This window comes from Castellaniella sp. (assembly GCF_034675905.1).
Taxonomy (GTDB): Bacteria; Pseudomonadota; Gammaproteobacteria; order Burkholderiales; family Burkholderiaceae_B; genus Castellaniella.
Map to the genome: position 1 here is coordinate 907,561 of NZ_JAUCCV010000010.1, position 57,671 is coordinate 965,231.

The 57,671-nt window shown below is 63.5% G+C and carries 47 protein-coding genes, 1 tRNA gene and 1 pseudogene (2 of these 49 only partly in view); 25 read left to right on the forward strand and 24 right to left on the reverse strand.

Going from position 1 to position 57,671, the window contains the following annotated elements; all coding sequences use genetic code 11:
• The 11 genes from VDP79_RS14565 to thpR form a co-directional block, all read left to right on the forward strand.
• Positions 1 to 172: the 3' portion of an ABC transporter substrate-binding protein gene (locus VDP79_RS14565; RefSeq protein WP_323018878.1), read on the forward strand. Its footprint begins 1,415 nt before the window's first position; only the last 172 of its 1,587 coding nucleotides appear in the window; the start codon falls outside the window, past its left edge; it ends in the stop codon at positions 170 to 172.
• A 28-nt stretch (positions 173 to 200) separates the two neighbouring features.
• Entirely contained in the window at positions 201 to 1,139 is a 939-nt protein-coding gene (locus VDP79_RS14570) for an ABC transporter permease (protein WP_323018879.1), read from the forward strand.
• On the forward strand, positions 1,136 to 2,053 hold the full coding sequence (locus tag VDP79_RS14575; RefSeq protein WP_323018880.1) for an ABC transporter permease: 918 nt from the start codon (positions 1,136 to 1,138) through the stop codon (positions 2,051 to 2,053). Before VDP79_RS14570 ends, VDP79_RS14575 begins: the two co-directional genes overlap by 4 nt.
• Positions 2,050 to 3,123: an ABC transporter ATP-binding protein gene (locus VDP79_RS14580; RefSeq protein WP_416233121.1), complete on the forward strand. Its 1,074-nt coding sequence runs from the start codon at positions 2,050 to 2,052 to the stop codon at positions 3,121 to 3,123. The genes VDP79_RS14575 and VDP79_RS14580 overlap by 4 nt, the downstream gene beginning before the upstream one ends.
• The gene (locus VDP79_RS14585) at positions 3,120 to 4,085 is read left to right on the forward strand and encodes an ABC transporter ATP-binding protein (RefSeq protein WP_323018881.1); all 966 of its coding nucleotides are present in this window, start codon (positions 3,120 to 3,122) and stop codon (positions 4,083 to 4,085) included. Before VDP79_RS14580 ends, VDP79_RS14585 begins: the two co-directional genes overlap by 4 nt.
• A gap of 19 nt (positions 4,086 to 4,104) precedes the next feature.
• Positions 4,105 to 5,376, forward strand: a complete 1,272-nt coding sequence (locus VDP79_RS14590) for an amino acid deaminase (protein ID WP_323018882.1) — start codon at positions 4,105 to 4,107, stop codon at positions 5,374 to 5,376.
• A 13-nt stretch (positions 5,377 to 5,389) separates the two neighbouring features.
• Entirely contained in the window at positions 5,390 to 6,274 is an 885-nt protein-coding gene (locus VDP79_RS14595; RefSeq protein WP_323018883.1) for a MurR/RpiR family transcriptional regulator, read from the forward strand.
• Between the two features lie 3 nt (positions 6,275 to 6,277).
• A complete protein-coding gene (locus tag VDP79_RS14600; protein ID WP_323018884.1) occupies positions 6,278 to 7,741 on the forward strand; it encodes a D-aminoacylase in 1,464 nt (487 codons plus the stop codon).
• A gap of 70 nt (positions 7,742 to 7,811) precedes the next feature.
• Positions 7,812 to 9,638, forward strand: coding sequence for a sodium:proton antiporter (locus tag VDP79_RS14605; RefSeq protein WP_323018885.1), 1,827 nt, complete (start codon positions 7,812 to 7,814; stop codon positions 9,636 to 9,638).
• A gap of 174 nt (positions 9,639 to 9,812) precedes the next feature.
• The gene (locus VDP79_RS14610; protein WP_323018886.1) at positions 9,813 to 11,873 is read left to right on the forward strand and encodes a PhoX family phosphatase; all 2,061 of its coding nucleotides are present in this window, start codon (positions 9,813 to 9,815) and stop codon (positions 11,871 to 11,873) included.
• Between the two features lie 17 nt (positions 11,874 to 11,890).
• Positions 11,891 to 12,442, forward strand: coding sequence for an RNA 2',3'-cyclic phosphodiesterase (gene thpR / locus VDP79_RS14615; protein WP_323018887.1), 552 nt, complete (start codon positions 11,891 to 11,893; stop codon positions 12,440 to 12,442).
• 115 nt (positions 12,443 to 12,557) lie between these two features.
• Here the strand turns inward: thpR and VDP79_RS14620 are convergent.
• The 6 genes from VDP79_RS14620 to petA form a co-directional block, all read right to left on the reverse strand.
• Positions 12,558 to 12,633: transfer RNA gene (locus VDP79_RS14620), tRNA-Thr, on the reverse strand.
• A gap of 32 nt (positions 12,634 to 12,665) precedes the next feature.
• Complete coding sequence (locus VDP79_RS14625) at positions 12,666 to 13,103, reverse strand: ClpXP protease specificity-enhancing factor (RefSeq protein WP_323018888.1); 438 nt, start codon at positions 13,101 to 13,103, stop codon at positions 12,666 to 12,668.
• 1 nt (position 13,104) lies between these two features.
• On the reverse strand, positions 13,105 to 13,713 hold the full coding sequence (locus VDP79_RS14630; RefSeq protein ID WP_323018889.1) for a glutathione S-transferase N-terminal domain-containing protein: 609 nt from the start codon (positions 13,711 to 13,713) through the stop codon (positions 13,105 to 13,107).
• Positions 13,714 to 13,767: 54 nt separating this feature from the next.
• Positions 13,768 to 14,616, reverse strand: coding sequence for a cytochrome c1 (locus tag VDP79_RS14635; protein WP_323018890.1), 849 nt, complete (start codon positions 14,614 to 14,616; stop codon positions 13,768 to 13,770).
• 30 nt (positions 14,617 to 14,646) lie between these two features.
• Positions 14,647 to 16,032 (reverse strand): cytochrome bc complex cytochrome b subunit, encoded by a 1,386-nt coding sequence (locus VDP79_RS14640; protein WP_323018891.1) that lies wholly within the window; start codon positions 16,030 to 16,032, stop codon positions 14,647 to 14,649.
• Positions 16,033 to 16,076: 44 nt separating this feature from the next.
• Positions 16,077 to 16,724, reverse strand: coding sequence for a ubiquinol-cytochrome c reductase iron-sulfur subunit (gene petA, locus VDP79_RS14645; protein ID WP_323018892.1), 648 nt, complete (start codon positions 16,722 to 16,724; stop codon positions 16,077 to 16,079).
• A gap of 163 nt (positions 16,725 to 16,887) precedes the next feature.
• Here petA and mscL point away from each other — a divergent pair, with 163 nt between their 5' ends.
• Positions 16,888 to 17,340 (forward strand): large conductance mechanosensitive channel protein MscL, encoded by a 453-nt coding sequence (mscL, locus tag VDP79_RS14650; protein WP_323018893.1) that lies wholly within the window; start codon positions 16,888 to 16,890, stop codon positions 17,338 to 17,340.
• 304 nt (positions 17,341 to 17,644) lie between these two features.
• Here the strand turns inward: mscL and VDP79_RS14655 are convergent, their stop codons facing one another.
• Positions 17,645 to 18,424, reverse strand: a complete 780-nt coding sequence (locus VDP79_RS14655; RefSeq protein ID WP_323018894.1) for a Nif3-like dinuclear metal center hexameric protein — start codon at positions 18,422 to 18,424, stop codon at positions 17,645 to 17,647.
• A gap of 37 nt (positions 18,425 to 18,461) precedes the next feature.
• Between VDP79_RS14655 and VDP79_RS14660 the strand changes: the two genes are divergently transcribed.
• A complete protein-coding gene (locus VDP79_RS14660) occupies positions 18,462 to 19,640 on the forward strand; it encodes a S1C family serine protease (protein ID WP_323018975.1) in 1,179 nt (392 codons plus the stop codon).
• A gap of 15 nt (positions 19,641 to 19,655) precedes the next feature.
• Here VDP79_RS14660 and hemB read toward each other — a convergent pair whose 3' ends face one another.
• Both hemB and yihA read right to left on the reverse strand, forming a co-directional pair.
• Entirely contained in the window at positions 19,656 to 20,675 is a 1,020-nt protein-coding gene (hemB, locus tag VDP79_RS14665) for a porphobilinogen synthase (protein WP_323018895.1), read from the reverse strand.
• Positions 20,676 to 20,746: 71 nt separating this feature from the next.
• Entirely contained in the window at positions 20,747 to 21,370 is a 624-nt protein-coding gene (yihA, locus tag VDP79_RS14670) for a ribosome biogenesis GTP-binding protein YihA/YsxC (RefSeq protein WP_323018896.1), read from the reverse strand.
• A gap of 229 nt (positions 21,371 to 21,599) precedes the next feature.
• Between yihA and VDP79_RS14675 the strand changes: the two genes are divergently transcribed.
• The 4 genes from VDP79_RS14675 to VDP79_RS14690 all read left to right on the forward strand — a co-directional run bounded on the left by VDP79_RS14675 (position 21,600) and on the right by VDP79_RS14690 (position 26,965).
• Positions 21,600 to 22,289, forward strand: a complete 690-nt coding sequence (locus tag VDP79_RS14675) for a c-type cytochrome (protein ID WP_323018897.1) — start codon at positions 21,600 to 21,602, stop codon at positions 22,287 to 22,289.
• Positions 22,290 to 22,483: 194 nt separating this feature from the next.
• A complete protein-coding gene (locus tag VDP79_RS14680) occupies positions 22,484 to 24,526 on the forward strand; it encodes a cytochrome c biogenesis protein ResB (RefSeq protein WP_416233122.1) in 2,043 nt (680 codons plus the stop codon).
• Between the two features lie 47 nt (positions 24,527 to 24,573).
• Positions 24,574 to 25,884: a c-type cytochrome biogenesis protein CcsB gene (gene ccsB, locus VDP79_RS14685; RefSeq protein WP_416233135.1), complete on the forward strand. Its 1,311-nt coding sequence runs from the start codon at positions 24,574 to 24,576 to the stop codon at positions 25,882 to 25,884.
• A 64-nt stretch (positions 25,885 to 25,948) separates the two neighbouring features.
• On the forward strand, positions 25,949 to 26,965 hold the full coding sequence (locus tag VDP79_RS14690; RefSeq protein ID WP_323018899.1) for a GGDEF domain-containing protein: 1,017 nt from the start codon (positions 25,949 to 25,951) through the stop codon (positions 26,963 to 26,965).
• Position 26,966: 1 nt separating this feature from the next.
• Here the strand turns inward: VDP79_RS14690 and VDP79_RS14695 are convergent, their stop codons facing one another.
• The 4 genes from VDP79_RS14695 to VDP79_RS14710 form a co-directional block, all read right to left on the reverse strand.
• A complete protein-coding gene (locus VDP79_RS14695) occupies positions 26,967 to 29,879 on the reverse strand; it encodes a bifunctional diguanylate cyclase/phosphodiesterase (RefSeq protein ID WP_323018900.1) in 2,913 nt (970 codons plus the stop codon).
• Between the two features lie 115 nt (positions 29,880 to 29,994).
• Complete coding sequence (gene lysA / locus VDP79_RS14700; protein ID WP_323018901.1) at positions 29,995 to 31,266, reverse strand: diaminopimelate decarboxylase; 1,272 nt, start codon at positions 31,264 to 31,266, stop codon at positions 29,995 to 29,997.
• A 6-nt stretch (positions 31,267 to 31,272) separates the two neighbouring features.
• The gene (locus tag VDP79_RS14705) at positions 31,273 to 31,443 is read right to left on the reverse strand and encodes a hypothetical protein (RefSeq protein ID WP_323018902.1); all 171 of its coding nucleotides are present in this window, start codon (positions 31,441 to 31,443) and stop codon (positions 31,273 to 31,275) included.
• Complete coding sequence (locus VDP79_RS14710) at positions 31,443 to 33,887, reverse strand: PBP1A family penicillin-binding protein (protein ID WP_323018903.1); 2,445 nt, start codon at positions 33,885 to 33,887, stop codon at positions 31,443 to 31,445. Before VDP79_RS14710 ends, VDP79_RS14705 begins: the two co-directional genes overlap by 1 nt.
• A gap of 182 nt (positions 33,888 to 34,069) precedes the next feature.
• Between VDP79_RS14710 and VDP79_RS14715 the strand changes: the two genes are divergently transcribed.
• The 4 genes from VDP79_RS14715 to VDP79_RS14730 all read left to right on the forward strand — a co-directional run bounded on the left by VDP79_RS14715 (position 34,070) and on the right by VDP79_RS14730 (position 38,570).
• Entirely contained in the window at positions 34,070 to 34,642 is a 573-nt protein-coding gene (locus tag VDP79_RS14715; protein WP_323018977.1) for a shikimate kinase, read from the forward strand.
• Positions 34,643 to 34,647: 5 nt separating this feature from the next.
• Positions 34,648 to 35,727: a 3-dehydroquinate synthase gene (aroB, locus tag VDP79_RS14720; protein ID WP_323018904.1), complete on the forward strand. Its 1,080-nt coding sequence runs from the start codon at positions 34,648 to 34,650 to the stop codon at positions 35,725 to 35,727.
• A gap of 2 nt (positions 35,728 to 35,729) precedes the next feature.
• A complete protein-coding gene (locus VDP79_RS14725) occupies positions 35,730 to 36,857 on the forward strand; it encodes a deoxyguanosinetriphosphate triphosphohydrolase (RefSeq protein WP_323018905.1) in 1,128 nt (375 codons plus the stop codon).
• A gap of 291 nt (positions 36,858 to 37,148) precedes the next feature.
• Entirely contained in the window at positions 37,149 to 38,570 is a 1,422-nt protein-coding gene (locus VDP79_RS14730) for a CoA transferase (RefSeq protein WP_323018906.1), read from the forward strand.
• 79 nt (positions 38,571 to 38,649) lie between these two features.
• On the opposite strand, the pseudogene VDP79_RS14735 reads toward VDP79_RS14730, so the two are convergent.
• The 3 genes and pseudogenes from VDP79_RS14735 to VDP79_RS14745 all read right to left on the reverse strand — a co-directional run.
• Positions 38,650 to 40,122 (reverse strand): annotated as a pseudogene (locus VDP79_RS14735) (tripartite tricarboxylate transporter permease); the annotation flags it as partial.
• Positions 40,122 to 40,559 carry a tripartite tricarboxylate transporter TctB family protein gene (locus VDP79_RS14740; protein ID WP_323018907.1) on the reverse strand — a complete coding sequence of 146 codons (438 nt, stop codon included), beginning with the start codon at positions 40,557 to 40,559 and terminating at the stop codon, positions 40,122 to 40,124. The pseudogene VDP79_RS14735 and the gene VDP79_RS14740, both read right to left, overlap by 1 nt.
• 31 nt (positions 40,560 to 40,590) lie before the next feature.
• Positions 40,591 to 41,571: a tripartite tricarboxylate transporter substrate binding protein gene (locus tag VDP79_RS14745; RefSeq protein WP_323018908.1), complete on the reverse strand. Its 981-nt coding sequence runs from the start codon at positions 41,569 to 41,571 to the stop codon at positions 40,591 to 40,593.
• 219 nt (positions 41,572 to 41,790) lie between these two features.
• Between VDP79_RS14745 and VDP79_RS14750 the strand changes: the two genes are divergently transcribed.
• Complete coding sequence (locus tag VDP79_RS14750) at positions 41,791 to 44,532, forward strand: diguanylate cyclase (RefSeq protein ID WP_323018909.1); 2,742 nt, start codon at positions 41,791 to 41,793, stop codon at positions 44,530 to 44,532.
• Here VDP79_RS14750 and VDP79_RS14755 read toward each other — a convergent pair.
• The 3 genes from VDP79_RS14755 to uvrA are packed head-to-tail and all read right to left on the reverse strand — an operon-like array spanning position 44,524 to position 49,493.
• Positions 44,524 to 45,939 (reverse strand): sensor histidine kinase, encoded by a 1,416-nt coding sequence (locus VDP79_RS14755; RefSeq protein WP_323018910.1) that lies wholly within the window; start codon positions 45,937 to 45,939, stop codon positions 44,524 to 44,526. The two genes, VDP79_RS14750 and VDP79_RS14755, sit on opposite strands and share 9 nt — an antisense overlap.
• Positions 45,926 to 46,609: a response regulator gene (locus VDP79_RS14760; protein ID WP_323018911.1), complete on the reverse strand. Its 684-nt coding sequence runs from the start codon at positions 46,607 to 46,609 to the stop codon at positions 45,926 to 45,928. Before VDP79_RS14760 ends, VDP79_RS14755 begins: the two co-directional genes overlap by 14 nt.
• 25 nt (positions 46,610 to 46,634) lie before the next feature.
• A complete protein-coding gene (uvrA, locus tag VDP79_RS14765; protein ID WP_323018978.1) occupies positions 46,635 to 49,493 on the reverse strand; it encodes an excinuclease ABC subunit UvrA in 2,859 nt (952 codons plus the stop codon).
• A gap of 86 nt (positions 49,494 to 49,579) precedes the next feature.
• On the opposite strand from uvrA, the gene VDP79_RS14770 reads away from it, so the two are divergent.
• Positions 49,580 to 50,782, forward strand: coding sequence for an MFS transporter (locus tag VDP79_RS14770; protein ID WP_323018912.1), 1,203 nt, complete (start codon positions 49,580 to 49,582; stop codon positions 50,780 to 50,782).
• Positions 50,783 to 50,887: 105 nt separating this feature from the next.
• Here the strand turns inward: VDP79_RS14770 and VDP79_RS14775 are convergent, their stop codons facing one another.
• The 5 genes from VDP79_RS14775 to VDP79_RS14795 form a co-directional block, all read right to left on the reverse strand.
• Positions 50,888 to 51,919 (reverse strand): peptide ABC transporter ATP-binding protein, encoded by a 1,032-nt coding sequence (locus VDP79_RS14775; protein ID WP_323018913.1) that lies wholly within the window; start codon positions 51,917 to 51,919, stop codon positions 50,888 to 50,890.
• The gene (dppD, locus tag VDP79_RS14780; protein ID WP_323018914.1) at positions 51,916 to 52,911 is read right to left on the reverse strand and encodes a dipeptide ABC transporter ATP-binding protein; all 996 of its coding nucleotides are present in this window, start codon (positions 52,909 to 52,911) and stop codon (positions 51,916 to 51,918) included. The genes VDP79_RS14775 and dppD overlap by 4 nt, the downstream gene beginning before the upstream one ends.
• A 10-nt stretch (positions 52,912 to 52,921) precedes the next feature.
• On the reverse strand, positions 52,922 to 53,812 hold the full coding sequence (dppC, locus tag VDP79_RS14785; protein WP_323018915.1) for a dipeptide ABC transporter permease DppC: 891 nt from the start codon (positions 53,810 to 53,812) through the stop codon (positions 52,922 to 52,924).
• Positions 53,809 to 54,837 carry a dipeptide ABC transporter permease DppB gene (gene dppB / locus VDP79_RS14790; protein WP_323018916.1) on the reverse strand — a complete coding sequence of 343 codons (1,029 nt, stop codon included), beginning with the start codon at positions 54,835 to 54,837 and terminating at the stop codon, positions 53,809 to 53,811. Before dppB ends, dppC begins: the two co-directional genes overlap by 4 nt.
• 91 nt (positions 54,838 to 54,928) lie before the next feature.
• The gene (locus VDP79_RS14795; protein WP_323018917.1) at positions 54,929 to 56,530 is read right to left on the reverse strand and encodes an ABC transporter substrate-binding protein; all 1,602 of its coding nucleotides are present in this window, start codon (positions 56,528 to 56,530) and stop codon (positions 54,929 to 54,931) included.
• A 342-nt stretch (positions 56,531 to 56,872) separates the two neighbouring features.
• On the opposite strand from VDP79_RS14795, the gene ssb reads away from it, so the two are divergent.
• Positions 56,873 to 57,355: a single-stranded DNA-binding protein gene (gene ssb, locus VDP79_RS14800; protein ID WP_323018918.1), complete on the forward strand. Its 483-nt coding sequence runs from the start codon at positions 56,873 to 56,875 to the stop codon at positions 57,353 to 57,355.
• A gap of 157 nt (positions 57,356 to 57,512) precedes the next feature.
• A protein-coding gene (gene hutI / locus VDP79_RS14805) for an imidazolonepropionase (protein WP_416233123.1) crosses the window boundary here: on the forward strand, positions 57,513 to 57,671 show its beginning. It continues 1,092 nt past the right edge of the window; only the first 159 of its 1,251 coding nucleotides appear in the window; its start codon is at positions 57,513 to 57,515; its stop codon lies beyond the right edge, outside the window.

Here is a 57,671-nt window from a genome sequence, read left to right on the forward strand (position 1 = left end):
AATGGATCTGGATAAACGCGGCCCTCTGTGGGGCGCGGTGCAGGAACTGGTCTACGATCAGGTGCCGTTCATCGAGCTGGGCAAGTTCAACAGCCTGTCGGCCCGTTCCGCCAGATTGCAGGGCTATACCCCCAGCGCCTGGCCGGCTTTCTGGAACGTCAAACTGGCCTGATGGAGGACTGATGCGCACGGCTTTGAGAATGCTTGCCTCTCGTTTGCTGGGGGGCTGCGTAGTGCTGCTGATCGTGGCGGTGATGGTGTTTTCTCTGGTTCACCTGTCTTCCGGCGATCCCATCGCCGTGTTGCTGGGCGACCAGGCCACGGCCAGCGACATTGCTCAGGTCCGTGCGCAGTACGGCCTGGATCGGCCTTTGCTGACCCAGTTCGTGCTGTGGCTGGGTCAGGTCCTGCAGGGCAATCTGGGCACTTCCATCTTCATGCAGGCGCCCGTGACCGAAGTGTTGTGGAATCGGGCTGAACCCACGCTGATGCTGGCCAGCCTGTCGGTGCTGATCGCGTCGCTGATCGGCGTGCCCTGTGGCATATTGGCCGCCGTGTGGCGCGGCTCGCGCACCGATCAGGTGCTGAGCGCCGTGGCCATGTGCGCGGCCAGCATTCCCAGTTTCTGGATGGGGCTGATCCTGATCCGCATCTTTGCCGTGCAGCTGGGTTGGCTGCCGGCGTCGGGTTATGGGCCGCCGGACGCCAGCCTGTGGCTGAAACTCAATCACATGATTTTGCCGGCGGCGGTGCTGGGCATTCTGAATTCGGCCCTGATCATCCGCTTTACCCGGGCATCCATGCTCGACACCTTGGGCGAGGACTATGTGCGCACGGCCAGGGCGAAAGGCCTGTCCGAGCCGGTCATCATCATCCGCCATGTGCTGAAGAACGCCTTGATCCCCATCGTGACCGTGATCGGCCTGACCATGGCGCTGATGATCGGCGGCACCGTGGTGACGGAAACCGTGTTCAACCTGCCCGGAGTGGGCGGCCTGGTCGTGCGGGCCGTGTTGCGGCGTGACTACCCGGTCATCCAGGGCACGCTGCTGGTCGTGGCCTTCATCTATGTTGTCATCAATTTCATGATTGATCTGTTGTATACCGTGATCGACCCGCGTATCCGGAGAGTGCGATGAACGCCCCCTCGAATGCCGGCGTTGCGACACCTGATGTTGCTACGGCCTTGAGTGCGCGGCCAGCGCGGCGCGCCAGCCCCTGGCAGATCTGGGTGCGCCGTCTGTTCGCCCGGCGCGTGGTGGTGCTGTCGACCGTTTTGTTGCTGCTGATCATTGCGCTGGCTTTGTGCATTTCCTGGCTGTCGAGCGCCGATCCCAATGCCATCGCCATCAGCCAGCGTCTAAAAGCGCCGTCCTGGCAATTCTGGGGCGGCACCGATCAGCTGGGGCGCGACGTCATGTTGCGCGTGGCCTATGGCGGCCGCTATTCCCTGATGATCGGCTTTGCCACCGCCATCGGCGCCGTGATTTTCGGCACGCTGCTGGGGATCATGTCCGGCTATTTCCGCAAGATCGATGGCGCGGTCATGTGCGTGATCGACGCCATGATGGCCTTTCCCGATATTTTGCTGGGGATCGCCCTGGTGTCGATCCTGGGGCCGTCGTTGTGGAACGTCGTGCTGGCCCTGGTGATCGTCTATACCCCACGGGTGGCGCGGGTGGCGCGGGCGTCGACTCTGGTGTTGCGCGACCTGCTGTACGTGGATGCCGCTCGCGCCCTGGGTACGCCCACCTGGAAAATCCTGTGGATGCATGTGCTGCCGGGTCTGGTGTCGCCGATTCTGGTGCAACTGACCTTCATCTTCGCCTATGCCATTTTGGCCGAGGCCGGCCTGTCCTTTCTGGGGGTGGGGGTGCCGCCGTCCATCCCGACCTGGGGCACGATGATTGCCGGCAGCCTGAATTACATGGATCGGGCGTTCTGGACCATCATTTATCCGGGGCTGGCGATTGTGCTCACCTCCTTGTCCCTGCAGATCGTGGGCGATGGCATCCGTGACTCGCTGGATCCGAAACTAAGGAAAAACACATGAACGCCCTGGTGCAGGCGGATGCGCCCGCCGCAGAAGCGGCGCAGAACGGAACCGACATCCCCCGGCTGCGAGTCGAGGGACTGTCCACCTCATTCATGACCGAACGTGGTCGGGTCAACAGCGTCTCCGACGTATCGTTCACGGTGCCGGCGGGCAGCACGCTGGCCTTGGTGGGCGAATCCGGTTCTGGAAAGTCGGTCACGAATCTCAGCTTGATGGGGCTGCATGATCGCAGTTCCCACCCCCGGGTCGGCGGTCAGGCGTATTTTCAGCGGCGCAATGGCGAAGTCATCAATCTGATCGGCCTGCCGGCGGCGCAATTCCGCACGCTGCGCGGCAATGAAATCGCCATGGTGTTCCAGGAACCCATGACCAGCCTGAACCCGTTGCTGAAGGTCGGCGAGCAGATCGCCGAATCCGTCCGGCTGCATTGGGGATACGATCAAAACCGCGCGCTGGCGCATGCCCAGCGCATGCTGGATATGGTCGAGATTCCCGCCGCGGCCCGCCGCTTGCACGAATATCCTCATCAGTTGTCGGGCGGCATGCGGCAGCGCGTGATGATCGCCATCGCCATGGCCTGTACGCCGACCTTGCTGATCGCCGACGAACCCACCACGGCGCTGGACGTCACCATTCAGGCGCAGATTCTGGCCTTGATGGGGCGGCTGCAGAAAGAAACCGGCATGAGCATCCTGTTCGTGACCCACAATCTGGGCGTGGTTGCGCAGTACGCCGATGAAATTGCTGTCATGTATGCGGGCCGCATCGTCGAACGCGGTGATGTCCGCCATCTGTTCGCCCAGCCTGCGCATCCGTACACGCGGGCCCTGCTGGACTGCCTGCCGGCGCTGGCCCGTCAACGGCGCAGCGGGACGGCGGGGGAACGCCCCCGCCTGCCGGCGATCCAGGGACAGGTGGCCAGTCCCTTCGACATGCCGCCGGGTTGTGCCTTTCGCCCGCGCTGCCCGGTGGCGACGCCCGAGTGCGATCTGGCCATGCCGCCGCTGTATCGAGTCAATGAATACCAAGAAGCCCGCTGTATCCGGGTGAAGGACGCGCAGTCATGAGCACCGACCAGCCTCTCGTCGAGATCCAGGGCCTGGGCAAGAATTTCGGCGCCTCGAGCGCCCCGGTGCGGGCGGTGGTGGACGTCAATTTTTCCATCGCCAAAGGGGAAACCGTTGGCCTGGTGGGGGAATCCGGCTCGGGCAAGACCACCATCGGCCGCATGCTGACCCGCTTGACCGACCCCAGCGCCGGCCAGGTGATCTATCGCGGCCTGCCGGACCCCGTGGATCTGGCCCGTATCAGCCAGCGTCGTTACCGGCCGCTGCGGGCGCAGATCCAGATGATTTTCCAGGACCCCTATGCCAGCCTGAACCCGCGCCTGCGCATCCGCCAGATCATCGGCGAAGCGCTGGATACGCACGGCCTGCATCGGGGATCAGCCCGCTTGCCGCGCATTCACGCGCTGTTGCGCCAAGTGGGCCTGAACGAAGATCACGCCGAACGGTATCCGCATGAGTTTTCCGGCGGCCAGCGCCAGCGCATCGGCATTGCCCGCGCGCTGGCAGTAGAGCCGGAATTCATCGTGGCCGACGAGCCCTTGTCGGCTCTGGACGTATCGATCCAGGCGCAGGTCATCAATCTGCTGTCGGATATCCGCAATGAGCTCGGCCTGACCATGCTGTTCATTTCGCATGATCTGGATGTGGTGGAATACCTGTGCGACCGGGTCGTGGTGCTGTACCTGGGGCGGGTCGTGGAAATTGCGCCGACGAAAGAACTGTACGCGCACCCCCGCCACCCTTACACCAGAGCCTTGCTCGATGCGTCGCCCGCGCCTGACCCGGCACAGCGACGCGATATCCCGCTGCTGGAAGGTGATCTGCCCAGTCCGGCCAATCCGCCGTCCGGCTGCGTGTTCCGCACGCGTTGCCCGCTGGCCGAGGCCCGTTGCGCCAGCCATGATATGACCCCGCGACAGTTGGCCGATGGCCATTGGACAGCCTGTTGGCGGGATGAATGATTTCAAGAGGAACACAACCATGACACAGGACACACTCGTGCTCGATGGGAGCCGGAAGGGCTACCCCTTGGCAGCGGCGCCGTGTTCTCCCGATCAGATCGGCGCACAGGGATGGAATCTCCATCGGGGGGATCTGCCCTATCCGATCGCTGTGCTCGATGCCGAGGCGCTGGAACACAATTTGCGTTGGATGCAAGCCTTTGCCCAATCGCGCGGCATCGTGTTTGCGCCGCATGGCAAGACCACCATGTCGCCGCAGATCTTCCGCCGCCAGCTGGACGCCGGCGCCTGGGGGTTGACCTTTGCCACCGTCTGGCAGGCCAGCGTGGGCATCCGCGCCGGTGCGCGGCGCGTCATCATTGCCAATCAGGTCGTGGCCGACGCCGATTTCGACGGCCTGGCCGCCTTGCTGGACGCCCATGCGGATCTGCGCGTGTGGTTTCTGGTGGATTCCGCCGCGCAGGTCGAACGGATCGAACATTGGGCGCAACGGCGTGATCGCCAGACGCCGCTGGATTGCTTGTTGGAAATCGGCGTGAGCGGGCAGCGGACCGGCTGCCGCACGGGACAGCAGGCGTTGGCCCTGGCGCAGCGCATCCACGACAGCAGCGCTTTACGGCTGGGCGGCATCGAATGTTATGAAGGCGGTCTGGCAACCTGCGATCTGCATGGCGATCAGGCCGCGGTGACGGCCTTTCTGGATGCCGTGCGCGACATCACCCAGGATTGTGACCGGGCCGGCCTGTTTCAGGACGAGGCCATCATTCTCAGCGCCGGGGGGTCCGCAGTATTCGACGTGGTCGCGCCCGCTTTGCGGGCCGCCGTGTCCAAGCCGCTGCGCGGCGTCTTGCGATCCGGATGCTATATCGCGCATGACCACGGCTTTTATGCAGGTTTCCTGCGTCACATTAAAACCCGAACCGGCCTGGACGACAGCCTGCGACCCGCCTTGTCGGTCTGGGCCATGGTGCAATCCGTGCCCGAACCGGGTCTGGCCCTGCTGGGCTGCGGCAAGCGGGATATTTCCTTTGACCTGTCGCTGCCCCAGCCGATCCGTCTGGCGCCCTGCGGCGCATCAGCGGATCAGCCGGCGCCGCAGGGCTGGTCGGTCACCGCGTTGAACGATCATCATGCCTATCTGCGCTTTGATCCGGCCGGGCCGACGCCGGCCGTGGGGGATCGGGTGGCGTTGGGCATCTCGCATCCCTGCACGACTTTCGATAAGTGGTCCTGGATGCCGCTGCTGAGCAGCCAGGGAGATGTGGTCGGTGCGATTACCATCGAGTTTTGACGGATCAGACATCATGAACACGTGGCCCGAGGAAAGCCTGCAGCAAAGACTGCAGACCGCTCTGCCGACCTTGCCCAAAGCCCAGCAGCAGGTGGTCGCCGTGTTGCTGGCCGATCCGGCCACCCTGGTCAACCAGACGGTCGAATCGATCGCCGCCCAGGCGGGGGTATCCATGCCTTCGGTCGTGCGCACCTGCCGCAGCCTGGGTTATGACAGTGTGCGGGAATTCATGCTGGCGCTGGCGCAGGACCTGGCCTTGTCGCCCCACCATCTGCATCGCAACGTATTGCTCAGCGACGAGGGGCCGGACGTGGCCCGCAAGATCATCCAGGGGGCGATCTCCTCTCTGGCGGCTTTGCAGCGCCGTCTGGATGTGTCGATCCTGGATCAGGTGGCGCAGCGCCTGGTGTCGGCCTCTCGGGTCGATGCCTACTCGGTGGGGGCGACCTCCGGCTTCATGGCCCAGGAATTGCAGGCCAGGCTGTTTCGCCTGGGCATCCGCGCCCATGCTTTCACCGATCCCCACCAGCAGCTGATTTCCGCCAGTTCCCTGGACAAACAGGGGGTGGCCTTCGTGATTTCCCATGTGGGCAGCATGCCCTTCGCCCTGGAAGCCGCCCGCCTGGTGCGCAGCCGGGGCGCCACCGTTGTCGCCCTGACGCAGCCGGGTACGCCGTTGGCGAAATGCGCCGATCTGTGCCTGGAAGTCTCTGTCCCGCACGACACCACCATGCGGGTGGGGACGGAAGCCTATCTGGCCCATCTGCTGGTGATCGAGATCCTGATGGTGCGCGTGGCGCAAAACCTGGGGCCGGAAACCCTGGAAAACCTGAAGCAGTTCAAACACGTGCTGGAACAGCACGGTGTCGACAGCTCCGTCTATACCGGACTTTACTGAAACATGGATGATGCAACACTGACTGTCTTGTGCAATGGCCTGGTGCATGATGGTTCCCAGAACCCCTTGCGCCGCGCCGATGTCTGGATCCGCGGCGATCGGGTCGTCGCCGTCTGCGAGCCGGGCGCAAGCCCCGTCGCCGATGGCGCCCCGGTCCGGCGCGTGGATTGCGCCCGGCGTGTGGTCGCACCCGGATTTGTGGACGTGCATACGCACGATGACGCCATCGTGCTGGACCGGCCCGAGATGTTGCCCAAGCTGTCCCAGGGCATCACGACGGTGATCGGCGGCAATTGCGGCATTTCGCTGGTGCCTGTGGTGACGAGCGAGCCTGCCGCACCGCTATCCCTGTTGGGGAATCAGCAGTTCCGCTACCCCGATGTGCCGTCCTATCGGGCGGCGGTCGATGCCGTCCAGCCGGCCGTCAATATCGCCTTGCTGATCGGTCACACGGCGCTGCGCATGCAGGTCATGGCCGATCTGGACCAGCCCGCCGATGAAGCCGAACTGCAGGCGATGTGCCGCATTCTGGACGACGCCATGCAGGCCGGCGCGGTGGGGCTGTCGTCGGGCGTGTTCTACCGTCCGGCCTATGCGGCGGACGTCAAGGAACTGGCGGCGTTGGTGCGGGTCGTGGCCCCATATCAGGGCGTCTACGCTACCCACATCCGTGACGAGCTCAAAGGCATCATGGAAGCCATCGACGAGGCCGCCCTGACCGCCCGCATGGGGGGCGCTTTTCTGGTGTTGTCACACCATAAATGCGCGGGGCCGATGAATTGGGGGCGCACCAAGGAAACCCTGGCCCGCATCGAGCAGCTGGCGCAGCAGCAGCCCATCGGCCTGGATGTCTATCCGTACACGGCCGGTTCCACTGTGCTGCGCGAAGACCTGGTGGATGGGATCATCGACATCCTGATTACGGGCAGTGCGTCGCATCCCGACATGGCTGGCCGCTACCTGGCCGATATCGCCGACGATTGGGGCGTGACCCAGGTCGAGGCCTGCCGCCGGCTGCAGCCGGGTGGCGCCTGCTATTTCCAGATGCATCAAGATGACGTGGATCGGGTCGTCAGCCATCCGCTGACCATGATCGGATCCGATGGCCTGCCTCATGACGAGCGGCCGCATCCGCGCCTGTGGGGCGCCTTTCCCCGCGTGCTGGACCAGTATTGGCGGCTCAAGGGCCTGCTGCCGCTGGAACAGGCGCTCTACAAGATGACCGGCCTGTCCGCCGGGCGCTATCATCTGGAAGGCAGAGGGCAGTTGCAAGCGGGCAGTTTTGCCGACATCGTCGTGTTGGACCCGGACAAGGTGCGCGATTGCGCGACCTATGCCTCGCCCGCCCAGTTCAGCGAGGGGATCGAGCAAGTCTGGGTTAATGGATGCCTTAGTTATACTGCGCAGGCCCGGGCTTGCGTCGGGCGCGCCGGGCGGTTTGTCGCGCGTGCCGTGCAGGCGTCCTGAATAGCGGCAAGACGCACGGTGTGCTTGCGTCCTTGGGGGCATGTCCTGCACCAGACAAGGAAGCATCACCATGACGATCAGCCCCGAATTATCACTGGCCGGCATCGGCGCCGTCGCCATGGCGGCGCAATGGCTGGCCTGGAAACTGCGCGTACCGGCCATTCTGTTCCTGCTGCTGGCCGGTATCGCGGTGGGGCCGATGCTGGGCTGGCTGAATCCGGACGAGCTCTTCGGGCCGTTGCTGTTTCCCATCGTTTCCCTGTCGGTCGCGGTCATTCTCTTCGAGGGCAGCCTGACGCTGGAATTCCACCAGACCCGGGGCTTGAAGCGCGTCGTGCCGCGCCTGGTGACCAGCGGCGTCCTGATTACCTGGGCAGTAGCCGCGTTTGCCGTGCATACGTTTCTGCAGTTCCCCTGGGATCTGGCCATTCTGTTTGGCGCCATCACCTGCGTGACCGGGCCCACCGTCATCGCCCCGTTGCTGAAAACCGTCAAACCCGTGGCGCCGGTTGCTCATGCCTTGCGTTGGGAAGGCATTCTGATCGACCCGATCGGCGCCATTCTGGCGGTGCTGTCCTACGATCTGATGGTGGCTTTGCGCACGACACAGGCCTGGAGCCACGCCCTGTGGTCATTGGGGGCCACGACGGCGACCGGACTGTGTTTCGGGGTTGCAGGCGGCTGGCTGCTGGGCAATTTGCTGCGGCGCGGCTGGGTTCCCGATTCCTTGTTGAATCTGTCGGTGCTGGCCTGCGTCTTTGCCAGCTTTGCCTTGTCGAATACGGTGCAAAGCGAATCCGGCCTGTTGACTGTGACCGTCATGGGCATCTGGCTGGCGAACCGGCCCGGTATTCCGGTGCGCGACATTCTGGAATTCAAGGAAACTCTCAGCCAGATCCTGCTCTCGGCCCTGTTCATCCTGTTGGCTGCCCGGGTCGCGCCCAGCCAGTTGTTCGATCTGGGCTGGCCGGCGCTGGCCGTGCTGGTGTGCATGCTGTGGGTGGGGCGGCCGCTGAAAGTGCTGTTTGCTACCTGGGGATCGAAGCTGAACTGGCGGGAACGGGCTTTGCTGGCCTGGATTGCGCCGCGCGGCATTGTGGCGGCGGCGGTTTCCGCCCTGTTCGCTTTGCGTCTGGAATCGCTGGATGTGCCGCAGGCCGATCGTCTGTTGCCCATGACCTTCCTGCTCATTATCGGCACGGTGATCTGGCAGAGCCTGACGGCGCGTCCCATGGCCCGGTTGCTGAAAGCCGCCGAACCGGATCGGGTGGGGTTCCTGATTTCCGGCGCCAATCCTGTGGCCCGGGCCCTTGGCCTGGCCCTGCATGAACAGGGCGTACCGGTGCGTCTGTGCGACAGCGACTGGTACAGCCTGTCCAAAGCCCGCATGTTGGGGCTGCCCACCTATCATGGCAGCCTGGTGTCGGAACATGCCCAGCGCAATCTGGATACCAGCGGTCTGGGCCGCTTGCTGGCCCTGGGCACGCGTGATCACATCAATCAACTGATCATGGTGCGCGGTCGCGACGAATTTGGCAAACACAAGGTCTTCAGTCTGCCCTTGTCGTCCGATGGCGCCCCGGCCGAGAAGCATGAACTGGATCCCGAATATCGAGGCCGCACCCTGTTTGCGGACGGGGTGGGATACTGGAAGCTGTCGAGCCTGTTGGTGGCTGGTGCGCAGGTCAAGGCCACCAAACTGTCGGATGCCTTCGATTTTGCACAGTATCGCCGCCAGGATGCGGATCGTGCCGTGATTCCCTTGTTTGCAGTCAATCCAAAGGGGTACGCCATCCCCTTTACCTTGGATCAGGATCTGCAACCTGCTTCGGGCTGGACCGTGCTCGGTCTGCATATCGATGCCAAGGCGGGGACGCCGGATGCGCAGCTGACCTGATCCGGCAAACGTGGCGGCGTCTGGCCGCCAGACGAATATGCACCGTCATCTGATCGTCATCTTTGCTCGCTAGACTGCGGGCACCGCTTACCTGTCTCTTCTTGATGGGTACACAGCGCCGGCCTCTGCCGCTGCTGTGCATGCCAAGCCACTTCTGCAAAGCAGGTGACGATCATGAAAGATTTCGATATAGACGACATTTCCGCCAATCCCTCGCGTCATGAAACGCTAACCCAACTGCAGGGGCGCTTCAGCCGCCGTCGTTTTCTGGCCGGTGGGCTGGGGGGCGGCGCCGTGAGTTTCCTGGGCGGCATGCTGCCGGTCGCGCAGGCATTGGCCGCCTCAGGTTCGGTGGCGGGCACCGCCGTCGCCCCTACGCTGGGTTTCAAGGCGGTGTCCATGAGCACCGCCGATACTGTGGTCGTACCGGAAGGCTATGCCCATGCGGTGATCAAGCGCTGGGGAGACCCCCTGCATGCCGGCGCGCCGGCGTTCAAGGGCGACGCCAGCGATGATGGGGCGGCCCAGGAACAGCAGGTCGGCTACAACCATGATGGCATGCATTTCTTTCCCATCGATGGCAAGGACGGAGCATCAGGCAGCGGCACGGAGGGCCTGTTGGTCACTAATCATGAGTACGTCACGCCGCATTATTTCTATCCGGTCGGCGTGCAGCCCGGCGGTTCGGCCTGGTCGCTGGACTGGGTCCGCAAGGCCCAGCATGCTCAGGGCGTCTCCGTCACCCATATGCGCCTGGATGCCCAGGGCCAGTGGCAGCTGGTGGCGGATTCCGCCTACAACCGCAGCATCCATGCCAACACCGCCATCGATATGGTCGGGCCGTCCGCCGGCCATGCCTTGCTGCAGACGCAGGCCGACCCCAGCGGCCGGCAGGCGCGGGGCACGTTCGGCAATTGCGGCAACGGCTGGACGCCTTGGAACACCTATCTGACCTGTGAAGAAAATTTCACGGACTATTTCGGCGTCGGCAAGCAGGATGAAACAGCGGTCGACTATCCGGATGCCGCTTATCGCGCCCACATGCAGCGCTACAAGGGCGGCGGCAAGGGCGCCGATCCGGAGTATGCGTGGGATCTGCATGACGCACGCTTTGATTGGACGCAGGAACCCAATGAATACAATCGCCATGGCTGGATTGTCGAGATCGACCCTTTCGACCCCAAGGCGGCGCCGCGCAAGCTGACTGCGCTGGGGCGGTTCAAGCATGAGAATGCAGCCTTGATGATTGCGCCGGACGGCCATGTGGTGGTCTATATGGGGGATGACCAGCGCAGCGAATATCTCTATCGGTTCGTGTCGGACCAGGCCTTTCGCGCAGGAGACACGGCGCATAATCGCCAATTGCTGGAACAGGGCACGCTGTACGTGGCGCGTTTCGATGCAGGGGCGGATGGCCAGGGCGTTGGGCGCTGGATTCCTCTGGTCTTGGATACGAAGGCGGCTGATGGCCGCCGGCTGGGGGATCTGTTCAACGACGATATGGGCGAGTTGCTGATCAAGACCCGCCAGGCGGCAGACGCCGTGGGCGCCACGCCGATGGACCGTCCCGAATGGGTCGCGGTGCACCCGGACCGGCGCGAGGCCTATGTCACCTTGACCAACAACAGCCAGCGCGGCAGCGGCAAGCCCCGCTGGCCGGGCGGGCCGGCGCATCCCGGAGTGGATGCGGCAAACCCCCGCGACAAGAATATCTATGGTCAGATCGTGCGTTGGCGCGAGGTCGGCTCTGAAGCAGCCAATCAGGCATTCACCTGGGACATCTTCCTGCTGGCAGGCAATCCCGGCGTGTATGATCAGAACGATCCCCGTCGCGGATCCGGCAATGTGACGCCGGACAATATGTTCAACAGCCCGGATGGCCTGGGTTTTGACCCGCAGGGCCGCTTGTGGATCCAGACGGATGGCAAATACGACAATAGCGGCGAATACGCCGGCCAGGGCAATAACCAGATGCTGGTGGCCGATCCGGTGTCCGGCGAACTGCGTCGTTTCCTGAGCGGGCCCAAAGGCTGTGAAGTCACGGGCATTACCTGGACGCCTGACCAGCGTTTCGTCTTCATCAATATCCAGCATCCGGGCGAAGGCCCGGATCTGGATGATGCCCAGGCCAATCCCGTGTCCGTGTCCCGCTGGCCGGACGGCGCCCAGGCCACGCGCCCGCGTCCCGCCACGGTCGTGATCTGGAAGCAGGACGGCGGCATCATCGGCTCTTGAAGCCAGGAGAGGAGTGCATGTCCACGCAGCCGCTGACCGATACCCGCCGTCTGTTCTTTGCGCTGTGGCCCGATGCGGCCGCCGTGACGGAATTGGTCGGCTGGGCCAGGCGAGCCCATGATGTCTGCGGCGGCCGCAGGATGCAGGCCGATACCCTGCACCTGACACTGGCGTTTCTGGGATCGGTCGCCGTTGAACGTATTCCGGATCTGATGAATCTGTTGCGGATGCCGCGCGGGCCTGGCGGCTCGCTGGCGCTGGATCATTTCGGCAGATTCCGGGGGCCGCGCATCGTCTGGGCGGGGTCGTCAGCCCCGGCGCCATGGCTAGCCGCGCTGCATCGGTCTTTATGGCAGGATCTGGCCCGGCTGGGGTTTCCCTCGGCCGACGAGCCGTTTCGGCCCCATGTGTCCTTGCTGCGCAAGGCTGAGGCGCGTGATCTCTCTTTATTGCCGGCGGTGCGCCCCATTATCTGGGCGGCCGACCGCCTGGTGCTGGTGGCGTCCGCCCCCCGCGAGACCGGCTCGTATTACCAGCGGCTGGGGGAATGCAGGCTGGCGGCTGCTTAAAGAACGTCCAAACAAAACCGCCAGCCCTGGAGTGAACTGACCCCCAAAAGTTGGACACCGATCCAACTTTTGGGGTGCAGTTCAGGAGGACTGGCGGTTTTGTTTGGAGTGACTGTGGTGCCGGCTAAAGGAATCGAACCCTCGACCTTCTCATTACAAGTGAGCTGCTCTACCAACTGAGCTAAGCCGGCGAAAGACCGTCATTCTACAGGAACAGCAGGCCTTATTTGACGATCTTCAGATGAGAGGGTTTGGGACTGTCGGCGGGGGCTTCGCCCGTAGCGGGAGACGCCGTGACCGGCGCGGCAGATGCCGGTTGAGCATCATCGCCGCCAGGGTAAGGGTGCGAGGCGACGACCTCGAAACCCATGCCAGCGCCGGTTTCACGAGCGTAGACAGCGGACACCGCAGCGACCGGCACGAACAGGTGCTCGACCGCCCCATTGAAGCGGGATTCGAATTCGATGTATTCGTTGCCCAAGGTCAGGCGGTTGGTGGCCAGATGGCTGATATTCAGCGTGATCTGGCCATCATGCACGTGGGCGGCAGGCACCACCGTGTTGGCGTCTACCGTGACCACCAGATAGGGCGTGTAGCCGTTATCCGTGCACCATTCATGCAGCGCACGGATCAGGTACGGTTTGGTCGACGTTTCCTGCATATCAGCGGCGCATGACCTTTTCGGACGGCGTCAGTGCTTCGATGTAGGCGGGGCGGGAAAACAGGCGTTCGGCGTATTTCTGGATCGGTGCAGCGCTCTTGGGCAGTTCGATGCCGTAGTGCGCCAAGCGCCACAGCAAGGGGGCCACCGCCACGTCCAGCATGGAAAAATCGTCGCCCAGCATGAATTTGTTTTTCACCAGCAAAGGCGCCAGTTGAGCCAGCCGGTCGCGGATGCTTGCCCGGGCGGCATCGCGGACTTTTTCGTCTGTGATGCTGCGGTTCTCGAGCGTGGACACGTGCACGAACAGTTCTTTTTCAAAGTTGTACAGGAACAAGCGCGTGCGGGCCCGCATGATCGGGTCGGCCGGCATCAGCTGGGGATGCGGGAAGCGCTCGTCGATGTATTCATTGATGATGTTCGATTCGTACAGAACCAGATCGCGTTCAACCAGAATCGGCACCTGGCCGTAGGGGTTCATGACCGCGATATCTTCCGGCTTGTTGTACAGATCGATGTCGCGGATTTCGAAGTCCATGCCTTTCTCGAACAACACAAAACGGCAGCGTTGCGAAAAGGGGCAGGTCGTTCCGGAATAAAGCACCATCATATTGAAGATTCCAATACAGAAAAAGCAGGGGATGCGCCCCGAAGGGCGCGCGGGTTACCGGACGTGCTTCCAGTAGGCGTGGTTCATGCGGATGGCCACGAACAGGAACAGGAACAGGAACAGCATCACCCAGACGCCGATCTGCTTGCGTTCCAGCTGCCCGGGTTCGGCCATCCAGCCCAGGAAGTTGCTGAGATCAGCGACGTTTTGTTCGAATTGGCTGAAGGTCTTGGCATCAGCAGAATCGAAACGGCCCGTCTGGCTGGCTTCGCCGGTATAGCCGTCCAGTTTTTCGGTCTTGACGTCCGGGAAACCGGATTGGTCGTAGACCGTGGTGCTGCGTACCCAGTGAGCGGCGCCTTTGTCGTCAGACACCTGGTGAACCTGGATGTTGGTGTAGCTGCGCGGACCTTCCATTTCCCAGAGCACGTTGGGCATGGCGACACTGGGGAAGACGGTGTTGTCCCAACCGGTCTTTTTCGTGGTGTCGCGATAAAAGCTGCGCAGGTAGGTGTAGATATAGTCTACCCCTGATGGGCCGAAGTTGGAATTTTTGGCGCGGGCGATCACGGACAGGTCCGGGGGGGCTGCGCCAAACCATTTCTTACCGTCTTCGGCCGTCATGGAGACCGTCATCAGGTCGCCGATTTTGTCACGAGAGAACAGCAGGTTTTTCTTGATTTCGGCTTCTGTCAGGCCCAGGTCCATGAGTTTGTTGTAGCGCATGGAACTGGCGCTATGACAGTTCAGGCAGTAGTTGACGAACAGTTTGGCGCCGTTTTGCAGGGCGGCCAAATCGGTGATGCGGTCGGGGGCGCGATCCAGGCGCACACCGCCTTCGGCGGCGAAGGTCAGTGTGCAGACCAGGGAAAGGGCCAGTGCACCGAGCAGTTTTTTGATCATGATCTTTCCGTAGCAGTCAGTGGTGGGCCATTAGTGAGCGCGGAACGTCACGCGGTCGGGGACCGGCTTGAACGTGCCGAGGCGGCTCCAGACAGGCATCAGCAGGAAGAACGCCAGGTAAATGACCGTGGTGATCTGGCCCATGAGAGTGAAGGTCGGCGTCACGGGCTGCGTGCCCAGCCAGCCCAGGATCAGGAAGTTCACAATAAAAATACCATACAGGAACTTGTGCCACGACGGACGGTAGCGGATCGATTTCACGGGGGAATGATCCAGCCACGGCAGGAAGAACAGGATGACCACGGCGCCGCCCATGGACACCACGCCCCAGAACTTGGCGTCCAGGGTCTTCATCAGGATGGCCACGATGATCAGGATCGCCGGGATGGCCAGGCGCCAGATGCCGGAGAGCTTGCCCTTGGCAAACAGCGCCAGGGCAGCGATCGCAGCGGCGGCGGACAGCACCCAGGTGAAGTCGCTGGTGGTGGCGCGCAGCATGGTGTAGAACGGCGTGAAATACCAGACCGGCGCGATGTGCGGCGGGGTCTTCAGCGGGTCAGCCGGCAGGAAGTTGTTGTATTCCAGGAAGTAGCCGCCCATTTCAGGGCCAAAGAAGATGATGGCTGCAAAGACGATCAGGAAACCCGCCACGCCCACGATGTCATGCACCGAATAGTAGGGGTGGAAGGGGATGCCGTCGACCGGACGCCCGTATTTGTCTTTGGGACCTTGCTTGATTTCCACGCCGTCGGGGTTATTGGAACCCACTTCGTGCAGCGCGATGATGTGCGCCACGACCAGGCCGATCAGCACCAGCGGGATGGCGATCACGTGGAAGGCGAAGAAGCGGTTCAGGGTGGCGTCGGACACCACGTAGTCGCCGCGGATCCACAGGGACAGTTCAGGGCCGATGAAGGGGATGGCCGAGAACAGATTCACAATCACCTGGGCGCCCCAGTAGGACATCTGCCCCCAGGGCAGCAGGTAGCCGAAGAAGGCCTCAGCCATCAGGGACAGGAAGATGCCCACGCCGAAGATCCAGACCAGTTCGCGCGGCTTGCGGTAGGAGCCGTAGAACAGGCCGCGCAGCATGTGCAGATAGACCACGACGAAGAACATCGACGCGCCGGTGGAGTGCATGTAGCGGATGAACCAGCCGCCCGGGACTTCGCGCATGATGTATTCGACGGACTCGAAGGCAAAGCGCGCATCGGGCTTGTAGTTCATCACCAGGAAGATCCCGGTGACGACCTGGATCACCAGTACCAGCAGCGCCAGCGAACCAAAGAAATACCAGAAGTTGAAGTTCTTCGGAGCATAGTATTCGGACATATGCTCTTTAAACATTTTCGTCAGCGGGAAGCGGCGGTCCACCCAGCCCATCAACCCGGTCGTCTCGACATTATTTTCGGCCATGAACGGCTCCTATCAGTATCACGAAAAGATGAACGGCGCGTTCATCAGGCCTTGTTGGGGTATTCGTCCACCCCGATCATGACGTGTGACCCGTCGGGAGAAAACGCGTAGGGCGGGACTTCGAGGTTGTCCGGCGCGGGCTTGTTCTTGAACACGCGGCCAGCCAGGTCGAAGGTGGAGCCGTGGCAGGGGCACAACCAGCCGCCTGGCCAGTCGTTGGGCAGGCCCGGCTGGGCGCCTGTCTGGAAGTGCGCCGTAGGCGAGCAGCCCAGGTGCGTGCAGATGCCGATGCAAACGAAATATTCGGGGTTGCGCGAACGCCATTGGTTTTCGGCAAACGGCGGCGTGTAGCCCGGGCGCTTGGAGTCGGGGTCGGCCAGTTCGGCATCGTGCTTGGCCAGGTCTTCGAGTTCGGCCTTGGTGCGGCGCACGATCCAGATCGGCTTGCCGCGCCATTCAACGACCATCATTTGCCCTTCGGGCAGGCCGGAAATGTCGGCTTCGACCGGAGCGCCGGCCGCCTTGGCTTTTTCGGAAGGAGCAAATGACCCGACAAGAGGCACTGCAGTGGCAACGCCGGCTACCCCGCCCAGGGTACAGGCCGAGGCCACCCAGAAGCGTCGCGAAGGATCGGGGGGCAGGTTCGGGTCGACTGCGCCCTGCTCGTCGGACTGTGTCGGATTCTGACTCATTTGTTATCCCTGGTAGCCGCCCAGCGGGCGGAGCGGTTTGACAATAATCTGTATACGCATGGGATGCAGGGGCCAAAACGCAACTATGGCGCATCCCACGAGGGTCTTCAACCGCGTATTATAGCGTTACGACCAGTGGGGTAAATGCTAGAAGGAGCGCAATATGGCCGGAGCACGTGGTTTCATCAAGGAATTCCAAGAATTTGCCGTCAAGGGCAATATGATGGATCTCGCCATCGGGGTCATCATTGGCGGCGCTTTCGGCAAGATCATCGACTCCATCGTCGCGGATCTGGTCATGCCTATCATCAATTTCATCCTGGGCGGACAGGTCAATTTCGACAACCTCTTCTGGGTGCTGCGCCTGCCCGAAGGCTATGCCGGCGCCATGACATCGGTCGACCTGACCAAAGCCGGCGCCGTGGTGTTCGCCTGGGGCCACTTCCTGACCATCTTCGTGAACTTCATCCTGCTGGCCCTGGTGGTGTTCCTGCTGGTCAAGATGATGAACAACGCCCGCCGCCGCTTCGAGGCCGCCCCCCCGCCCGCCGCGGCCCCCGTCACCCCCGAAGACATCGTGCTGCTGCGCGAAATCCGCGATTCCCTGAAAAAATAGCCCCCGAAGAGCCCCGCAGGGCTCTTCGCCTGCAATTTTCCGAAGCTGGGCCGTGATAAGACCCACGTCCCATTTTCCGGCAGCTCTTCGCAAAAGGGGTAGCCCCCACGGCGACTCCGTTCGTCAATCGCTGTGTCCAGGGGCTGGGCGAACCTGTTGGAGCCCACCCGTCCCCATCCGGCGCAGCCGCCAAATTGCGACCAGGTTCACCCAGCCCCTGGACACAGCGATGAGCTATTACAAAAGCACGCGTTTACCCTGGGCACGGCGATGAACTATCACAGAAGACCGCCTTCCCCCGCAATCAGACCGGATTGTCGATATCCACAAACGTGCAAGACACCCCGAACTGCGCCTCGATCGCCGCCCCCAGCGCCTGGACCCCATAGCGCTCCGTCGCATGATGCCCGGCGCTGATATAGGCGCTGCCCGTTTCCCGCGCCAGATGCACCGTCGGTTCCGAAATCTCTCCGCTGACGTAGCAATCCGCCCCCGCCGCCAAGGCCGCCTCCATCATCCCTTGCGCCGCCCCGGTGCACCAAGCCAGGCGCCGCACCGGCTGATCCAATTCGCCGATCAGCATCGGCTTGCGGCCCAGCCGTTGGGCGAGATCGGTTGCGAGTTCCCCTGCCGTGCAATCCCAGGCGGGCGTGCCCAGCCAGATCAGCTGATCTGGCCCGCAGCGATGCGGCGTACCATCGGCCTGGATGTCAGGCGTCCAATCCATCACCCGGGCCAGCTGAGCGTTATTGCCCCATTCGGTGTGCGCATCCAGCGGCAGGTGGTAAGCGAACAGATTGATGTCCTGAGCCAGCAAGGCGGATAGGCGCCGGTGCTTGGGGCCGCGAATGCAAGGGTTTTCGTTTTTCCAGAACCAGCCGTGATGCACCAGAATCGCATCCGCCTGTTGTGCGATCGCTGCATCGATCAGCGCCTGGGATGCCGTCACACCGGTCACGATATGGCGAATGACGGCGCGGCCTTCGACCTGCAGGCCGTTGGGGCAGTAATCCTTGAATCGTTCGGGCTGCAGCGTGCTGCTCAGCCAGTTTTCCAGTTCCTGGCGGGAAATCTGTGGTTTCATGATGGAAAAATCCTTTGCTGATCGGAAATTCATGTTGATGCGACGATTGTGGCTGATTTTCACCCAGACCGTGACCGTATGCCTGGGCATCCTGTTTTTGGTGTCCACCTTGCGGCCTCAGTGGCTGCCGGGGCGCGAAGCCCCGCCGGCTGGCGGAGCAGCCTTGCTGCAGCTCGACGGGCGGACGCCGCTGGCGGGTGTGTCGGCAGGGCCGGCCATCGCCAGCTACGCGGCGGCCGTCGCCCAGGCGGCGCCTTCCGTGGTCAACATCTATACGCGCAAGCACATTGATGTGCCTTTGATTCCCCTGCCGCCTGACCCCGCCCTGCAGCAGTTTCTGCGCAGCGTGCCCGGCTTCACGCAGCGGCGGGATTCCACCAGCCTGGGTTCGGGCGTGATCGTGCGCACAGATGGCTACATCCTGACCAACAACCATGTGATCGAATCCGCCGATGCCATCGAAGTCAGCCTGAAAGACGGCCGCCAGGCGACGGCCAAACTGGTGGGCGCAGACCCGGAAAGCGACCTGGCCGTGCTGAAGATCGATCTGGACAATCTGCCTGCCATCGTGTTCGACCCGGAACAATCCGTGCGAGTGGGTGACGTGGTGCTGGCCATCGGCAATCCTTTTGGCGTGGGGCAGACCACCACCCAGGGCATCGTGTCCGCCTTGGGGCGCAATCGCCTGGGCATCAATACCTACGAGGACTTCATCCAGACTGATGCCGCGATCAATCCGGGTAATTCCGGCGGGGCGCTCATCGACACCCAAGGGCGCCTGGTGGGCATCAATACCGCCATCTATTCGGAAACCGGCGGGTCGTTGGGTATCGGGTTCGCGATTCCGTCAGGGCCGGCGCACCAGATACTGGATCAAATCATCGAACATGGCCGGGTGCAGCGCGGCTGGCTGGGGCTGGAACCGCAGGACATCACGCCCGATCTGGCGCGGGCCTTTCAGTTGAAGAGCGACCGGGGCGCCATTGTGGCGCGGGTGTTTGCGCGCGGACCCGCGGCTCAGGCCGGCATCCGGGTCGGCGATATCCTGCAGTCCCTGGATGGCCGGCCGGTACGCGATTCCTTCGATCTGCTGAACCGGCTTGCGCCCATGAAGGCCGGCAGCAAGGCTCGCCTGGGCGTGTGGCGCGACGGCCAGATCGTCACGCTGACGGTCACGGTGGGCCTGCGTCCGGTCGCGCGCGGGCCGTCACACTGAGAGCCCGCCCAGGTCTTAGCGGCCCTGATCGCGCAGCAACTGCGCCGCCGCGACGGCGAAATACGTCAGGATGCCGTCGCCGCCGGCGCGCTTGAACGCCAGCAGCGATTCCATCATGACCTTGTCGTGGTCCAGCCAGCCGTTGGCTGCCGCCGCTTTGATCATGGCGTATTCGCCGCTGACCTGATAGGCATAGGTGGGCATGCCAAAGGCGTCTTTGACCTCGCGCAGCACGTCCAGATAGGGCAGGCCGGGTTTGACCATGACCATGTCGGCGCCTTCACGGATGTCGGCGGCGACTTCGCGCAGGGCTTCCAGGCGGTTGGCCGGGTCCATCTGATAGGTGGCCTTGTTGGATGCGCCCAGGCTGGCGGCCGACCCCACCGCGTCGCGGAAAGGGCCATAGAAGGCGCTGGCGTATTTGGCGGAATACGCCATGATGCGGGTGTGGATGCGTCCGCGCCCGTCCAGCGCCTGCCGGACGGCGCCGATGCGCCCGTCCATCATGTCGCTGGGGGCGACGATGTCCACGCCGGCTTCGGCATGGGTCAGGGCCTGGCGCACCAGCATGGCGACGGTGGCCTCGTTCAGCAGCTGGCCGTCCGTGTCGATCAGACCGTCCTGGCCATGGCTGGTATAGGGGTCCAGCGCCACATCGGTCAGGATGCCCAGTTCGGGAAAGTGCTGCTTGAGCAGCGCCACCGTGCGCGGAATCAGGCCATCGGGATTGGCGGCTTCGATGCCGTCCGGGGTCTTCAGCGCGGGGTCGATGTGCGGAAACAAGGCCAGCACCGGAATCCCCAGGCGCAGGCAGTTTTCAGCGGTCTGCAGCAGCGTATCGGGTGAATGGCGCACCACGTCGGGCATGGAAGTGATCGGTTCGCGGACCTGGCTGCCTTCCTGGACAAAGACCGGATAGATCAGATCGTCGGCCGATAGATGGTTTTCACGCACCAGGCGGCGTGAAAAATCGTCGCGCCGGTTGCGGCGCAGGCGGGCGGTGGGAAAATCGACGGGGGGCAGAAAAGCAGTCATTCAAAACTCCTGAAAACCTGCGCGGTGCGGGGATCAGTCACGATCAGTCCGGGGCCGGGCCTGAACGCTTGTCAGGGCACGACCTGCGGCGAAATCCAGTTCTCGATATGGGCGGCGGCGTCTTCCAGCCCGAGACGGTGGGTCGCGGAAAAGGGCAGCGCGGTCAGGGTGCCGATTTCAGCCAGGTCTTTGCGCACCTGGGCGACGGCGCGGATCCGTTGGCCGTAGGGCAGCTTGTCGGCTTTGGTCAGCAGGGCCAGCGTAGGCAGCCCGCGCAGGCCGATCCAGTGCGCCAGGCGGCGGTCCAGGTCGGTGACGCCGCGGCGGATGTCGATCAGCAGCACCACGCCGGCCAGACTGCTGCGTTCGTGCAGATAGCCGCCCAGGACTTCCGCCCATTCGTCTCGGGATGCGCGGTCTACCGCCGCATAGCCGTAGCCGGGCAGGTCGACCAGAAAGCCCAGCCAGGCATCGGGCGTGATCGGGTCGGGGATGCCGAACAAATTGATCAGGCGTGTGCGTCCGGGCGTTTTGCTGGAAAAGGCCAGGCGGCGCTGATTGGTCAGCACATTGATGGCCGATGATTTGCCGGAATTAGAGCGGCCCACGAAGCAGACTTCGGCTGTCGTCGGTTCAGGCAGCTGGTCCAGGCGAGCGGCGGATATCGTGAAGCGGGCGCGATGAAGAAGGGACACGGCGAGTGGTGGAAGCCCGGTGGGCGCAGATGACAAAGGGCAGGCGTATCGGACGCCGGCCTGCGGATGTGGCGGCCATGGCCGCCGGGATGCGGGTGGCGCCTGATGCCTATTGTATAATCTTCGCTTGTGTTTGTTACGCCGGTCGTCTTCCGCTCTGTTGAAAGGCGGGCTGGCCTCATGACCTGATGGCGTCTTGCGACGCCCGTACCAAAAATCCGAGGACCTCATGAAGCGTGCGCTTTCCAGTATGTTCATGGCCGGCAGCCTGATGCTTGCCGGCGCCCTGCCTGGTTTGGCCCACGCTCAGGATGCCGTCAAGCCTGATGCCAAGGCCGGCGAGCAGCTGTTCGTCAACGGCGACATGTCGCGCGGCGTGCTGGCCTGTGTCACCTGTCACGGCGATGCTGGTAACAGCACCATTCCGGCCAACCCCAATCTGGCCGCTATGCCGCACGAATACCTGGTCAAGCAGCTGCGTGATTTCGCGCCTCAGGGCGATAAGCCCGCTGTGCGCACCGGGCCCGATGGGGCGCCGTCCATCATGGCGACCATCGCGCCGGCATTGACCGCCCAGGATATCCAGAACGTCTCGCTCTACCTGTCGCAGCAGAAACTCGACTGGGATCAGGCGGGCAACGCCACCAACGAATCCACCATGGATCGCGGTCAGCAGATCTGGCGCGCGGGCATTGTCGGACGCCAGGTGCCGGCCTGTGCGGCGTGTCACTCGGCCAATGGCGCCGGGTTGCCCGGCGAATTTCCGCGCTTGGCGGGCCAACACCCGGAATACATCCTGGAACAGCTGAAATTGTTCCGCTCGGGTGATCGGGCCAATACCATCATGTACGACATTACTAGCCGCATGACCGATCCTGATTTGGCGGCTGTGGCGGATTTCGCCGCCGGCTTGCGCTGATCGGCGACCGCCCGGCGGGGCATGCGGGGCCGCACGAATGGTCTCGCAGCCTGTTGCCAGGCGGTGTAATTCCCGGTTGTGTCTGGGGTCTTGGGAAGGATCCGCAGATCAGTCGGTGTAAGGTTGAACTTTAAAAAATATAAAAAGGGGGGGACGCGCTGGCGCGCCTCCCCTTTTTCTTGAGTCGGGCTGCCGTGACCTCTTCTTCCAGTTCCCGCACATGGGGTGCAGACGTCGTTGAACTGCTGGGTTCGATGCGTTTCGCCATCAGCCTGCTGGTCTTCATCTGCGTGGCCAGCCTGATCGGCACCGTGTTGCCGCAAAATCAGGCGACCAATACCTACATCGATCAGTTCGGGCCGTTCTGGTATGCGGTCTTTGACCAGTTTTCCATCTGGCACATCTATAACAGTCCGTGGTTTTTGCTGATCATGGCGTTTCTGGTCGTGTCCACGACCTTGTGCGTCATGCGCAATACGCCCAAGATGCTGCGCGACATGCGCACCTTCCGGGAATATGTGCGCGGGTCCAGCCTGAAGGCCTTTCACCACAAGGTGGACATCGACAGCACGCTGGCGCCGGATCAGGCGGTGGATCAGGTGGGGGCGCTGCTGCGCAGCCAGGGTTTCCGCTATCGGGTGCGCATCGACGGCGACAGCCGCATGGTGGCGGCCAAAAAAGGCGCGGCCAACCGGCTGGGATATATCTTTGCCCACGTGGCTATTGTCGTGATCTGCCTGGGCGGGCTGCTGGACAGTGAACTGCCCGTGCGGCTGCAGACGTGGTTGTTCGACAAGCAGCCGATCGTGGGCAATATGCTGATTTCCGATGTGCCCGAATCCGGGCGGCTGTCAGCCAGAAACCCCAGTTTTCGCGCCAATATGCTGATCCCCGATGGCAAGCAAAGCAGCATGGGCATTATCGCGGCCGGGCAGGGCGTGTTGTTGCAGCCCCTGCCGTTTTCAGTGCGCCTGAAAAAATTCTATATCGATTACTACGATACCGGCATGCCCAGTGATTTCCGCAGCGATGTGGTGGTCACGGACCTGGCGACCGGCGCATCCTTCGATCAGACCATCCAGGTCAACGAACCCCTGCACTACAAGGGGGTGACCGTCTATCAGTCCAGTTTTGACGATGGGGGCAGCGCACTCAGCCTGAAGGCCTGGCCGCTGTCCGGCACGCAGGCCCGATCCCAGGATCTGTCCGGGACGGTAGGCGCTCAAGTCCGCCTGCCGAAGGATCTGGGCGGACAGATGGTGGATTACACCGGTTTGCGCGTCATCAATGTAGAAAACATGAGCAGCGGCGACCCGCAGCCGCAGCCGACCAGTCTGATTCGCGATGTTGCCGCCGTCACCGGCAGTGCGGCGCGGCCGCGCGACGATAATCTGCGCAATGTCGGTCCCAGCTTTCAGTACCGTTTGATCGGGTCCGACGGGCAGGCCCACGAATTCACCCAGTACATGCTGCCGGTGGCGATCGACGGGTTCCCCATGTTCCTGCTGGGAACGCGCAACACGGGGTCCGAACCCTATCGCTACCTGCGCATCCCCGCCGACGATCAGGGCACGATGCAGGAATTCATGCAGATGCGCGCCGCGCTGGCCGACCCGGCCCTGCGCGAGGAAGCCGCCCGCCGCTTTGCCGCCGGCAATGCGCCCGAAGGCGAACAGCGCGATCTGATGTTCCAGGCGGCCCAGGGGGCGTTGCGTACGTTTTCCCAGCGCGGCTTCAACGGCATCATCGAATCTGCACCGCAGGACCAGCGGGAAAAGATCCTGAACTTCGCCGTGCCCATGATCCAGCTCAGCCTGCAGGAACTGCGTGGCCTGATGCGGGCGCAGCAGCACCTGCCGGCCTTGCCCGCCGATGGGCCGCAGGCCGAACGCGAAGCGCAGTGGCTGCGGCTATCGGTCCTGGCTTTGGCCTCGCTTCCGGATTATCCTGCCCCTGTGGCGCTGCAGCTGTCGACCTTTGACCAAGTGCAGGCCAGTGTTTTTCAGGTGGCGCGCAGCCCCGGCAAAATCACGGTCTATATCGGCTGCCTGCTGCTGGTGCTGGGTGTGTTTTCAATGTTCTACATCCGCGAACGGCGCGTGTGGGTCTGGATCCGTCCGTCGGATACGGGCAGCAGTTGGCTGGCCGCCATGACCACGCAGCGCCGCAACCTGGATTTCAATCACGAATTTGAGCGTCTGCGCGCTGCGCTGCGCCGCCTCGGAGGATCCCAATGACAACCGATACCCTGACGCATGATGCCGCAGACCTGTGGCTGCGGGATATGAATACCAGCGGCGATCATCGGGGCCGGCGCGGGCGCCCGAACTGGACGGACCTTGGCTTTTTCCTGCTGCTGGCGGTAGGGGCCGGCCATGTGCTGACCACGTACGGCCAGTTCATGGACTACTACGAGAAGCTGATCCTGATCGGAGCCGTGGTGCTGTTCAGCTGGCTGGGTTGGCTGTGGCGGCCGCTGCGGGTGCTGATGGTCACCGCGGGCGCCAGCGCGCTGCTGGCCATCTGGCTCTACAGTCCGACAGGCGTCTTGCTGCAGGGCGATCTGTCGCGGGCTGAATCCACCTTCCTGCTGAAATACCTGCTGTCCTCGCAGTCTGCAATCCTGTGGATGTGCGCCCTGTTCGTGTTGGCCACCGTCTGTTATTGGGCCGGCTTTGTCAGCCAGACCGCTGCCTGGCTGGGCACGGTCCTGACCTGGAGCGCCGTCTATGCCGGCCTGACGGGCCTGCTGGTGCGCTGGCGCGAAGGCCACCTGATGGGGCCGGACATCGGTCACATTCCTGTCAGCAATCTGTACGAGGTATTTGTGCTGATGTCGCTGATCACGGCCCTGTTCTATCTGTACTACGAACGTCGTTATGCCACCCGGGCGTTGGGTGGTTTCGTGCTGCTGGTCATCACCTCGCTGGTCGTGTTTCTGCTGTGGTATTCCTTCTCTCGTGATGCCTATCAGATCCAGCCGCTGGTTCCGGCCCTGAAAAGCTGGTGGATGAAACTGCATGTGCCGGCGAACTTCATCGGCTATGGCACCTTCAGCCTGGCCGCCATGGTGGGCTTTGCCTATCTGGTCAAATCGCACGGCGAAACGCGCAACTGGAAACCGCTGATCCCGGTGTTTCTGCTGGGCGCCGTGCTGTGCGCTGAGCCCTTTGTTTTCGGGTCGCGCGAATTATCGCTGACCTGGATGTTGTATTTCGGCATCGGGGCGCTGATCGTGGGTACGATCCTGGCGTTCAGGGCGCCGATCGCCCAACGTCTGCCATCGCTGGAGCTGCTGGACGACATCATGTACCGGGCCATTGCGGTCGGGTTCGCCTTCTTTACGATCGCCACCATCCTGGGGGCCTTGTGGGCTGCAGACGCCTGGGGTACCTATTGGCAATGGGATCCGAAAGAAACCTGGGCGTTGATCGTCTGGCTGAATTACGCCGCCTGGCTGCATATGCGTTTGATGAAAGGCTTGCGCGGGTCCATGGCGGCATATTGGGCGCTCAGCGGCCTGCTGGTGACCAGTTTCGCCTTTCTGGGGGTGAACATGTTCCTGTCCGGACTGCATTCCTACGGCGAACTGTAGCGTCTTAGGGGCAGACGGCGGGCTTGTGATAAATTACAAGTAAGACCATTTTTCATCGGCTGCCATGCCCATCAGCCTCGATCCTGATCGATCCGGGAATCGTGCGCAGGCTCTGGCTTTACTGGCTCTGCGCACTCAGGTCCGGATACTGACCACACTCTGGCCCATGCAGGCATGGGCCGTCTTTGACCAGTTGCAGGGGGATGCCGCGCTACCCTTGGTGGCGCGGGGTTTCTTGCGCGGTATCCGCCGCCAGCGCCTGGATGCCTGGCTGGCGACCTGTCATACGCAGGCGCTGTTCGGGCTCAACGGCGCCAAGCTGCATCAGGTCGTCCGCAGCCATGAACCGTCCTCCTCCGATGCCTCCGCCCCGCTGGCGGCGGTTGGCAGCCGTCTTGTCTGTCTGCCCTTGTGGGTGCCGGGCCGCACTCATGCCAGCGGCTTGATGACAGGTCTGCTGCCTGACGACGCTGACGGCCTTCCGGCGCCCGATCAGATGGCGACGCTGTCCTGGTCTCTCGAAGCCATGGCCCTGGCCTTGGCGCAATGGGAAGAAAGCGGCGAACTCAATTCTCTGGTGCGGAATGTGCGCCGGGAAGCTTGCCTGGATCACCTGACCCGTGTCCTGAATCGGCGCGGCTGGGATATCTGCGTCCAGCGGTTGGAACGCAGCGATGGCCCTGATCGCGCGGTGATCATGCTGGATCTGGACGACCTGAAGCGGGTCAATGATCTGCAGGGTCATGCCACGGGAGACGCCCTGTTGCAGCGGACGGCGCAGGTCTTGCGCGCTGTCTTGCGGGGCGACGATGTGATTGCCCGCCTGGGCGGCGATGAGTTCGGTTTGCTGATCGCGCCTGGGGTGACGGCGGCATCGCTGGCCCGGTTCGCCGCGCGTATCCGCGAGGCATTGGAGCAGGCCAAGGTGCAGGTGTCGCTGGGTGCGGCTTTGCAGTCCGAGGCCGGGCACGTGCAGGACGCGCTGGCGCTGGCCGACCAGCGCATGTATCAGGACAAACAGGATCGCCTGGGGGTAGTGCGCGACCGGCGTTCGGTTGCAACCCCTGGGGACCCGGTTTAGTTCAAACCGAACGCTTGCCGCTGATTTCCTCGACGTAGGCTTGCGCCGCCGGGTTGGCGATCAAGGGCAGAATATTGTCGTAGGCCAGAATGTCTTCGGGCGGCCGGGCGGCTGAGATCACATAGCCTTGCACGTAATCCACCCCCATATCGGCCAGAGTACGCAGCGTAGCGACGTCTTCCACCCATTCAGCGATGCATTCCATGCCCAGGTTATGGGCCAGATCCACGATGCTGTTGACGATGGCGATATTGGCCTCGCTGCTGAGCATGTCGCGGATCAGGGACCCATCGATCTTGATGGTGTCTGCCGGCAGTTCTTTCAGATAGGAAAACGAGGTATAGCCCGCGCCGAAATCATCCAGCGCCACGCGGGCGCCCATGCGTTGCAGGCGACGCATGAATTGCCGGGTGCGCTCCAGATCCTGCAGCGCCACGCCTTCGGTGATTTCCACACACAGGCGGCGCGTGAATTGCGGCTGCTGGTTCAGAATGCCGAACAAGGTGTCGATGAAGCGGTCATCGTTCAGGGATACCCCGCTGAGATTGATGTTCATCTGCTGGGTCTGGCCCAGTTTCAGATGGTGCTTGGACATCCATTGCAGGGCTGTGGAAAACACCCATTTGTCGATCACGGTGATCATGCCGCTGTCTTCGGCGGCCTGGATGATCTTTTGGGTCTGCAGCGGATGTTCGCCATGGTTGCGCACACGCAGCAAGACCTCGAAATTCAAGGTCTGCAGAGGGTGGCGCAGCGACATGATGGGTTGCATGGCCAGGTGGATGTCGTCGGGGGGCGAACCCTGCTCCAGCTGCTCGAATACGCGCAGTTCGCTGATGTGGTCGAACAGCTCGTGCGCATTTTCTTCGTAGAGCACAATATCCTGGTGCTGCTTGCGGGCATCCCGGCAGGCGCGGGTGGCGGCGGCGATGGCGTCCTTGGGACGCATGCGGGGGTCCAGATCAATCAGGCCCATGGCGCTTTTGATCTGGAAGGCGCGATCACCCACATAAAAGGGAGAACTGTTCAGGCTGTCGATCATGTCCTGGGCGATGCGCTGGGCCTCGCGGGCGCGGATCTGGGGGAACAGGATGATGAAATCGTCGCTGCCGATCCGGCCCAGTTGATGCTGCTCGGACAGCGCGTATTTCAGGCGGTCGCAGGCCAGTTGCAGCAGATGGTCGCCGGCGGAATGGCCGAACAGGTCATTGACCCGTTTCAGATGATCCAGGCTGAGATAAGACAGGGCGCAGGGCGTGCCGGACTGCTGCAGATCCTGGATGGCGGACTGCATGGCGTCTTCGATCCCGCGCCGGTTCAGGGTATTGGTCAGCGCGTCGTGGTCTGTCATCAGGCGCAGATTGCGCAGGGTTTCCGTGCGCGCCGTGACATCTTGCAAAGAGCCTTCGATGCGGCTGCCCACCAGGGTGGCGCGCAGCAGGAAATTGCGTGTGGGCGCCTTGGGGTCTGGATTGTGCTGCTGAATTTCGGTATCGCGGCCTTGTTCCGTCGCCAGCGACACCGCCACCCAGTCGACGTCGTCAAAGAACGCATTCCAGTTGAGCGCCGGGATTTCGACTTCGGTCTGGATCCGGAGCATGGTGCGGGCGTTGGGATTCAGATGTTCGAAATGGCGGGTCGCCCCCAGCGTGAACAGGCCTAGCGGCGACAGCGAATCGTGCACGATCAATTCGTTGCGCTGACGCAGGCGCATCTGACGGTCTTCGCGCGTGCGATTGGCGGTGGCCAGCGCCACCAGCAGATTGCAGGCCAGAAACAGAATGGTCGCCAGCCAGGCGCCAAGTGAGGCGCGCTGATTCAGGCCGATCAGGATCAATCCCGTCGTCAGGATGACGGCTGCCAGACAGACGCCCAGCGTATGCCAGAACAGTGATCGGGTCGTAAAGCGGAACAATGCATGGATCAGGATAGTGGCGACCAGCGCCGTCCCCACCCAGGCTGCCAGGAAAGTGGCGGTTTGAAAGACGCCATAAGACGGGATGGTCAGGGGCAGCAACAGCAGGACGGATGACGCGATGCCGACTTGCTGCAACCGGCGGTGCATGGGCGCGCCCAGCCCTTGCCGGAACAAGCGGGTGAATAGCAGCCAGGTCGTGGTGAAGGACAGCAACAATGTCAGTTTGCGGGACCAGACCAGTTCGTCTGGCGACAGCAGGTGTCCCAGCCAGAGATGGTCCCAGCCCATCGCCCAGGCGCCCAGGCGCAGATTGCACAGGATCCAGCAGGTCAGCAGCACGTACAGGTGGTCGCGGGTCGTGACGGCGATGACGGCGATGAAGGCGGCCAACACCAGCAGTCCGCCTTCCAGCAGCCCCAGCGCATGGGCCTGCATGGCCTTGGCGACAGCCAGATCGGCAGGTTGCCATTGTTCGATGGACAATGGGCCGGGGACGGCCTGATCCAGCTGGCAGAGTACCTGTGCCGCCGGCGCGGCCGGGATGGCGGTGTCGTACCCCAGGATGCTGGACTGGAAAGTCAGGGTCATCAGCGGGCCGGCTTGTTGCTCGTCCAGCAGCCAGCAGTTGGGCGCCGCCGCCAGGGTGCTGCGCACCAGTAGGGCCGGTGGCGGCGTGCTGTCGGAGCCTAGTTGCGGATTGAGGTCTGCCAGCAGCCAGGCGGGGCCGGCCGGCATCTGCTGAGACAGGCGGGTGGGACTGGTTTGCAGTGCGGATGCCGCATGATACGGGCCGTCAAACTGGCCAGAGAAGAAGTGCGTGGCAATGCCCTGCCCCGACGGGCTGGCATGATGCATGGGAAACAGCCAAGCGCTGAGCACCATGCCCAGCCCCAGCAGCAGAGGCAGCAGAAAGTACACGAAAAAGACGCGCGAACGACCGGGTCGGGCGGCGGGTGGCTGGTCGGGCGTAGAGGCGAAATCCTTCTGTGGTGACATGCAGCGGCTGAGTAAGACAGGGAATCGCAACCCATGTGTTTCAGGGCGGATTGCAGTGATATACGCTTTACGGCAAAAAACGGGTGGATTTTAGCCTGTCCTGCCGTGGGCCGCTTCAGGGACGGGGCGGGATGCGTTCCTGGGCGTAGAGCGCCTGAACCAATTCGCGCGGGCGGATCAGCCAGTGTTGCTCGCCGTCGACCAGGACTTCGGCTGCTCTGGGGCGTGTGTTGTATTGGCTGGACATGGAAAACGCGTACGCGCCTGCCGATTGAATCGCCAGCAGGTCGCCTTGTTCCAGGGGCAGTTGACGCTCCCGTGCCAGCCAGTCGCCGCTTTCGCAGATTGGTCCGACGATATCGTAGGTATCCATCCGGGTGCCGGTGCGCGGTTGCACGGGAATCACGCCGTGCCAGGCTTCGTACAGGGCGGGGCGCATCAGGTCGTTCATGGCGGCATCCACGATCGCAAAGTTGCGGACCTCGGTGTGCTTCAGATATTCGACGCGTGTCAGCAGCACGCCGGCATTGCCCACCAGGGATCGACCGGGTTCCAGAATGACCTGCAGGTAACCCAGTCCGTGCGCCTGCAGCGCGGCGAACACCGGATTCAGCAGTTCCGCCGGGTGTGGCGGGGTTTCATCGGTATAGCGGATACCCAGGCCGCCGCCCAGATCCAGGTGGCGCAGCGTGATGCCCTCGGCCGCCAACTCGTCGATCAGGGTCAGCAGCTTGTCCAGGGCGTCCAGATAGGGGCTGATCTGGGTGATCTGCGAGCCGATGTGGCAGTCCACGCCGACGATCTCCAGCCCGGGCAGTTGCCGGGCCTGGCGATACAGGGCGGGCGCCTTCAGGATGTCGATGCCGAATTTGTTTTCTTTCAGCCCGGTGGAAATGTAGGGATGGGTCTTGGCGTCCACGTCCGGGTTGACGCGCAGCGACACCGGGGCGCGCACACCCATTTCCTGGGCGATATCGGCCAGTCGTTCCAGTTCGGCGGCGGATTCGACGTTGAAGCATTTGATGCCGGCCGTCAGGGCCTGGCGGATTTCCCAGCCTTGCTTGCCCACGCCGGAAAACACGATGCGCGCGGGGTCGGCGCCGGCTGCCAGCACACGGGCTAATTCGCCGCCCGATACGATGTCGAATCCCGATCCCAGTTGCTGGAATTCGTGCAGCACGGCCAGGTTGGAATTGGCTTTGACGCCATAGCAGATCAGTGCGTTGCGCCCGGCGATGGCGGATTCATAACGCTGCCAGGCTTCCTGCAGAGCCGCGCGGGAATAGACGTAGAGCGGCGTTCCGTAGCGGTCGGCCAGATCGCTGAGCGGCAGATCTTCAGCATGCAGGACACCGTCCCGGATCGGAAAATGAGGGGCAGCAGTCATGGGCAATCAGGGTTGGACAGTGGGGGTGACGGTAGGCGGCGCCACCAGGGCGGCGTCGGCGGGCGGCGGCGGGGTGGCGGGTTTGAGCGGGCCTTTCATGCCGCAGCCGCCCAGCAGCAACGCCAGGCAGGCGCCGGCCAGGATGGTGGAAACACGGATCAGGGGGCTAGGCATCATCAGAAGGGTACGCGCACAGGTTGAGGAACGGCGGCATCGCTGTCGTTCTGCCCATGCAGCTGATCCAGCAGGGCGCCGATGCCGTCCTGCCCGGTAGCTGGGGCGTCGCCCGGCATGGGGTCGCCAGGGGCGGGCAGGCCGACGCGGGCGATGGCGGTGCCGGGCGGGAATTCCGAAAAATAGTAGTCGTTGTCAGCGCGCAACAAGCCGCTGGGCGGCGGGCCGGGGGGGATTTCCGGCTGGCCGGCCAAGGCGGTGCGCATGTAGCCGACCCAGATCGGCAGGGCGGCGCCGCCTCCGGTTTCTCCCTGGCCCATGGATTTGGGCTGATCAAAGCCCATCCAGGCCACGGCCACCAGTTTAGGCATGAAGCCGGCGAACCAGGCGTCCTGGGAATCATTGGTGGTGCCGGTTTTTCCGCCGATGTCATTGCGTTTCAGCTCGCGGTGGGCGCGTGCGCCCGTACCGACAGTGGCCACGCCGCGCAGCATGTCATCCATCACATAGGCGGTGCGCGGGTCGATGACCCGGGCCAGCGTGTCGCCGGCGATGGTCGGACGTGATCGCATGATGATCTTGCCGCTGCTGTCGGTCACATGGTCGATCAGATAGGGCGGCACGCGGTAGCCGCCGTTGGCGAAGACGGCGTATCCGCCGGCCAGCTGCAGGGGCGTGACGCTGCCGGCGCCCAGGGCCAGCGGCAGCACGGCAGGCTGGCGGGAACGATCAAAGCCGAAGCGTGTGATGTAGTCCTGCACATATTGCGGGCCGACTGCCTGCATGATGCGGATGGACACCATGTTCTTGGACTTATACAGGCCCTGACGCATGGTCAGCATGGGCTCGTAGGAGCGGCCGTAGTTTTTCGGATTCCAGGCCTTGGAGCCGGTCTGCTCGGCGGTCAGGGAAAAGGGTTCGTCGGAAATCTGGGTGGCGGGCGTCAGTCCGCGTTCCAGGGCGGACGCATAGATGAAGGGCTTGAATGAAGACCCCGGCTGGCGCCAGGCCTGCGTGACCCGGTTGAATTTGCCTTCTTCGAAGTCAAAGCCGCCCACCATGGCCACGATGCCGCCATCCTGGGGCCGCAACGACACCAGGGCGGCCTGGATGCTGGGCTTGTTCAGCAGTTCCCAGTAGTCGTCCTGCTGGTGAATATAGACCACGGAACCGCGCTGGATGCGGACGGCGTCCTTGGCGTTGGCGACCAGGCCACGGGCCACGACCCGCAGCGCGCGCTTGTCGGTGATGTTGACGATGTCGCTGGGGCTGCGGGCGACCTTGACCTCGGTGGGGCTGGCAGACAGGACGACGCCCGTCAGCAGGTCGCCGTTGTCGGGGTATTTCTCCTGGACGGTATCCAGGATGTCATTGAAGGCTTCCGGCTGGCTTTCGATGCCGGCTGGCAGGTCGACGGTTTCCTCGGGGCCGGGATAGGGCGCCCGACGGGTGTAGTCCAGGATGCCGGCGCGCAGGGATTCGTAGGCGGCTTCCTGGTCTTTGGACTGGATCGTGGTGTAGATATTGAAGCCGCGTGAATAAATGTCGTCCTGGTAGACGCCGTACAGCAGCTGGCGGGCCAGTTCGGCCGGGTATTCCCCATGCACGGCATAGCGGCCGGTGGGCGTGCCGGCGGCGGACTTGATGAGGATGGGCTGGTCCTTGGCCTGCTGGTATTCGGTGTCCGTCAGATAGCCCAGGTTGCGCATACGGCCCAGCACATAGGCCTGGCGGGACTTGGCGCGTTCGAAATTCGAAATCGGGTTGAAGCGTGACGGGGCCTTGGGAATACCGGCCAGCATAGCGGCCTCGGCTGACGTGATGTCAGCCAGCGGCTTGCCGAAATACGTGCGGCTGGCCGCGGCGAAGCCGTAGGCGCGGTGTCCCAGGAAGATCTGGTTCATGTACAGATCCAGGATCTGGTCCTTGCTCAGGGTGGCTTCGATCTTGAAGGTCAGCAGCAGTTCGTAGAATTTCCGCGTGTAGGTCTTTTCGGACGACAGGTAGAAATTGCGGGCAACCTGCATGGTGATGGTACTGGCGCCCTGGGTCTTGGACATATGCACCATGTTGGCGATGGCGGCGCGTAGCACGCCGGTCCAGTCGATGCCGCCATGCTGGTAGAAACGGTCATCTTCCGCCGCCAGGATAGCGGACTTCATGATGTCCGGGATTTCGTCGAAGCGCAGCACGTTGCGCCGTTCTTCGCCGAATTCGCCGATCAGCACCTGGTCGGCGGTATAGATGCGCAACGGCACGCGTGGCCGATAATCGGTCATGGCGTGCAGGTCGGGCAGATTGGGCCATGCCAGCGCCAGCGCCAGCGACAGCAGCAAAGCGGCGCAGACGCCCATGCCGGCGCAGAGGACGAACGCCTTCAGGACCAGACGCATGAGCCAGGAACGGGCGGGCGCTTTGGCCTTGGTGGGAGTTTTGGTGGTTCTCATCAGAGGCGATTGTAAGGCCTGGCGGAAGCAGGCCAGAGATCGGAGGCGGAGTCTATGTAACTGGATGCTGCGAACGCGGCCGGATAAAGCATGTGTCAGCGCGTCGGATGGAGGTGTCGGAGCCCGTGCATCGGCCAATGCGATAATACACGCAAACCAACCTCGCACCGCATCCCATGCCGATGGAATCCGATCCCGCCACCGCTGCTATTTTCCCAGACTCTGCTCAGGACATGGCGACGCCGATTTTTCTGGTGGGCATGATGGGGGTGGGTAAAACCACGATCGGCCGCCAGCTGGCAGCGGCGCTAGGGCGCGAGTTTATCGATCTGGATCATGCCATCGAGGCCCGTTGCGGGGTGCGTGTCGCCACCATTTTCGATATCGAGGGCGAGGCCGGCTTCCGCCGTCGAGAGACCGCCTTGCTGGATGAATATACCCGCGTGCCGGGGCTGGTGCTGGCCACGGGCGGCGGCGCTGTGCTGGCCGAGGAAAATCGCCGCATGCTGTCCGATCGGGGGTGCGTGGTCTATCTGCGCGCCAGCGTGGACGAACTATACCGGCGCGTGGCGCGGGACCGGAACCGGCCGCTGCTGCGCACCGACGATCCCCGTCAACGCATCGCCGACCTGCTGGCGCAACGCGAACCCTTGTATGACAGCGTGGCCGACATCCGGCAGGATACGGTGGATCAGCCCATCACCCAGATCGTGCGCAGTCTGCTGGCCTTGTTGCCGGCTCATCCTTTACAGTAGATCTCATGCATACCGTTCAAGTCGCCACTCCTGGCGGGCATTACCCCATTCATATCGGTCCGGGCCGGCTCGACGTTCTGGCCGGCAGTTTGCCGGCCGATGCCACGGCGCTGGCCGTCGTCACCAACACCACCGTGTCGGCGCTGATGGGGGATCGGGTGCGGGCCGTGCTGGCATCAACCGGCAAGCCGGTCTGCTGGATCGAACTGCCCGATGGCGAACAGTTCAAGACCTGGGAATCGCTGAACCAGATTTTTGATGCGCTGTTGACGGCCGGACTGGACCGCAAGGCCGTGCTGGTGGCGTTGGGCGGCGGGGTGGTGGGCGATATGTGCGGTTTTGCCGCCGCTTGCTATATGCGCGGCGTGCGCTTCATCCAGGTCCCGACCACGCTGCTGGCGCAGGTGGATTCCTCGGTGGGCGGCAAGACCGCCATCAATCACCCCTTGGGCAAGAACATGATCGGGGCTTTCTACCAGCCCCAGGCCGTCGAAATCGATACCCGGGTGCTGGCGACCCTGCCGGCGCGCGAAATTTCAGCCGGCCTGGCCGAACTGATCAAATACGGCATGATCGCTGACGCAGAGTTTTTTACCTGGTGCGAATCCCACGTGCAGGCCTTGCGTGCGCTGGATGATGCAGCGATCGAATACGCTGTGCGCCGCGCCTGCGAACTGAAGGCCTGGGTCGTGTCCCAGGACGAACGCGAATCCGGCTTGCGGGCCATCCTGAATTTTGGCCACACCTTCGGACACGCCATCGAGTCCGGGCTGGGCTATGGCCAGTGGCTGCATGGCGAAGCCGTGGGCTGCGGCATGGTGATGGCGGCGGAACTCTCCGCCCGGGTGTGCGGCCTGGATGCTGCAGCGGTCGACCGTATCCGCGCGCTGGTCCTGGCCATCGGCTGCCCTGTGCAGGCGCCCGGCCTGGGCGTGGAGCGCTGGCTGGATCTGATGCGGGTGGACAAGAAAACCGAGGGCCGGCACATCCGCTACGTGCTGTTGCCTGAATTGGGCCGCGCCAGCGTGCAGGCGGTAGACGACGAGCAGGTCAGGCCGCTGCTGCCTGCCGAGGCAAAGGCCTGATCATGGCGCCGCTGGCCCCGTATGCCTGCCATCCGGAAGCCACGCGGGGGCGCCTGCACCCCGAACCCGCACCCCAGGGGCGCAGCGATTTCCAGCGTGACCGCGACCGCATCGTGCATTGCTCGGCGTTCCGGCGGCTGGAATACAAGACCCAGGTATTCCTGAATCACGAAGGTGATCTGTTTCGCACCCGGCTGACCCATAGCATCGAAGTCGCCCAGATCGCCCGCACCCTGGCGCGTAACCTGAACGTGCACGAAGACCTGATCGAGGCGATCGCGCTGGCGCATGACCTGGGGCATACGCCGTTCGGCCATGCAGGCCAGGACGAACTGAACGCCTGCCTGCGCGAACTCGTGCCGGATGCGGGCGGTTTTGAGCACAATCTGCAAAGCCTGCGGGTGGTGGATGAACTCGAAGACCGCTACGCGGCCTTTGACGGCCTGAACCTGTGTTTCGAGACACGCGAGGGCATCTTGAAGCATTGCTCGCGTCGTTATGCCCGGCAGTTGGGGCCGGTGGCCGCCCGTTTCCTGGATGGCACTCAGCCGTCTCTGGAAGCCCAGCTGACCAACCTGGCGGACGAAATCGCCTACAACAATCACGATATCGACGACGGGCTGCGCTCTGGCCTGATCGCCGTGCCGCAGCTGCTGGACCTGGATATTTTCGCCACGCACCACGCACAGGTGCGCCGCCGTTATCCCGATGTGGACTCCAAACGTCTGGTGTCTGAAGTCATTCGCGCCATGATCAATACCCTGGTGCTGGACCTGACGCAGACGACGGCGGCCAATATCGCCCGGTTGCAGCCCGACAGCGTCGATGCCGTGCGCGCGGGGCCGCCGCTGGCCGCTTTTTCCGACCCGCTTCGCGCGCAGGCCGATGCCCTGAAGCAGTTCCTGCTGAACAATCTGTACCGTCATGCCCAGGTCATGCGCATGACCTACAAGGCGCGGCGCATCGTGCGGGATCTGTTCGGCGCGTTTCGGGATGATCCCCGGCTGCTGGCTGACGAATACCGGCGCGACGATTCCGTCGCCCAGGCGCGCGCCATCGCCGACTATATCGCCGGCATGACGGATCGCTACGCCATCCGCGAACACCACGCGATCTTCCGCATGGATTAATCTGGACACAGGGCAGTCCCTGCGGACTGTCCTGTGCCTGATTAATCCGAGCCGCTTGCAAGCGGCGAGGTGGAGTGATCGTGGCATATGGCAGTCCCTGCGGACTGTCCTGCGCCTGATTAATCCGAGCCGCTTGCAAGCGGCGAGGTGGATGAGACTGGACATGTGATGGTCCTCTGCGGACCGTCACATGCCTGTCGAATCCGAGTGGCCTGCAGGCCACGAGGTGGAGGGATCGGGGCACAGTGGTCCCCCGCAGTCCCCCGCAGTGAACCGCAAGGAGGTGCACCCATGAGCCTCAGCAATTCCGCTTTCAGATCTTTCCTGCGCGCCGTGCTGGCGGCGCTGGACGAACCCGGTGCGGATGACGCCATCCGGATGGACGGCAGCGGCGTTCTGCCATCGCGCTATCCGGTGACGGACCTGGCCTGCGCCAGCATCGGCGCCGCCGGCCTGATGCTGGCCCGCTGGGTCGATCCTGTATGCCCGCCCCTGGTGCGGCTGGACCGGCCCCTGGCATCCTGGTGGTTCGGCTATACCCTGAAGCCCCAGGGTTGGCAGATCCCTGCCGTGCGTGATGCCGTCACGGGCGATTATGCCGCGGCAGACGGCTGGATTCGACTGCATGCCAATGCTGTGCATCACCGGCAGCGGGCGCTGCGCGTGCTGGGCCTGCCGGACGACGCCGTCAGGGATCAGGTGGCGGCGCGGGTGTGCGCCTGGTCCGCGGTCGATCTGGAAGATGCTCTGGTTGAGCAGGCGGCGTGCGCGGCCGCCTTGCGCACCCCTGCGCAGTGGCGCGGGCATCCGCAGGGCCTGGCCGTCGCCGGCGAACCCTTGCTGCATCGTCAGGACGGCGCATCCTGCGCCGGCTTTCCCCGGTCTGCCGTTCAGGATGGAGCGACCGTCTGGACCCAGGGGGATGCTTCCTCTGCCGCCCGCCCCTTGGCGGGGCTGCGGGTGCTGGACCTGACCCGGGTGCTGGCCGGGCCGGTTTGCACCCGTTTTCTGGCGGCCTATGGGGCGCAGGTGCTGCGTCTGGACCCAGCCGGCTGGGACGAGCCGGGCATGGCGCCGGAAGTCACGGTGGGCAAGCGCTGCGCGGAACTGAATCTGCGCGATCCGGTCGGGGTGGATCGGTTCAGGCGCTTGCTGGCGCAAGCTGACGTGCTGGTGCATGGCTACCGGCCGGATGCCCTGGACCGCCTGGGGCTGGGAGCTGACGTCCGTCAGCAGTTGCGCCCCGGCTTGGTGGATGTCAGTCTGGATGCCTGGGGCTGGACCGGGCCCTGGCGCAATCGCCGGGGTTTCGACAGTCTGGTGCAGATGAGCACCGGCACTGCCTGGCCGGGCCGGCCGGATGTGAAGCCGGATCCTCTGCCGGTGCAGGCGCTGGATCAGGCCGCGGGCTACTGGATGGCGGCCTGCGTGCTGAAAGGCCTGATCGACCGCAGGGAGCGGTCGCGAGGCAGTGTGTGGCGTACCTCTCTGGCGCGCGTGGCTGCCTTGTTGGCCTCCGATCCGATGGCGGCGGCCCATGAAAAAACGGAACCGTCTTTGGGGGCGGTTCCGTCGGATGCCTATGAGACCGCCATCGAGGCCACTGCCTGGGGGCCTGCCTATCGCTTGCGTGCGCCTTGCCGTGTAGGCGATGTGCGATGGCGGTGGGACAGGCCGGCGGGTGCGCTGCGCAGCAGCCCGCCGGATTGGTGACGATCAGTCGTCGGTCGCCATGGCGGCCAGCGTCGAGGGCGCCAGGTTTTTCTTGGTGCGGCGGCGGCGCATCAGGGGGGGGGATGATCACGATGGCCAGGGAGATGATCCACAATCCGATGGATACCGGGCTGTTCCACAGGATGTGCAGTTCACCGTTGGTGATGGACAGCGCCCGTCGCAGGTTTTGCTCCATCATGGAACCCAACACGACACCCAGCACCATGGGCGCCATGGGGATGCCGCCCTTGCGCAGCAGGTAGCCGATCAGGCCTAGGAAGGCGGCCATGGTCAGGTCGAAGGTGCCGGCGTTGATGGCGTAGACACCGATGAAGCTGATGCACAGGATGCCGGGGACCAGCAGCCAGTTCGGCAGCGCCAGGACTTTGGAGAACACGCGCACCAGGGGGATGTTCATCAGGAACAACATGACGTTGGCGATGAACAGCGATGCCACCAGACCCCAGACCAGTTCGGGTTTGGTGTCGAACAGCACCGGGCCCGGCGTGATGTTGTACAGGGTCAGGGCGCCCATCATCACTGCCGTCGTGCCCGATCCGGGGACGCCCAGGGTCAGCATGGGGACCATGGCGCCCACGGCTGCCGAGGTCGAGGCGGCTTCGGGGGCGGTCACGCCGCGCAGGTCGCCTTCGCCGAAGCAGGCGTCGGGATCACGGCCTTCCTGGTAGCGCTTTTCATTGGAGTACGCCACGGCGGATGCCACGCTGGCGCCGGCGCCCGGCAGCACGCCGATGAAAAACCCGATGATGGAGCCGCGCAGCACCGTCCATTTGGTGTACAGCAGTTCTTGCAGGTTGAACAGCTTGCGCTTGTTGGGCGGCACTTCTGGGGCCTGCCCGCGAATGGCCGATTCCAGCAATTCCAGCAGTTCGGCGATGGCGAACAGGGCGATCACCACCACCACGAAGGCGATGCCGTCGAACAGGTGCACCGAATCAAAGGTGTAGCGGTACACGCCCGAATTGGCGTCCACGCCCACCGTGGCGATCGCCAGGCCCAGCATGGCCGACAGCGTGCCCTTGACGGGCTGGTTGCCCAGCAGACTGGTCAGGCAGCAGAAGGCGAAGATGATCAGGACGAAATATTCGGCCGGCCCGAAAGCCAACGCCCAGCTGGCCAGGATGGGGGCCAGAATGATGACGCCCAGGGTGGCGACCAGCGAGCCGCAGAAGGCCGACCAACCCGACAGGGACAGCGCGACGTTGGACAGGCCTTTGCGCGCCAGGGGATAACCGTCCAGCGTGGTCATGATGGCGCTGGCTTCGCCGGGCACGTTGATCAGGATGGCGCTGATGCGTCCGCCGTATTCGGCGCCGACGTACACGGCGGCCAGCAGAATCAGCGCGGTTTCAGGGGGCAGATTCATCGCATAGGCGATGGGGATGAGCATGGCCACGCCGTTGATGGGACCCAAACCCGGCAGCACGCCGACCATGGTGCCCAGAAAAGAGCCAATGGCGGCGACCAGCAGATTGGTCCAGGAAAAGGCGACATCGAAGCCGATGCTCAGGTGACTGAGGATTTCGCTCATCATGACAGGAACTCCAGGGGACCCAGCGGCAGCACGACGTCCAGCGCGCGATCAAATAAGAGGAAGAACAGCACGCCCATGACGATGCCCGCAATGGTCATCTTGATCCACGGGCCGCCGAACAGGCGACCGATGACAACCGTGATGATGGCGGTGGCGATGATGAAACCCAGGGTTTCAAACAGCAGGGCGTAGATGAAGATGTAGACCACCATCAGCATCAGGCGCGGCCAGTCGATGGCTTCGCCCCGACGGGGCTTGTTCCAGTTTTTGTACAGCAGCCAGGCACCGCACAGGGCGATGATCAAGGCAATCAGCATCGGAAAGGCCCGGGGGCCCACCGGTTCATAGGCAAAGGGAGCCTGCAGGTCGTGGCCGAACCACGCCATCAGGCCGGCAAAGATCAGGGCACAGAAGCCCAACAAACGATCACTCATGGCGAGGTCCGGTACTTAAGTTATTGAAAAATTATTGACGGATCAGACCGAATTCATCGGCCAGCTTGGTGTAGGCCTTGACGCGTTCCTTGATGTAGGAATCCAGTTCCGGGCCGGATTTGTTGAAGGGGAACAGACCCTGCTTGTCGCGGATGGCGGCAAACGACGGATCGGCCTGGGTCTTGTTGAAGGCATCCACCCACCATTGGTAGTCGGCGTCCGAGACCTTCGGGCCGACGTAGAAGCCGCGGATGATGGGCCAATCGATGTCGAAGCCTTCTTCGGCGGCGGTCGGCACGGACGACAGCTTGCCCGGCAGGCGGTGGTCGCTGAACACGGCCAGCACACGGATCGGGGCGCCGCCTTCCAGCATGGTGAAGGCTTCGGCTGCATCGCCCATATAGGCCTGGATGTGACCGCCGCGCAGGGCCGTCAGCGCGTCGCCGCCCCCTTCAAAGGCCACGAAACGCATCTTGCGATAGTCCACGCCGGCGGCGCGGGCCGTCAGGGCGGCCTTCATCCAGTCCTGGCTGCCGACGGTACCGCCCGCGCCCAGCACGATCTTGGTCGGGTCTTCTTTGAAGGCGGCCATCATGTCTTTCAGGCTCTTGTAGGGCGAATCGTCGCGCACCACAGCCACACCGTAGTCGGAGCCGACGGCGGCCAGCCAGCGCACGTCATCCACGCTGTAGCGACCGAATTTCTTCTGGGCCAGATTCAGCAGCGAACCGCCGGAAAACGCCACGATGGCATTGGGATCGTCGGGTTTCTGGGCGATGACGTGGTTGTAGGCCACCGCGCCGATGCCGCCGGGCATGTAGACGATACGCATCGGGTCGCTCAGGGCGCCGGATGCCTTCAGGCCTTCCTGGGCCAGACGGCAGGTCAGGTCAAAGCCGCCGCCGGGGTTGGCCGGAGCGATACATTCGGGTTTCGGGGGGGCTGCCTGGGCAGCCAGTCCGAAGGCCAGCAGCGTGCTGCCCAACAACAGCGACAGAGATCGGGGAGTCATGACGTTAGTCTCCTTAGAGTGGGAAAAGCCTGGTACGAATAGACAGCTGGGACCAGGTACCCCCGCACCTTAAGCAATCGGTCCTTTCCATTTGCTTTCAAAATGACATACTCTCGGGATAACCCTAGTGAAAAAGAAACAATTTGCCCGATTTTGGCTGGTCAGCACTGTCGGTTGATGACACACTTTCACACAAGGTCCCTGTGATGGAGAGGTCGATTGAACAGAACCCTGCCCGTCGTGGTGCTGCTGCTGCTGATCGGGCTGGGGACTACGCTCGGACTCGAATCCTGGGACCGGTCGCGCCATGATGCCGCTGTCACGGATCGGGTGCAGCAACAGCTGAATTGGCACGCGCGGCGCCTGTCGGATGATCTACAGGCCTTGCTGGCCTTGAACCGCCGTTTGGCTGATGCGCTGGCGGCCGTCGCGCCCGGCCAGGAAGCCGGCCCCTTTGCCGCGCTGGCGCCGCAGATGGTGCGCCAGCATGCCGATATTCGCAGCGTCGTCTACGTGGATCGGCTGAAGATCACGCAGGTCTATCCTGTCGCGGGCAATGAAAACGTGATCGGCTTGGATTACGGCCTGCATCCGGAATTCATGGCCAAGATCAAGCAGATGATCCAGCAGCAGACGCCCGTCATCGATGGCACCGCGCGGTTGGTCCAGACGGGACGGACCGGCCTGATCGTCCGTACGCCGCTGTTTGTCGATGCCGCGCCTGGTCAGCCGCCGATCTACCGGGGGATGGCGGCCCTGACCGTGGATCTGGCCAGAACCTTGCGGCAGGCGGGCTTGCAGGGGGCTGACCTGCCCTTTGATCTGGCGATCCGCAGTGCTGCGACAGCGGATCACCCCGCCCGCGTACTGGATGGCGAACCGGGCCTGTTCGATCAGCCTCATGCTCAGGCCCGGATTGCGCTGCCGGACGGCGATTGGGAATTGGCCGCCGTGCCTCGTGCGGATCTGGTCTACGATGGGGCGCGGGCTTGGCTTATCCGAGGGATCGGCGGCGGGTTCACCATGATGGTGCTGCTGTTGTTTCTGTATCGTCGCGGGGTGCTGACGGTGGGCCTTCAGGGTCGTAAACCAGAGGCCGGCCTGATGTCTTTGCGCACGCTCTTGCTGCTGGCGACGCTGGTGCCCCTGTCTTTGATCGTGGGCTTGGCAGGATGGCTGGTATTCACCGTGTCCATCCAGACGGTTCAGAGCATGGAACAACAGCGGGTGGAAGAGCTGGCGGCCCAATTGCGCGACAAGGTGTCGGCTTTTTTCGAGGAGCCTCGTGCGGCGGCGACCTTCAACATCCGGCAACTGCAGGACGGCTTGTTGTCGCTGGATGCGCGGTCTGCCTTGCTGCACAGTTTTTTGCTGCAGTTGCGCCAGCAACCGCTGCTGACCTACCTATCCTTCAGTACGGCCAGTGGTGATTACCTGGCGGCCAGCCGCCCGCCTCGCGGGCCGGAACAAGGGCTGCAAATCCTGGAAGCCAGCCAGGCCGATGGCGGCATCATGAACATCTATCGAGTGGATGACGCCAATCGGCGCAGCACGCAATTGCCCGCAGGCAATGCCCATTTTGACCCCCGCGTCCGCCCCTGGTTCACGGCGGCGGTCGACGCCGGCGCCCTGCATTGGTATATGGCATATCAGTATGCCATCCAGGCGGTTGACGGGCATTATGACGATATGGGCATGGGCATGGCCGCGCCACTGTATGACGCCCGGCATCAGTTGCTGGGGGTATTGACCGCCGATGTGGCGCTGACTCGGATCAGTCAGTTCCTGTCGGCGGAAATGGACGGTTTGGGCGGTGTCGCGTTTCTGATGGAACCCGATGGCCGGCTGCTGGCCAGATCCGACGGCGGGCCGGTCTACGAGCAGCATGATGGACAGGCGCAGCAGATCCTGGCCGTGGATAGCGCCAGTTCCGTGATCCAGCGGGTGAGCGCCGAGGTGAGGCAGTCCGGACGCGCCTTCGGGCATCGTTTGCTGGCCGAGCAGAGCCATCGCTACCAGACCCATTGGCAGTCCATCCAATTGCCGGATGGTCCTTTGTTGACCTTGGCCTTGGCTTTGCCGGAAAGCCGTTACGCGGGGCCGGTGGAACAGTCCATCCAACGTATCGGATTGCTGATCCTGGGGTTCTGGATGCTGGGCCTGATGGCGGTTTCCTTGTCTGCATGGTGGCTGTCCAGGCCGCTGCAAGCCTTGATCCGCTGGGCCGGCAGTCTGGCCGATGGTCAGTGGCAGGCGCCTCCGGCGGTACGCAGTCCGGTGCAGGAAATCGTGATGCTGGCGCGGGCCCTGGGCAGTATGGCGGAGCGTTTGCAGGGGAATCAGCAGGCGCTTGAACAGCAGGTGGCGGATCGTACGCAGGCGCTGGTGCTGGCCAACCAGCAACTGATGGAATTGTCCGTCACAGATAGCTTGACGGGCCTGGCGAATCGCCGCCATTTCGACGAGGTCCTGGAGCAGGAATGGCATCGTGCGCGGCGCGAGGGTCGTGCCGTCAGCTTGCTGATGATCGATGTGGACTGGTTCAAGCACTATAACGACGCCTACGGCCATCAGGCCGGTGATGCGGTGTTGCAGCATGTCGGGCGCGTGCTGCGCCAGATTTTTCAGCGCTCGGGCGACCTGTCGGCCCGTTATGGCGGCGAGGAATTCGCCGTCATCATGGTGGGGCTGGACGGCGCCGCCGGCGCTCTCATGGCGCAGCGGGTATGCGACGCTATCTCCGCCCTGGATCTGCCGCACGAATATGGGCTGAACGGCCGCGTCACGGTCAGCGTCGGGGTGGCGGAAATGGATCTGGAAAACGTGCAGGCGGTTCAGAAACTGATCGGCCAGGCCGATAGCGCCCTGTATCGCGCCAAGGCCGCCGGGCGCAATTGCATCGAGTGCAGTACAGAAAGCGATGCGCCATCAGCGCAGGATGCTGACAAGGATTCAGGCTGACGAAGCGGGGGGGGCGGGAAAGACCAGAGAAACCTCGCAGCCTTGCCCCGGTGATCGGATGCTCAGGGAACCTTTGTGGCGCTGCATGATGGTGTGCACGATGGCCAATCCCAGGCCTGCCCCGTGGGTATGCTTGCCCGCCTGGCCGCGCCGGAACCGCCGGCCGGCCTTGCGGATGTCAGCTTCCGACATGCCCAGCCCCGTATCCAGGACGCTCAGCACGGTCTGGCCGGATTCCTGTGTGATGCGCAGGGTGATGGAGCCGCCGAACGGGGTATATTTGATGGCATTGTCCATCAGGTTGAGCACGGCCTCGCGCAGCAGCCATTCGATGCCCGGCACAGTGGCGTTCAGTTCTGCGCCTTCCATGGCGATGGATTGATGCTTTTGCCGCGCCAGACTGTAGAGTTGGCGGATCACGTCTTGAGCCAGCGGGGCCAGGGCGACGGGCAGCAGCGCGTCGGTCTGCGCATCGGCTTCGCGCACGCGGGCCAGCGCCAGCATCTGGGCGGAGGTGCGCTGGGCCTGGACCAGGCCCTGGCGCATGGCCAGCAGCGCCGTGCGTGCTTCCGCTGGATCAGGTTCGCGCAGGGCATAGTCCAGTTGCGTATTCAGCACGGCCAAGGGCGTGCGCAACTGGTGCGAGGCATCGTCCAGAAACTGCCGTTGACGGCGGGCCTGGCGCGCGTGGCGGGCGACGTGTTGGTTGATGGCCTGTACCAGCGGCTGCACCTCGCGGGGCAGTTCGGGGGCCAGAATGGGGCTCAGGTCATCGACATGGCGGCTTTTCAGCTTGCGATACAGGCGTGTGAGCGGCCGCAGGCCGATCAGCACCCCTAGGAAAATCAGTCCCGAAGACGCCAGGACTTCGAGGGCGTCGCGCAGGATGTTGCGCAGCATGATGTCGCGGATGACGCTGTCGCGGCCGCTGCGGTCTTCGCCCACCATGACGATGACCCGCCCGCGTTCCTGTCCGTACAGGGGCGGCGACATGCGCCGGGCCAGGGCGGCGATGCGGATCGGCGTACCCAGGTAGTCGCGGTCATAGAAGACCGGCGTCCCGGACTGCAGTCGCGCATCGGGCAGCGGCAGTTCCTGGTTGCCGATATCGGCCAGACCGTCTTCGGTCATGATGCGGTAGTAGACCGTGTTATTGGCCGTCAGCTCGAAAAATTCCAGCATCAGGTAGGGCAGTTCCACCGCCAGGCCGCCGCTGTCGGTGGCGATGTTGTGGTCGATGGCCCGCAGGGCGCCGATCAGCGACCGGTCGTAGGCCAGGTCGATCTGGTTATGCAGCTGAGAGCTGGAATGCCATAGGGCGATGCTCAGCACCGTCACCTGGGCGGGGATCAGCATCCATAGCAGCAGCGCCCGCAGGCTGCGCGATCGGGGTTCAGCCGGGGGCATGCTGGGTGGGTTCCAGGCAATAGCCGACGCCGCGCAGGGTGACGATCTGGACGCCGGTGTCCGCCAGTTTTTTGCGCAGGCGGTGCACCAGCACTTCGATGGCTTCCAGATTGATGCTGGTGTCGTCCGGGCTGATGCGGTCCAGCATCTGCTGTTTGGTGATGGGTTCGCCGGCCTTTTGCATCAGGACTTTCAGGGCGGCGTATTCGCGCGGCGACAGGGCCAGCGGGGTATCGCGATGCAAAAAGCGCTGGCTGCCGATGTCCAGCACCAGTTCGCCCAGCATCCAGCGGGGGTGTTCGCGGCCCCGGCTGCGGCGGATCAAGGCGTGAAGCCGGGCCTCGAGCTCCTCGATCGCAAAGGGTTTTTGCATGAAATCGTCGGCGCCTTCGTGCAGGGACCCGATGCGCTCGGCCATGGCGTCGCGCGCTGTCAGCACCAGCACAGGACAGCGGTCGTCGCGGCTGCGCAGGCGGCGCAGGAATTCGTGCCCGCTCATGCCGGGCAGGCCCAGATCCAGGATGATGGCATCGAATTCTTCCACGGCCAGGCGGCGTTCGGCCAGTTCGGCGTCGTCGGCCCAATCGACCATGAAGCCCCCGTGGCGCGCCAGGCTGCGCGCCAGCCAGTTGGCCAGTTCCGATTCGTCTTCGATCAACAGAATACGCATGGCGTCGATGATAGGGCTCGGCGGCCTATTTGCCCAGTATGGTTTTCAGCCAGGCGCCGGTATGGCTGTCCGGGCTGGCGGCGATGGTTTCCGGCGTTCCCTGCGCCACGATCCGTCCGCCGCCGGCCCCGCCTTCAGGGCCCAGGTCAACCACCCAGTCGGCGGTCTTGATCACGTCCAGATTGTGCTCGATGACCAACACCGTGCTGCCGGCCTGCACCAGCTGCTGCAAGACATCCAGCAATACCGAGATATCGTGGAAGTGCAGACCCGTGGTGGGTTCGTCCAGCACATACAGTGTGCGGTCCGAGCCGCGCCGGGACAGCTCCTGGGATAGTTTGATGCGCTGCGCCTCGCCGCCCGACAAGGTGGTCGCGCTCTGGCCCAGACGGATATAGGACAGGCCCACATCCATCAGGGTCTGCAGCTTGCGGGCGGCGGTCGGCACGGCGGCGAACAGCTCCAGCGCCTGGGAGACCGTCAGGTCCAGGATGTCACTGATGGTGTGGCCCCGGTAGCGGATATCCAGGGTTTCGCGGTTGTAGCGCAGCCCCTGGCAGACCTCGCAGGGGACATACATGTCGGGCAGAAAATGCATTTCTACGCGCACCATGCCGTCGCCCTGGCAGGCTTCGCACCGCCCCCCTTTGACGTTGAAGGAAAAGCGCCCCGCATCGTAGCCGCGCAAGCGGGCCTCCGGCACCCCGGCGAACAGTTCGCGGATCGGCGTGAACAGCCCCGTGTACGTGGCGGGATTGCTGCGCGGCGTGCGGCCGATGGGGTTCTGGTCGATGCTGATGATCTTGTCGAAATGCTCCAGGCCTTCCAGGCGGTCAAAGGGCGCGGGCGTCGTCTGGGCGCGGTTCAGGCGGTGGCTCATGATCGCCACCAGCGTGTCGTTGATCAGGGTCGATTTGCCCGACCCTGACACCCCGGTCACACAGGTGAAGCGCCCGACCGGGAGGCTCAGATCCACTCCCTGCAGATTGTTGCCCCGGCAGCCCAGTACCCGCAGCCAGGGCTGGTCTGGGTTGTCGGCGGCAACAGGGCGGCGCTCTGGCAGGGCGATGCACTGCACGCCGGACAGATACTGGCCGGTCAGCGATTGCGGCTGGGCGGCGATGTCCTGCGGCGTTCCCTGGGCGACGACATAACCGCCCTGTTCGCCCGCGCCCGGCCCCATGTCCAGCACGTGATCGGCGGCGCGGATCATGTCCTCGTCGTGCTCCACCACGATCACGCTGTTGCCCAGGTCGCGCAACTGCTGCAGGGTGTCGATCAGCCGCCGGTTGTCGCGCTGGTGCAGACCGATGGACGGTTCATCCAGCACGTACATGACCCCCGTCAGGCCGGATCCGATCTGGCTGGCCAGGCGGATGCGCTGGGCCTCGCCGCCCGACAGCGTGTCGGCGCTGCGGTCCAGCGACAGGTAGCCCAGGCCCACGTTGTCCAGGAAGTCCAGCCGGGCGCGGATTTCGTGCACGATACGTTCGGCGACCTCGCGCCGCGCCCCGCCGATCTCTGATTCCTGGAACCAGCGGCGGCAGTCGGCCAGCGACAGGGCTTCGATGTCGTAGATGGCGCGCCCGCGCCGCTGGCCGGGGCCGGGGTCCGTGCCGATCAGCACGTGACGGGCCTCGGTGCACAGGCGCGCGCCCCGGCAGTCCGGGCAGTTGCTGGTATGGCGCAGCCGCCCCAGTTCTTCGCGCACGGCATTGGAATGCGTTTCGCGCCAGCGCCGTTCCAGGTTCGGGATGACCCCTTCGAAGGCATGCCGGCGGATGGCGGGGATGCCGCCCTCGCCCAGATACTGAAAGGCGATTTCCTCGGCGCCGGAACCATGCAAAATATAGCTGCGGATGGCGGCGTCCAGGTCCTGGAACGGCGTGTCCAGGCTGAAGTGATAGTGCTGCGCCAGGCTGGCCATCATGGCGTAGCTGAACGCATTGCGCCGATCCCAGCCGTGGATGGCGCCTGCCGCCAGGCCCAGTTCGGGAAACGCCACGACACGGTCCGGGTCAAAGGAATCCACCTGACCCAGGCCGTTACAGGTGGGACAGGCCCCCACCGGGTTGTTGAAGCTGAACAGGCGCGGTTCCAGGGCGCCCATGCCGCGCGCGCAGACCGGACAGGCGTAGGTCGCGGAAAACGACCATTCTTCCTGCGTATCCAGGTCCAGCACCCCGGCGCGGCCTTGGGCCAGATCCAGGGCGGTCTCGAAACTTTCAGCCAGCCGCTGGCGGTTGTCAGGGCGGGCCCGCAGGCGGTCCACCACGACATCCAGGCTCCAGGGGCCGTCGGGTTGGGGCAGGGGGGCGCTGCCGTCGATGGGGTGGATCTCGCCGTCGATGCGCGCACGCACGAATCCCAGGGCCTGCAGCCGCCGGCATTCGGCGGCCAGGTCGTCCTGGCGCTGGCGCGCCAATGGGGCCAGGATCGCCAGGCGGGTGTCTGCCGGGCGGGTCAGCACTTGGTCCACCATCTGGCTGACGCTTTGCGCCCGCAGCGGCAGATCATGGTCCGGGCAGTAGGGCGTGCCGATCCGGGCGTACAGCAGGCGCAGATAATCGTGGATTTCGGTGATTGTGCCCACGGTGGATCGCGGGTTGTGGCCGGCGGTCTTTTGTTCGATGGCGATGGCCGGCGACAGGCCGGTGATCACGTCCACATCGGGCTTGTCCATCATCTGCAGGAACTGCCGTGCGTAGGCCGACAGGCTTTCTACATAGCGCCGCTGCCCTTCTGCGTACAGGGTGTCGAATGCCAGCGACGATTTACCCGAACCGGACAGGCCGGTGATGACGACCAGCTGGCGGCGCGGCAGGTCGATCGAGATGTTCTTCAGGTTGTGGGTGCGAGCACCGCGTATGCAGATGGCGTCCATGCCGGTAGGGTAGTTCAGGTTCTTCAAAGGCCAACTTGCTACTATAACGCGCAGCCCTTGCTTATCCGACTGGAAATACGCCCCACATGACGTCATCCCGTTCATCGAACCCCGCTTTGAAGCTGACCGCGCTGGAACGGCGCAGCAGCATCGCCTTGGCGATGCTGTTTGCCGCCCGCATGCTGGGCCTGTTCCTGTTGACGCCGATTTTCGCCGTCGCTGCGGGGGCGCTGGTCGGCGGGGACGACCCGGTCCGCGTGGGTCTGGCGCTGGGCGCTTATGGTTTGACGCAGGCCGTGATGCAAATCCCCCTGGGCATGGCGTCCGACCGTTACGGGCGCCGGCCGATCATCGTCTTCGGCATGCTGCTGTTCGTCATCGGCGGCGTCATCTGCGCCCTGAGCAATGATGTGGACTGGGTCACGGTGGGGCGCGTGGTGCAGGGCCTGGGGGCCGTGTCGGCCGCCATCACGGCCTGGATCGCAGACGCCACCCGCCCCGAAGTCCGCACCCGGGCCATGGCGATGGTGGGCGGGTCCATCGGCATTTCCTTTGCGTTGTCGCTGGTGCTGTCCCCCCTGCTGGTGGGTGAATTCGGCCTGTCGGGCCTGTTCTGGGCCATCAGCCTGCTGGGCTTCGTCTGCCTGTTGATCGCGATGTTCTTCGTGCCCGATGTGCCCAAGTCCGAGGCTGACATCATTCAGGCGACGCCGCACGACGTACTGGCGCACCGCGACCTGCTGCGCTTGAATTTCGGCGTGTTCTGCCTGCATTTCATCCTGATGGCGCTGTTCATGGTGGCGCCGGGCATGCTGGGGCGGCTGGGCGGCCTGGATTCCGGCAGCCTGTGGCAGGTCTACCTGCCGGTGATCCTGGCGTCGTTCGTGCTGATGGTGCCCGCGGTGTTCTACACCGAAACCCGCAAGGCGCATAAGCCGGCCCTGGAATGGGCGGTGCTGGGGCTGGCCGTCACGCTGGGGGCATTGCCCTGGCTGATGGATTCCTTCGCCCTGGTGGTGATCGCCCTCATCGGGTTTTTCGTCTGCTTCAACATCCTGGAAGCCCTGCAGCCATCCCTGGTGTCGCGGGTGGCGCCGCCTGCTCTCAAGGGCCTGGCGCTGGGGTTCTACAACACGGCTCAGTCGCTGGGCGTGTTCGCCGGCGGCGTGCTGGGCGGCATCCTGGTGCGCACCAGCGGGCCGTCCATGGTGTTCTGGGTCAGCGCCATGCTGGCTGTGGTCTGGCTGTATACCGCCCGGGGTTTCAAGGAAATCCGCCCGGGGCGCTAGACGCCGGGCGCCCGGCGTGGCTTAAGCCCCCCCGCTCTTGGCTTCAGTGCGGAGAGCAGGTCTGCTGCGTTGTTCGCCCACTCACCGCTTGCAAGCGGTCCGGACTCATGCCAGATCCTGTTCCACCGCATAGCAGGCGACCAGGCGTCCGCCCTGCATTTTCAGTTCAGGCAGGGCTTCGCGGCAGACCGGCATGACGCGCGGACAGCGGCTGCTGAACGGACAGCCGGGCGGCGGGTTCAGGGGGCTGGGCAGTTCACCGGAAATGCGGATGCGTTCGCCGTGGCCTTCCTGGTTCAGACGGGGCGTGGCCGACAGCAGCGCCTGGGTATAGGGGTGCAGCGGCTGGCCGAAGATCGCGGCCTTGCTGCCTTGTTCGACCACCCGGCCCAGGTACATCACCATGACTTCGTCAGCCAGGTGTTCCACCACCGACAGGTCGTGGGAAATGAACACGTAGGACAGACCCAGGTCGCGCTGCAGGTCTTTCATCAGGTTCAGCACCTGTGCCCGCACGGATACGTCCAGGGCCGATACCGCCTCGTCGGCGACCAGGATTTCCGGATCCAGCATCAGGCCGCGCGCAATGGCGATGCGCTGGCGCTGGCCGCCTGAAAACATGTGCGGATAGCGGTCGTAGTGTTCGGGCCGCAGGCCGACGAGTTCCATCATGGACTGCCCGCGCGCCTTGCGCTGGGCGGCATCCATCTTGGTATTGATCACCAGCGGTTCTTCCAGGATCGCGCTGATGCGCTTGCGCGGATTCAGCGAGGCATAGGGATTCTGGAAAATGATCTGGATTTTTTGGCGGCGCAGGCGCGTCAGTTCAGCGCTGGTCTGGGAGACATCCTGGCCGCGGTACAGCAGCTGGCCCGCAGTGGGCGGCTCGATCATGGTCAGCACCCGGGCCAAGGTCGATTTGCCGCAACCCGATTCGCCGACCACGGCCAGCGTTTTCCCTGTGTGCAGGGAAAAGGACACCCCGTCCAAGGCCTTGACGGACCGTTTGGGCTTCAGGAAACCGCTTTCGACCGGGTAGTGGCGCTTCAGATCGATGGCTTGCAGGACAATATCGTCGCCGCCGGTGTCGGGGGCGTGGCTGCTGGTGTCTGCGGCGGAGTGGGACGTGGTATTCATGCGGAAATCTCGGTGGACTGCGCGGTCGGCAAGCCCTGGTCGTCCAGTGGGGTGTGGCATTTCACCTGGCTGCCTTCGGGGCCCGTCAGCGCGGGTTCTACCGCACGACAATGGTCGGTGGCATAGGGGCAGCGGGGGCTTAGCAGACAGCCGCGCGGTCGGTCATAGCGCCCCGGCACCACGCCAGGCAGCGAGACCAGCCGGTCTGCATCTTGGGAGAATTCGGGCAGGGCGCGCAGCAAGGCCTGGGTATAGGGGTGGCGCGGACGGCGGAAAATGTCCTTGGCCGAACCGGATTCCACGATCTGTCCGGCGTACATCACCAGGATGCGGTCCGCCGCTTGGGCGACCAGCGCCAGGTCGTGGGTGATCAGCACCAGACCCAGGCCTTGCTGCCGCTGCAGCGACAGCAGCAGGTCCATGATCTGCGCCTGGATGGTCACGTCCAGTGCCGTGGTGGGCTCGTCGGCGATCAGCAGGCGCGGATTGCAGGCGATCGCCATGGCGATCATCACGCGCTGGCTCATGCCGCCCGATAGCTGATGCGGATAGGCCTTCATGCGTGACACCGGGTCCGGGATGCCGACTTGTTCCAGCAGTTCCAGCACCCGCGCCCGCAACGCGCGCCGCGATCCGCCCTGGTGCGCCTGCAGCGCCTCGGCGATCTGGTATTCCACGGTATAACAGGGGTTCAGGCTGGTCATGGGGTCCTGGAAAATCATGGACACCCGCGACCCGACGATTTCGCGGCGTTTCTTTTCCGGCAGGGCCAGCAGATCCTGGCCCTCGAAACGCAAGGCATCGGCCTGCACCCGGCCGGGGAAATCGATCAGCCCCATCAGGGCCAGCGAGCTGACGGATTTGCCCGAGCCCGATTCGCCCACCAGACCGACGACTTCGCCGGCCTCGACGTGATAACTGATGCGGTCGACAGCCTTGAAGGGGGCCGACTCATCACCGAAATGCACGGACAGATTGCGAACTTCCAGCATGGTCTGCCTCTTAGACTTTCAGGCGCGGGTCCAGCGCATCGCGCAGACCATCGCCCATCAGATTGAATGCCAGCACCGCCAGCAAAATGGCCAAGCCGGGGAAGGTCACGACCCACCAGGCGCTTTGCGCGAACTGCAGCACATTGGCCAGCATCGTGCCCCATTCCGGGGTCGGCGGTTGGGCGCCCATGCCCAGGAATCCCAGGGCAGCCATATCCAGAATGGCGTTGGAAAAGCCCAAAGATGCCTGCACGATCAGCGGCGCCACGCAATTGGGCAGGATGTTGATGAACATCTGCCGCCAGGCGCCCGCGCCCACCACGCGCGAGGCGATCACGTAGTCGCGGGTCATTTCACGCAGCACGGCGGCGCGGCTCAATCGCACATAGTGCGGCAGGGCCACGAAACTGAGCGCCAGGGATGCGTTGACGATGGACGGCCCGAAGATCGCCACCAGCACCAGAGCCAGCAGCAGGCTGGGCAGCGCCAGCATGATGTCCACCAGGCGCATGATGCTGATGTCCACCACGCCGCCCATATAGCCCGCCAGCACGCCAAAGAAGATCCCCAGCACCAGCGAGACGCTGACGACCAGGAAACCCACCAACAGCGACAGGCGTGCGCCGTAGATCAGGCGTGACAGGATGTCGCGGCCCACATCGTCGGTGCCCAGGATGAACTGCCAGCTGCCGTCCGGGTGCCAGACAGGGGGCTGCAGCAGGTGGTCGCGGAACTGCATGGCCGGATCATGCGGCGAGATCAGGTTGGCCGCCACGGCGACAAACAGCATCAGCAGAATGTAGAGCAGCCCGATCAGCGCACCGCGATTGCGGGAAAAATCCTGCCAGAAGGCTTTGAATGGCCCGGGAGGGGCCGGCATGGAAGTTGTCAGTTCAGTCATTTGCGCCCCCGTTGCTGACGGATTCGCGGGTCAGCCAGGCCGTACAGAATGTCGACGCACATATTCACCAGAATGATCAAGGTCGCCACGATCAGCACGCCGCCCTGGACCACCGGATAGTCGCGTTGCTCCAGTCCGTGGATCAGCCAGCGGCCGATGCCAGGCCAGGAAAAAATGGTTTCGGTCAGGATCGCCCCGACCATCAGCACGCCGACCTGCAGGCCGATCACCGTGATGACCGGCAGCAGCGCATTGCGCAAGGCATGCACCACCACGACGCGCAACCGCGATAGTCCTTTGGCGCGGGCCGTGCGGATGTAGTCTTCGTTGAGCACTTCCAGCATGGAGGACCGCGTCATGCGCACGATCACCGCCAGCGGGATGGTGCCCAGGACAAAGGCTGGCAGGATGATGTGATGCAGGGCATCCCAGAAGTCGCCCGCTTCGCCGAACAGCAGGGTGTCGATCAGCATGAATCCCGTCAACGGATTGCTGGGGTCCAGAAACAGCGCCGCACTGACGCGCCCGGACACGGGCATCAGATCCCATTGGACCGACACCAGCATGATCAGCATCAGGCCCCACCAGAACACCGGCATGGAATAGCCTGTCAGGGCCGCCGTGATGGACATGTGATCGAACCAGGAACCGCGTTTGACCGCCGCCAGCACGCCGACCGGGATGCCGATCGCCAGGGCGATGATCATGGCGATGACGCTGAGTTCCAGAGTGGCCTGGAACCGCGGCACGAATTCGGACCAGATGGGCTCGCGGGTGGTCAGCGAGGTGCCCAGGTCGCCGTGCAGCACGCCCCAGATATAGTGGAAATATTGCGTGATCAGCGGCTGATCCAGGCCCAATTGAGTCATCATGGCGGCGTGCTGTTCGGGGGATAGCCCCCGTTCGCCTGCCATGATCTGCACGGGGTCGCCGGGGATCAGGTGGATAAAGGCAAACGTCAGCAGGGTAATGCCGATGAACGTCGGAATAGCCAGGCCGACGCGTTTGAGAATGAAAGAGAACATGAGGCAAAGCCTGTGGGGGTGTCGCAGGCGCAGAGACGCAGCGGACGGGCCCCGGACGATGCCGGGGCCCGGATCGGGTCAGTTCAGGCGCTTATTTGCCCAGGCTGACGTGGTCGAAGATGTGCCGGCCCACCGGGGATACGGTATAGCCTTGCACGTTTTTGCGCAACGGTTCGAAGACCGTGGAGTGCGCGATCATGACGGCGGGCGCCTGTTCGTGCATGACGACCTGGGCCTGCTTGTACAGTTCGACACGCTTGGCGTGGTCGGACGTGGTCCGCGCCGGCTGGATCAGGTCTTCGAAGGGCTTGTAGCACCAGCGGGAATAGTTGGACCCGTTCTGGACTGCGGCGCAGCTGAACAGCGTGGCCAGGAAATTGTCCGGGTCCCCGTTGTCACCCGTCCAGCCGATCAGCATGGTCTGGTGTTCGCCGTTTTTGGTGCGTTTCAGGTATTCGCCCCATTCGTAGGAGACGATTTTCGCCTTGACGCCGATCTTGGCCCAGTCGGACTGGATCATTTCGGCCATGCGGCGGGCGTTCGGGTTGTAGGGGCGCTGCACCGGCATGGCCCACAAGTCCGTTTCAAACCCGTTGGGGTAGCCGGCTTCGGCCAGCAGGGCCTTGGCCTTGGCTACGTCAAGCGGCCAGTCCTGCACGGCGTCGTTGTAGCTCCACATGGTGGGCGGCAGCAGGTTTTTCGCCGGCTGGCCCGCGCCCTGGAACACGGCCTTGATGATGGCCGGTTTGTCGATCGCCATGGACAGCGCCTGGCGCACCTTCACATCCGTGAAGGGTTTCTTTTCGGTGTTGAACGACAGGTAGCCGACGTTCAGGCCCGCCTGTTCCAGCAGCTGGACATCCGGATTGTTGCGGATGGATTCCAGGTCGGCCGGGTTGGGGTAGGGCATGGACTGGCATTCGTTTTTCTGCAGCTTGGCATAGCGCACAGATGCGTCCGGGGTGATGGCGTAGACCAGGCGGTCGATCTTGGCCTTGTCGCCCCAGTATGCCTCGTTGGCCTTGTACAGGATGCGGGCGTCTTTCTGATAGGTGACGAATTCAAACGGACCGGTGCCGACCGGGTCGGTGTCGACCTTGGTCGGGGTCTTGGCCTTCATCATGGCATCGGCGTATTCAGCCGACTGGATGGATGCGAAATCCATGCCCAGGTTGGCGAGGAAGGGGGCTTCCGGACGCGTCAAGACAAAGCGCACTGTCTGGGCGTCGACCTTTTCGACCTTGTCGATCAGCTTGTCCATGCCCATACCGTTGAAATACTGGTACGAGCCGTTGGAGACCTTATGGTAAGGGTGGTCGGCGTTTTTCTGGCGCTGGAAAGAAAACAGCACGTCATCCGCATTGAAATCGCGGGTCGGCTTGAATGTCTTGTTGGAATGGAACTTCACACCTTTGCGCAGGTGGAAGGTATAGGTCTTGCCGTCTTCGCTGACGTCCCAGGATTCAGCCAGGCCCGGAATGATTTCCGTGGTGCCGGCCTTGAACTCAACCAGGCGGTCGAAGATCGGGTGCGTGGCGTCGTTGGTGGTGCCAGAGGTGAAGAACGCCGCATTGAAGCCTTCGGGCGAACCTTCGGAACAATAGACGTAGGTGCTGGTGGCCGCCTGGGCGGACCCTACCGCCAGGGCCATGGAAATCAGGGGTAGACTCAGTGTCTTTTTGGAAATCTTCATTTTCTCTCCTCGCATGAATGCGTGAATCTGCGTGAACATAGCATGAAACGCCGTTTGAACCGTAGTGTTGGGGCATCAAGGATTACCCGAATGCGTGGATGCGCAACTTTTGGAAAGCGGCGTATTCATTGGTGTTGGTGCATTTTTTCAGATTATGCAGCATCGGTGCGGCGGGCAGTGGAAAGCGCTCGGGTGTTACCTCGACGGCGGTCGGGGTGCTCCACCCTTTTGCTGGGGTAAACCCGTTTGGGCAATAATGTCCATCTGATACGATTTGATGGCCTCGAGGCGATCAAATCCCCGATAATGGCAGCTACATCGTTCAACCACAGGATTCCCACCATGGCCTCAGTCAACAAAGTCATTCTCGTCGGCAACCTGGGGCGCGACCCGGAGGTCCGCTACAGCCCCGACGGCGCCGCCATCTGTAATGTGTCCATTGCCACCACCAGCACCTGGAAAGACAAGGCATCCGGCGAACGCCGCGAAGAAACCGAATGGCACCGCGTGGTGTTCTACAACCGCCTGGCCGAAATCGCCGGCGAATACCTGCGCAAGGGCCGGTCCGTCTATGTCGAAGGCCGCCTGAAAACCCGTAAATGGCAGGACAAGGAAACCGGCGCTGATCGCTACAGCACCGACATCGTGGCCGATCAGATGCAGATGCTGGGCGGCCGCGACGGCGGCGAATCCGCCGGCGACGGTGATACCGGCGGCTTTTCGCAGGCCCCCGCGCGCCGCGCGCCGCAGCAGCAGCGTCCGGCGGCTCCGGCTGCTGCGCCCGCCAGCAATCTGGCGGATATGGATGACGATATTCCGTTCTGACGCTACGCCTATACGGCGGTCCGTTCGAGCCCCCGGCCAACGCCTGTTCGCCGGGGGTTTTGTTGTCCGCCTAACAACCGCTTCCGCTCTTGTGGCAGTCCTCATGTGCAGGCATAATCCCCATATTGTCTATACAAATTAGAGGACATTCCTTCATATGTCATCTTTTCAGGAAGCCAGCGCACAGCCGTCCGATCGCATCTTGTGGAAGAATCTGCGGATCGTGCCGCCCGGCTGGCAGTCCGGGCCGATCCCGCTATGCGATCTGGCGGTCGAAGGTCAGCGCATTGCGTGGCTGGGCGATGCCGGCGGGGCG

Bases quoted from the DNA above. Each gene is read 5' to 3' on its own strand.
- VDP79_RS14690 (WP_323018899.1), top strand. From the start codon at position 25,949: ATGCCCATCAGCCTCGATCCTGATCGATCCGGGAATCGTGCGCAGGCT.
- VDP79_RS14585 (WP_323018881.1), top strand. From the start codon at position 3,120: ATGAGCACCGACCAGCCTCTCGTCGAGATCCAGGGCCTGGGCAAGAAT.
- VDP79_RS14600 (WP_323018884.1), top strand. From the start codon at position 6,278: ATGGATGATGCAACACTGACTGTCTTGTGCAATGGCCTGGTGCATGAT.
- VDP79_RS14730 (WP_323018906.1), top strand. From the start codon at position 37,149: ATGAGCCTCAGCAATTCCGCTTTCAGATCTTTCCTGCGCGCCGTGCTG.
- VDP79_RS14625 (WP_323018888.1), bottom strand. From the start codon at position 13,103: ATGCAGGAAACGTCGACCAAACCGTACCTGATCCGTGCGCTGCATGAA.
- VDP79_RS14605 (WP_323018885.1), top strand. From the start codon at position 7,812: ATGACGATCAGCCCCGAATTATCACTGGCCGGCATCGGCGCCGTCGCC.
- VDP79_RS14595 (WP_323018883.1), top strand. From the start codon at position 5,390: ATGAACACGTGGCCCGAGGAAAGCCTGCAGCAAAGACTGCAGACCGCT.
- mscL (WP_323018893.1), top strand. From the start codon at position 16,888: ATGGCCGGAGCACGTGGTTTCATCAAGGAATTCCAAGAATTTGCCGTC.
- VDP79_RS14575 (WP_323018880.1), top strand. From the start codon at position 1,136: ATGAACGCCCCCTCGAATGCCGGCGTTGCGACACCTGATGTTGCTACG.
- VDP79_RS14770 (WP_323018912.1), top strand. From the start codon at position 49,580: ATGACGTCATCCCGTTCATCGAACCCCGCTTTGAAGCTGACCGCGCTG.
- VDP79_RS14775 (WP_323018913.1), bottom strand. From the start codon at position 51,919: ATGAATACCACGTCCCACTCCGCCGCAGACACCAGCAGCCACGCCCCC.
- VDP79_RS14635 (WP_323018890.1), bottom strand. From the start codon at position 14,616: ATGATCAAAAAACTGCTCGGTGCACTGGCCCTTTCCCTGGTCTGCACA.
- VDP79_RS14710 (WP_323018903.1), bottom strand. From the start codon at position 33,887: ATGAGAACCACCAAAACTCCCACCAAGGCCAAAGCGCCCGCCCGTTCC.
- VDP79_RS14660 (WP_323018975.1), top strand. From the start codon at position 18,462: ATGCGACGATTGTGGCTGATTTTCACCCAGACCGTGACCGTATGCCTG.
- VDP79_RS14740 (WP_323018907.1), bottom strand. From the start codon at position 40,559: ATGAGTGATCGTTTGTTGGGCTTCTGTGCCCTGATCTTTGCCGGCCTG.
- VDP79_RS14640 (WP_323018891.1), bottom strand. From the start codon at position 16,032: ATGGCCGAAAATAATGTCGAGACGACCGGGTTGATGGGCTGGGTGGAC.
- VDP79_RS14715 (WP_323018977.1), top strand. From the start codon at position 34,070: ATGGAATCCGATCCCGCCACCGCTGCTATTTTCCCAGACTCTGCTCAG.
- VDP79_RS14705 (WP_323018902.1), bottom strand. From the start codon at position 31,443: ATGATGCCTAGCCCCCTGATCCGTGTTTCCACCATCCTGGCCGGCGCC.
- VDP79_RS14755 (WP_323018910.1), bottom strand. From the start codon at position 45,939: ATGCCCCCGGCTGAACCCCGATCGCGCAGCCTGCGGGCGCTGCTGCTA.
- hemB (WP_323018895.1), bottom strand. From the start codon at position 20,675: ATGACTGCTTTTCTGCCCCCCGTCGATTTTCCCACCGCCCGCCTGCGC.
- ssb (WP_323018918.1), top strand. From the start codon at position 56,873: ATGGCCTCAGTCAACAAAGTCATTCTCGTCGGCAACCTGGGGCGCGAC.
- dppC (WP_323018915.1), bottom strand. From the start codon at position 53,812: ATGACTGAACTGACAACTTCCATGCCGGCCCCTCCCGGGCCATTCAAA.
- VDP79_RS14675 (WP_323018897.1), top strand. From the start codon at position 21,600: ATGAAGCGTGCGCTTTCCAGTATGTTCATGGCCGGCAGCCTGATGCTT.
- ccsB (WP_416233135.1), top strand. From the start codon at position 24,574: ATGAATACCAGCGGCGATCATCGGGGCCGGCGCGGGCGCCCGAACTGG.
- VDP79_RS14570 (WP_323018879.1), top strand. From the start codon at position 201: ATGCTTGCCTCTCGTTTGCTGGGGGGCTGCGTAGTGCTGCTGATCGTG.
- aroB (WP_323018904.1), top strand. From the start codon at position 34,648: ATGCATACCGTTCAAGTCGCCACTCCTGGCGGGCATTACCCCATTCAT.
- dppD (WP_323018914.1), bottom strand. From the start codon at position 52,911: ATGCTGGAAGTTCGCAATCTGTCCGTGCATTTCGGTGATGAGTCGGCC.
- VDP79_RS14695 (WP_323018900.1), bottom strand. From the start codon at position 29,879: ATGTCACCACAGAAGGATTTCGCCTCTACGCCCGACCAGCCACCCGCC.
- VDP79_RS14630 (WP_323018889.1), bottom strand. From the start codon at position 13,713: ATGATGGTGCTTTATTCCGGAACGACCTGCCCCTTTTCGCAACGCTGC.
- VDP79_RS14795 (WP_323018917.1), bottom strand. From the start codon at position 56,530: ATGAAGATTTCCAAAAAGACACTGAGTCTACCCCTGATTTCCATGGCC.
- VDP79_RS14725 (WP_323018905.1), top strand. From the start codon at position 35,730: ATGGCGCCGCTGGCCCCGTATGCCTGCCATCCGGAAGCCACGCGGGGG.
- VDP79_RS14655 (WP_323018894.1), bottom strand. From the start codon at position 18,424: ATGAAACCACAGATTTCCCGCCAGGAACTGGAAAACTGGCTGAGCAGC.
- thpR (WP_323018887.1), top strand. From the start codon at position 11,891: ATGTCCACGCAGCCGCTGACCGATACCCGCCGTCTGTTCTTTGCGCTG.
- VDP79_RS14760 (WP_323018911.1), bottom strand. From the start codon at position 46,609: ATGCGTATTCTGTTGATCGAAGACGAATCGGAACTGGCCAACTGGCTG.
- VDP79_RS14610 (WP_323018886.1), top strand. From the start codon at position 9,813: ATGAAAGATTTCGATATAGACGACATTTCCGCCAATCCCTCGCGTCAT.
- VDP79_RS14745 (WP_323018908.1), bottom strand. From the start codon at position 41,571: ATGACTCCCCGATCTCTGTCGCTGTTGTTGGGCAGCACGCTGCTGGCC.
- lysA (WP_323018901.1), bottom strand. From the start codon at position 31,266: ATGACTGCTGCCCCTCATTTTCCGATCCGGGACGGTGTCCTGCATGCT.
- petA (WP_323018892.1), bottom strand. From the start codon at position 16,724: ATGAGTCAGAATCCGACACAGTCCGACGAGCAGGGCGCAGTCGACCCG.
- dppB (WP_323018916.1), bottom strand. From the start codon at position 54,837: ATGTTCTCTTTCATTCTCAAACGCGTCGGCCTGGCTATTCCGACGTTC.
- uvrA (WP_323018978.1), bottom strand. From the start codon at position 49,493: ATGGACGCCATCTGCATACGCGGTGCTCGCACCCACAACCTGAAGAAC.
- VDP79_RS14590 (WP_323018882.1), top strand. From the start codon at position 4,105: ATGACACAGGACACACTCGTGCTCGATGGGAGCCGGAAGGGCTACCCC.
- VDP79_RS14580 (WP_416233121.1), top strand. From the start codon at position 2,050: ATGAACGCCCTGGTGCAGGCGGATGCGCCCGCCGCAGAAGCGGCGCAG.